The sequence below is a fragment of the Nocardia sp. NBC_00565 genome (assembly GCF_036345915.1).
Classification (GTDB): Bacteria; Actinomycetota; Actinomycetes; order Mycobacteriales; family Mycobacteriaceae; genus Nocardia.
Genome location: NZ_CP107785.1, coordinates 732,939 through 789,941 on the forward strand (window position 1 = coordinate 732,939; position 57,003 = coordinate 789,941).

General features: G+C 67.3%; 54 protein-coding genes (1 of these 54 cut by a window edge). 16 read left to right on the forward strand and 38 right to left on the reverse strand.

From position 1 onward, the window contains the following. Nucleotides 1–65: 65 nt before the first annotated feature. The 4 genes from OG874_RS03720 to OG874_RS03735 form a co-directional block, all read right to left on the reverse strand. Nucleotides 66–815, reverse strand: a complete 750-nt coding sequence (locus OG874_RS03720) for an adenosylcobinamide-GDP ribazoletransferase (RefSeq protein ID WP_330253724.1) — start codon at nt 813–815, stop codon at nt 66–68. Nucleotides 816–1,056: 241 nt separating this feature from the next. Beyond that, the gene (cobT, locus tag OG874_RS03725; RefSeq protein WP_330253725.1) at nt 1,057–2,157 is read right to left on the reverse strand and encodes a nicotinate-nucleotide--dimethylbenzimidazole phosphoribosyltransferase; all 1,101 of its coding nucleotides are present in this window, start codon (nt 2,155–2,157) and stop codon (nt 1,057–1,059) included. Nucleotides 2,158–2,414: 257 nt separating this feature from the next. Next, entirely contained in the window at nt 2,415–2,969 is a 555-nt protein-coding gene (locus OG874_RS03730; protein WP_330253726.1) for a bifunctional adenosylcobinamide kinase/adenosylcobinamide-phosphate guanylyltransferase, read from the reverse strand. 12 nt (nt 2,970–2,981) lie between these two features. After that, the gene (locus OG874_RS03735; RefSeq protein WP_330253727.1) at nt 2,982–3,980 is read right to left on the reverse strand and encodes a helix-turn-helix domain-containing protein; all 999 of its coding nucleotides are present in this window, start codon (nt 3,978–3,980) and stop codon (nt 2,982–2,984) included. Nucleotides 3,981–4,066: 86 nt separating this feature from the next. On the opposite strand from OG874_RS03735, the gene OG874_RS03740 reads away from it, so the two are divergent. Then, nucleotides 4,067–4,225: a hypothetical protein gene (locus OG874_RS03740; protein ID WP_330253728.1), complete on the forward strand. Its 159-nt coding sequence runs from the start codon at nt 4,067–4,069 to the stop codon at nt 4,223–4,225. A 199-nt stretch (nt 4,226–4,424) separates the two neighbouring features. Here OG874_RS03740 and OG874_RS03745 read toward each other — a convergent pair whose 3' ends face one another. Continuing rightward, complete coding sequence (locus OG874_RS03745) at nt 4,425–5,096, reverse strand: DUF3043 domain-containing protein (protein WP_330253729.1); 672 nt, start codon at nt 5,094–5,096, stop codon at nt 4,425–4,427. A 207-nt stretch (nt 5,097–5,303) separates the two neighbouring features. Here OG874_RS03745 and OG874_RS03750 point away from each other — a divergent pair, with 207 nt between their 5' ends. Together OG874_RS03750 and OG874_RS03755 are read left to right on the forward strand one after the other, a co-directional pair. After that, nucleotides 5,304–5,654, forward strand: a complete 351-nt coding sequence (locus OG874_RS03750; protein ID WP_330253730.1) for a HesB/IscA family protein — start codon at nt 5,304–5,306, stop codon at nt 5,652–5,654. 207 nt (nt 5,655–5,861) lie between these two features. Further along, the gene (locus OG874_RS03755) at nt 5,862–6,830 is read left to right on the forward strand and encodes a carbohydrate kinase family protein (RefSeq protein ID WP_330253731.1); all 969 of its coding nucleotides are present in this window, start codon (nt 5,862–5,864) and stop codon (nt 6,828–6,830) included. Nucleotides 6,831–7,016: 186 nt separating this feature from the next. Here OG874_RS03755 and asnB read toward each other — a convergent pair whose 3' ends face one another. Then, the gene (asnB, locus tag OG874_RS03760) at nt 7,017–9,002 is read right to left on the reverse strand and encodes an asparagine synthase (glutamine-hydrolyzing) (protein WP_330253732.1); all 1,986 of its coding nucleotides are present in this window, start codon (nt 9,000–9,002) and stop codon (nt 7,017–7,019) included. 475 nt (nt 9,003–9,477) lie between these two features. On the opposite strand from asnB, the gene ctaC reads away from it, so the two are divergent. Together ctaC and OG874_RS03770 are read left to right on the forward strand one after the other, a co-directional pair. Then, complete coding sequence (ctaC, locus tag OG874_RS03765; RefSeq protein ID WP_442943275.1) at nt 9,478–10,569, forward strand: aa3-type cytochrome oxidase subunit II; 1,092 nt, start codon at nt 9,478–9,480, stop codon at nt 10,567–10,569. Between the two features lie 13 nt (nt 10,570–10,582). Further along, on the forward strand, nt 10,583–10,999 hold the full coding sequence (locus OG874_RS03770) for a cytochrome c oxidase subunit 4 (protein WP_330253733.1): 417 nt from the start codon (nt 10,583–10,585) through the stop codon (nt 10,997–10,999). A 172-nt stretch (nt 11,000–11,171) separates the two neighbouring features. Here OG874_RS03770 and OG874_RS03775 read toward each other — a convergent pair whose 3' ends face one another. The 17 genes from OG874_RS03775 to OG874_RS03855 all read right to left on the reverse strand — a co-directional run bounded on the left by OG874_RS03775 (nt 11,172) and on the right by OG874_RS03855 (nt 27,876). Continuing rightward, on the reverse strand, nt 11,172–11,996 hold the full coding sequence (locus OG874_RS03775; protein ID WP_330253734.1) for an SDR family NAD(P)-dependent oxidoreductase: 825 nt from the start codon (nt 11,994–11,996) through the stop codon (nt 11,172–11,174). Between the two features lie 145 nt (nt 11,997–12,141). After that, a complete protein-coding gene (locus OG874_RS03780; protein WP_330253735.1) occupies nt 12,142–13,419 on the reverse strand; it encodes an FAD-binding oxidoreductase in 1,278 nt (425 codons plus the stop codon). 52 nt (nt 13,420–13,471) lie between these two features. Further along, nucleotides 13,472–15,031, reverse strand: a complete 1,560-nt coding sequence (locus tag OG874_RS03785; RefSeq protein WP_330253736.1) for an alkaline phosphatase D family protein — start codon at nt 15,029–15,031, stop codon at nt 13,472–13,474. Nucleotides 15,032–15,442: 411 nt separating this feature from the next. After that, the gene (locus tag OG874_RS03790) at nt 15,443–15,688 is read right to left on the reverse strand and encodes a hypothetical protein (RefSeq protein WP_330253737.1); all 246 of its coding nucleotides are present in this window, start codon (nt 15,686–15,688) and stop codon (nt 15,443–15,445) included. Next, nucleotides 15,685–17,310, reverse strand: a complete 1,626-nt coding sequence (gene qcrB, locus OG874_RS03795; protein WP_330253738.1) for a cytochrome bc1 complex cytochrome b subunit — start codon at nt 17,308–17,310, stop codon at nt 15,685–15,687. Before qcrB (OG874_RS03795) ends, OG874_RS03790 begins: the two co-directional genes overlap by 4 nt. A gap of 269 nt (nt 17,311–17,579) precedes the next feature. Next, nucleotides 17,580–18,452 (reverse strand): hypothetical protein, encoded by an 873-nt coding sequence (locus OG874_RS03800; RefSeq protein ID WP_330253739.1) that lies wholly within the window; start codon nt 18,450–18,452, stop codon nt 17,580–17,582. 187 nt (nt 18,453–18,639) lie between these two features. Then, nucleotides 18,640–18,906: a hypothetical protein gene (locus OG874_RS03805; RefSeq protein ID WP_330253740.1), complete on the reverse strand. Its 267-nt coding sequence runs from the start codon at nt 18,904–18,906 to the stop codon at nt 18,640–18,642. 311 nt (nt 18,907–19,217) lie between these two features. Beyond that, entirely contained in the window at nt 19,218–19,943 is a 726-nt protein-coding gene (locus tag OG874_RS03810; protein WP_330253741.1) for a lysophospholipid acyltransferase family protein, read from the reverse strand. A gap of 132 nt (nt 19,944–20,075) precedes the next feature. Beyond that, a complete protein-coding gene (locus OG874_RS03815; RefSeq protein ID WP_330253742.1) occupies nt 20,076–21,089 on the reverse strand; it encodes an ROK family protein in 1,014 nt (337 codons plus the stop codon). Continuing rightward, nucleotides 21,086–21,553, reverse strand: a complete 468-nt coding sequence (locus tag OG874_RS03820) for a hypothetical protein (RefSeq protein ID WP_330253743.1) — start codon at nt 21,551–21,553, stop codon at nt 21,086–21,088. Before OG874_RS03820 ends, OG874_RS03815 begins: the two co-directional genes overlap by 4 nt. After that, entirely contained in the window at nt 21,550–22,833 is a 1,284-nt protein-coding gene (locus OG874_RS03825) for an ArsA family ATPase (RefSeq protein WP_330253744.1), read from the reverse strand. The genes OG874_RS03820 and OG874_RS03825 overlap by 4 nt, the downstream gene beginning before the upstream one ends. Nucleotides 22,834–22,835: 2 nt before the next feature. Continuing rightward, the gene (locus OG874_RS03830) at nt 22,836–23,273 is read right to left on the reverse strand and encodes an SRPBCC family protein (protein WP_330253745.1); all 438 of its coding nucleotides are present in this window, start codon (nt 23,271–23,273) and stop codon (nt 22,836–22,838) included. Nucleotides 23,274–23,318: 45 nt separating this feature from the next. After that, nucleotides 23,319–23,705 (reverse strand): polyketide cyclase / dehydrase and lipid transport, encoded by a 387-nt coding sequence (locus OG874_RS03835; protein ID WP_330253746.1) that lies wholly within the window; start codon nt 23,703–23,705, stop codon nt 23,319–23,321. 105 nt (nt 23,706–23,810) lie between these two features. Further along, a complete protein-coding gene (locus tag OG874_RS03840) occupies nt 23,811–24,938 on the reverse strand; it encodes a glycosyltransferase family 4 protein (protein ID WP_330253747.1) in 1,128 nt (375 codons plus the stop codon). A gap of 52 nt (nt 24,939–24,990) precedes the next feature. After that, on the reverse strand, nt 24,991–25,998 hold the full coding sequence (locus tag OG874_RS03845; RefSeq protein WP_330253748.1) for a hypothetical protein: 1,008 nt from the start codon (nt 25,996–25,998) through the stop codon (nt 24,991–24,993). Between the two features lie 6 nt (nt 25,999–26,004). Further along, the gene (locus OG874_RS03850) at nt 26,005–27,030 is read right to left on the reverse strand and encodes an NlpC/P60 family protein (RefSeq protein ID WP_330253749.1); all 1,026 of its coding nucleotides are present in this window, start codon (nt 27,028–27,030) and stop codon (nt 26,005–26,007) included. A gap of 270 nt (nt 27,031–27,300) precedes the next feature. Continuing rightward, complete coding sequence (locus OG874_RS03855; protein ID WP_330253750.1) at nt 27,301–27,876, reverse strand: C40 family peptidase; 576 nt, start codon at nt 27,874–27,876, stop codon at nt 27,301–27,303. A 607-nt stretch (nt 27,877–28,483) separates the two neighbouring features. On the opposite strand from OG874_RS03855, the gene OG874_RS03860 reads away from it, so the two are divergent. After that, nucleotides 28,484–30,232 carry a DEDD exonuclease domain-containing protein gene (locus tag OG874_RS03860; RefSeq protein ID WP_330253751.1) on the forward strand — a complete coding sequence of 583 codons (1,749 nt, stop codon included), beginning with the start codon at nt 28,484–28,486 and terminating at the stop codon, nt 30,230–30,232. 262 nt (nt 30,233–30,494) lie between these two features. Next, the gene (locus OG874_RS03865; RefSeq protein WP_330253752.1) at nt 30,495–30,770 is read left to right on the forward strand and encodes an Lrp/AsnC family transcriptional regulator; all 276 of its coding nucleotides are present in this window, start codon (nt 30,495–30,497) and stop codon (nt 30,768–30,770) included. A gap of 162 nt (nt 30,771–30,932) precedes the next feature. Here OG874_RS03865 and trpD read toward each other — a convergent pair whose 3' ends face one another. Together trpD and OG874_RS03875 are read right to left on the reverse strand one after the other, a co-directional pair. Next, entirely contained in the window at nt 30,933–31,994 is a 1,062-nt protein-coding gene (trpD, locus tag OG874_RS03870) for an anthranilate phosphoribosyltransferase (RefSeq protein WP_330253753.1), read from the reverse strand. Nucleotides 31,995–32,066: 72 nt separating this feature from the next. Beyond that, a complete protein-coding gene (locus tag OG874_RS03875) occupies nt 32,067–32,492 on the reverse strand; it encodes a ribonuclease E inhibitor RraB (protein ID WP_330253754.1) in 426 nt (141 codons plus the stop codon). A 209-nt stretch (nt 32,493–32,701) separates the two neighbouring features. On the opposite strand from OG874_RS03875, the gene ctaE reads away from it, so the two are divergent. The 4 genes from ctaE (at nt 32,702) to qcrB (OG874_RS03895) (ending at nt 37,209) form a co-directional block, all read left to right on the forward strand. Next, complete coding sequence (gene ctaE, locus OG874_RS03880) at nt 32,702–33,313, forward strand: aa3-type cytochrome oxidase subunit III (protein WP_330253755.1); 612 nt, start codon at nt 32,702–32,704, stop codon at nt 33,311–33,313. A gap of 62 nt (nt 33,314–33,375) precedes the next feature. Continuing rightward, nucleotides 33,376–34,266 carry a cytochrome bc1 complex diheme cytochrome c subunit gene (qcrC, locus tag OG874_RS03885; protein WP_442943276.1) on the forward strand — a complete coding sequence of 297 codons (891 nt, stop codon included), beginning with the start codon at nt 33,376–33,378 and terminating at the stop codon, nt 34,264–34,266. Between the two features lie 23 nt (nt 34,267–34,289). After that, nucleotides 34,290–35,465, forward strand: a complete 1,176-nt coding sequence (qcrA, locus tag OG874_RS03890) for a cytochrome bc1 complex Rieske iron-sulfur subunit (RefSeq protein ID WP_330257162.1) — start codon at nt 34,290–34,292, stop codon at nt 35,463–35,465. Nucleotides 35,466–35,592: 127 nt separating this feature from the next. Then, the gene (gene qcrB, locus OG874_RS03895) at nt 35,593–37,209 is read left to right on the forward strand and encodes a cytochrome bc1 complex cytochrome b subunit (protein ID WP_330253756.1); all 1,617 of its coding nucleotides are present in this window, start codon (nt 35,593–35,595) and stop codon (nt 37,207–37,209) included. A gap of 74 nt (nt 37,210–37,283) precedes the next feature. Here the strand turns inward: qcrB (OG874_RS03895) and OG874_RS03900 are convergent, their stop codons facing one another. After that, a complete protein-coding gene (locus OG874_RS03900) occupies nt 37,284–37,793 on the reverse strand; it encodes a polyadenylate-specific 3'-exoribonuclease AS (RefSeq protein ID WP_330253757.1) in 510 nt (169 codons plus the stop codon). A gap of 106 nt (nt 37,794–37,899) precedes the next feature. On the opposite strand from OG874_RS03900, the gene OG874_RS03905 reads away from it, so the two are divergent. Continuing rightward, nucleotides 37,900–39,285 (forward strand): class II 3-deoxy-7-phosphoheptulonate synthase, encoded by a 1,386-nt coding sequence (locus OG874_RS03905; RefSeq protein WP_330253758.1) that lies wholly within the window; start codon nt 37,900–37,902, stop codon nt 39,283–39,285. A gap of 103 nt (nt 39,286–39,388) precedes the next feature. On the opposite strand, the gene pknB is transcribed toward OG874_RS03905, so the two are convergent. Next, complete coding sequence (pknB, locus tag OG874_RS03910; RefSeq protein WP_330253759.1) at nt 39,389–41,356, reverse strand: Stk1 family PASTA domain-containing Ser/Thr kinase; 1,968 nt, start codon at nt 41,354–41,356, stop codon at nt 39,389–39,391. Nucleotides 41,357–41,505: 149 nt separating this feature from the next. On the opposite strand from pknB, the gene OG874_RS03915 reads away from it, so the two are divergent. Further along, nucleotides 41,506–41,874, forward strand: a complete 369-nt coding sequence (locus OG874_RS03915) for an Rv2175c family DNA-binding protein (protein ID WP_330253760.1) — start codon at nt 41,506–41,508, stop codon at nt 41,872–41,874. Between the two features lie 8 nt (nt 41,875–41,882). On the opposite strand, the gene OG874_RS03920 is transcribed toward OG874_RS03915, so the two are convergent. The 4 genes from OG874_RS03920 to OG874_RS03935 all read right to left on the reverse strand — a co-directional run bounded on the left by OG874_RS03920 (nt 41,883) and on the right by OG874_RS03935 (nt 47,418). Then, on the reverse strand, nt 41,883–42,842 hold the full coding sequence (locus OG874_RS03920) for a phytoene/squalene synthase family protein (protein ID WP_330253761.1): 960 nt from the start codon (nt 42,840–42,842) through the stop codon (nt 41,883–41,885). After that, nucleotides 42,839–44,512 (reverse strand): alpha-(1->6)-mannopyranosyltransferase A, encoded by a 1,674-nt coding sequence (locus OG874_RS03925; RefSeq protein ID WP_330253762.1) that lies wholly within the window; start codon nt 44,510–44,512, stop codon nt 42,839–42,841. The genes OG874_RS03920 and OG874_RS03925 overlap by 4 nt, the downstream gene beginning before the upstream one ends. A gap of 109 nt (nt 44,513–44,621) precedes the next feature. Then, nucleotides 44,622–46,202 (reverse strand): phytoene desaturase family protein, encoded by a 1,581-nt coding sequence (gene crtI / locus OG874_RS03930; protein WP_330253763.1) that lies wholly within the window; start codon nt 46,200–46,202, stop codon nt 44,622–44,624. Between the two features lie 160 nt (nt 46,203–46,362). Then, nucleotides 46,363–47,418: a polyprenyl synthetase family protein gene (locus OG874_RS03935; RefSeq protein WP_330253764.1), complete on the reverse strand. Its 1,056-nt coding sequence runs from the start codon at nt 47,416–47,418 to the stop codon at nt 46,363–46,365. 37 nt (nt 47,419–47,455) lie between these two features. On the opposite strand from OG874_RS03935, the gene OG874_RS03940 reads away from it, so the two are divergent. The 3 genes from OG874_RS03940 to OG874_RS03950 all read left to right on the forward strand — a co-directional run bounded on the left by OG874_RS03940 (nt 47,456) and on the right by OG874_RS03950 (nt 49,122). Then, nucleotides 47,456–47,620, forward strand: coding sequence for a hypothetical protein (locus OG874_RS03940; RefSeq protein WP_330253765.1), 165 nt, complete (start codon nt 47,456–47,458; stop codon nt 47,618–47,620). A gap of 275 nt (nt 47,621–47,895) precedes the next feature. Next, entirely contained in the window at nt 47,896–48,897 is a 1,002-nt protein-coding gene (locus tag OG874_RS03945) for a methylenetetrahydrofolate reductase (protein ID WP_330253766.1), read from the forward strand. Between the two features lie 39 nt (nt 48,898–48,936). Next, a complete protein-coding gene (locus OG874_RS03950; protein ID WP_330253767.1) occupies nt 48,937–49,122 on the forward strand; it encodes a hypothetical protein in 186 nt (61 codons plus the stop codon). Nucleotides 49,123–49,189: 67 nt separating this feature from the next. On the opposite strand, the gene OG874_RS03955 is transcribed toward OG874_RS03950, so the two are convergent. The 7 genes in view from OG874_RS03955 to OG874_RS03985 are tightly spaced (at most 2 nt apart) and all read right to left on the reverse strand, a layout consistent with a single transcriptional unit that may run on beyond the window. Further along, nucleotides 49,190–50,341: an LLM class flavin-dependent oxidoreductase gene (locus OG874_RS03955; RefSeq protein ID WP_330253768.1), complete on the reverse strand. Its 1,152-nt coding sequence runs from the start codon at nt 50,339–50,341 to the stop codon at nt 49,190–49,192. Beyond that, on the reverse strand, nt 50,338–51,144 hold the full coding sequence (locus OG874_RS03960) for a DUF1684 domain-containing protein (RefSeq protein WP_330253769.1): 807 nt from the start codon (nt 51,142–51,144) through the stop codon (nt 50,338–50,340). Before OG874_RS03960 ends, OG874_RS03955 begins: the two co-directional genes overlap by 4 nt. Beyond that, nucleotides 51,141–52,805: an ABC transporter ATP-binding protein gene (locus OG874_RS03965; protein ID WP_330253770.1), complete on the reverse strand. Its 1,665-nt coding sequence runs from the start codon at nt 52,803–52,805 to the stop codon at nt 51,141–51,143. The genes OG874_RS03960 and OG874_RS03965 overlap by 4 nt, the downstream gene beginning before the upstream one ends. Then, a complete protein-coding gene (locus OG874_RS03970) occupies nt 52,802–53,674 on the reverse strand; it encodes an ABC transporter permease (RefSeq protein WP_330253771.1) in 873 nt (290 codons plus the stop codon). The genes OG874_RS03965 and OG874_RS03970 overlap by 4 nt, the downstream gene beginning before the upstream one ends. Beyond that, nucleotides 53,667–54,677, reverse strand: a complete 1,011-nt coding sequence (locus OG874_RS03975) for an ABC transporter permease (RefSeq protein ID WP_330253772.1) — start codon at nt 54,675–54,677, stop codon at nt 53,667–53,669. The genes OG874_RS03970 and OG874_RS03975 overlap by 8 nt, the downstream gene beginning before the upstream one ends. Nucleotides 54,678–54,679: 2 nt before the next feature. Further along, nucleotides 54,680–56,299, reverse strand: coding sequence for an ABC transporter substrate-binding protein (locus OG874_RS03980; protein WP_330253773.1), 1,620 nt, complete (start codon nt 56,297–56,299; stop codon nt 54,680–54,682). Beyond that, nucleotides 56,296–57,003, reverse strand: partial view of an LLM class flavin-dependent oxidoreductase gene (locus tag OG874_RS03985; protein WP_330253774.1) — the 3' portion only. Its footprint extends 450 nt past the window's final position; 708 of the gene's 1,158 nt are visible here — the last part of the coding sequence; its start codon lies off the right edge, out of view; its stop codon occupies nt 56,296–56,298. Before OG874_RS03985 ends, OG874_RS03980 begins: the two co-directional genes overlap by 4 nt.

Consider the following 57,003-nt stretch of genomic DNA (forward strand, 5'->3'; position numbering starts at 1 on the left):
CTGGCGGCCGCTGGACCGCAGCGCTGGCACCACCCGTCCGCGTCCGGTCGACCAGGGCCCAGTTTTCAGGTGCCGAGGGATAGTCCGGCGGCGGTGACCGCGACGGATATTTCCAGTGTTGCGCCGAGGATGTCACCGGAGAGTCCGCCGAAGCGGCGGGTGGTGTGGCGGACCAGTACTGTCGAAATGCCAAGGGCGACAAGCACAACGAGTGGGCCGAGCCAGCGGTGCTCCGGGACGGCGAAGATGGCGGCGGCAAGGGCGAGCACCGCCCAGAGCGCCGAAGTGATCGGGCGCTGCGTGCCGGCGACCAGCGCACCGAAGCCGGTCTCGGGTGCGGCATCGATGCCACGGCGACAGGCGATAACCACTGCCACCCGTCCCACGGCCACCGCCAGCACCACCGCGAACCACCGGTCCGCCTGCGCCAGCCCCGCGAACGAAAACGCTTGAACCCCAACGGCGAACACGATCGCGGCCACCCCGAACGGCCCCGCACCACCACTTTTCATGATCTGCCTGGCCCGCTCGGGCGAACCATAGGACCCCAACCCGTCCATGGTGTCGGCCAGCCCATCCAAATGCATACCCCGCGTAATAAGCGCCAGCCCCGCAACCACCACCAGCCCCGCCAGCGCCGCACTAGCCCCAAGCCACACCAGCACCCACAACAACCCGGCCGCCCCGACTCCGAGCCCGGCCCCGACCACCGGCGCCAACGCAATTGCCCGCCCCGCCGCCCCGCGATCAACGCTGTCCGGCCCACGCACCGGCAACACCGTCAACCAGGACACCACGAGCCGCAGTCCATTCACGTCATCGACCCGACCCGGACGAGGCCGCACCAGCGCCCCTCGAGCCCCGCCGGTGCATCGGGAACCGCACCGCACGCTGGCATGTGGCCGCTGTTGTCATTCGGTGCGGTCCGAGCGGGCCGTCGGGCCCGGCGGTGCATCGCGAGTTTGGCGGCAATCGGATTCGCCGACATTGCGGCCGCCTGATCGGCCGCCCGGACGCAGGCGAGGGTGCGGTGCGTGAGCGGGTGCGGCCGCCTGCTCATTTCTGCAGGTTCGGCTGCTGGGCTGCGCCGGTCTCCGGTGTGTCTTCGGTGTCCGAATCGGCCGTGCTCACACCTGCTTCGGCGAACGTTGCCATTTCGGCGAGGGTGGCTACGGCGGCGCGGAGGATGGGGAGGGCGGTGAGGGCGCCGGAGCCTTCGCCAAGCCGCATGTCGAGGTCGAGGAGGGGATCCAGGCGCAGGTGTTGTAGGGCGAGAGTGTGGGCGGGTTCGGTCGATCGGTGGCCCGCGAGCCACCACGTGCTTGCGCCCGCGGCGAGGTCCTCGGCGACCAGGGCCGCCGCGGTGACGACGACACCGTCGAGGATGACGGGGGTACGGCGGGTCGCGGCTTGGGCGAGGAAGCCCGCCATGGCGGCGAAATCGGCGCCCGCGGCCACCCGCAGCAGTTCGACCGGGTCCTTGGCGGCGGGGCGGGCGCGACGCATGGCGTCGCGGATCGCGGCTACCTTGCGGACCCAGCCCGCGTCGTCGATGCCGGTGCCGCGGCCGACGGCGGCGATCGGTTCGGTATCGGTGAGGGTCGCGATGAGCACCGTCGCCGGGGTCGTATTGCCGATGCCCATATCGCCCGCGATGAGTAGGTCCGCGCCCGCGTCGATCTCCTCGTCGGCGATCGCCTTGCCCGCGGCCAGTGCGGCCTGGATCTCGTCGTCGCTGAGCGCGTCCTCGCGGTCGATCGCCCCGCTGGAGCGGCGCACCTTGTGCTCGGCGACCCGCGGATCGGTATCGGCGTCGACGGAGATGTCGACAACGCGCACGGTCGCGTCCGCCACCGCGGCCAGCGTATTCACCGCCGCGCCGCCGCCGAGGAAATTGGCGACCATCTGCGCGGTCACCTCACTCGGATACGCCGAAACACCATGGCGCGCAACACCGTGATCCCCGGCGAACACCACCACCCGCGCCCGCTCGAACTGCTTCGGCGGGCACACGCCCTGGCACGCCGACACCCAGTTCCCGAGCGTCTCGAGCCGCCCGAGCGCTCCACCGGGTTTGGTCAGCTGCGCCTGCCGCTGCTCCGCCGCCGCCCGAATCTGCGCATCAGGTGGCGCAACTGGTCCGAATCCGTCTATCACAATCGAGCCTTTCCGGGTCGGGGCAGTTCATTCCTACACCGCGCAGTCCTTACCCCGCCCAATCTTGCCGCCACCCCCGCCACCCACCCCAACTGCCCCTCAGAAGGACTGCCGACCGGTTGTCGGGCAAGGGGTGTGCACTCCTCTTGTGTGAGCTGCACACCCTGTGCACGGGAGTGCACCCTTAGCCAGACGGAGGGGCGCGAATCTTGGGTGCGCCGCTTCTTCGGTGCCGCGTTCAGGTGGGTGCATTGGGCCTACTTCAGGCGCAGAGGCAGGCCTGCGACGATGAGGAAAGCTTCGTCGCAGGCCTGGGCGAGGTGCTGGTTGAGGGTGCCGATTTCGTCGCGGAACAGGCGGCCGGAGCGGGTGGCGGGAATGATCCCCATGCCGACCTCGGGGGTGACGATCACCAAGCGGCCGGAGTAGGTGGCGACAGCGTCGACCAAGGCGTCGACGTCGGGAGCGATGGTGCCGCGCGGGGCATCCCAGGCGTCGCGGGCGTCGATGCGGGCGGTCAGCCAGGTGCCGGCGTCGTCGATCAGCGTTGTTCCGGCGAAGGGGTCGGCGGTGAGAACCGCTGCCGGATCGGCACTTTCGAGCACCGTCCAGTCGGCCGGTCGACGGTCGCGGTGGCGGGCGATGCGTTCGGCGAAGTCGAGATCGGCGGGATCGGGCATCGCGGTCGCGACATAGCGCACCGGCCCACCCTCGGCTGCCAACACCTCCGCGAATGCGGACTTGCCGGATCGCGCTCCGCCGAGCACGAGAACGCGGTGTGCGCGGCTACTGGTAGATGAGCTGTCCGACACCGCAGCACCGTATCAATCCGATGTTCGGGCCAGCTGTTCGGTCGCGTCTATACCGGCGCCGAACCGACGGCGATATTCGGTCGGGGCGATGCCGACAACCTTCTGGAAGTGGTGTCGCAGCAGCGCGCCGGACCCGAAACCGGCTTGCGTGGCGATCTGCTCCAGTCCCTCGTCGGTGTCCTCCAGCAGGTGCTTGGCGTAGAGCACGCGCTGGTTGGTCAGCCATTTCACCGGGGTGGTTCCGGTTTCGGCGGCGAAGCGGCGGGCGAAGGTGCGGGTGGACATCATCGAACGGGCGGCGAGATCGTCGATGGTGTGCGGGAGGTCCAGATTCTCGCTCATCCACTGCAGGGTGGAGCTGAGGCTGTCGGAGGTGCATTCGGGGACCGGGCGCTCGATGAATTGGCGCTGCCCGCCGTCGCGCTGCGGCGGCACCACCATCCGCCGCGCGATCGCGTTCGCGACGGAACTGCCGATTTCCCGGCGCACCAGATGCAGGCAGGCGTCGATACCCGCGGCCGTACCCGCGGAGGTGATCAGGTTGCCTTCGTCCACGAACAGCACATCGGGGTCGACCGTCGCCGCCGGAAACCGAGCCGCCAATTGATCCACATAACGCCAGTGCGTCGTGCACTTGCGACCGTCGAGCAGCCCGGCCGCCCCGGCCAGGAACGCCCCCGAACACACCGTGAGCACGGTCGCCCCCGCATCCGCCGCCTCCCGGATCGCGCCGACCACCCGCGGGTCGAGCCCCGTGTCGAAGGCGGAGGCCGGAAAGGCCGGAATCGCCACGAGATCGGCCTTCGCCAACTCCTCCAGCCCGTACTCCGGCGTCACCGTGATACCGGGCGTGGTGGACGGCAGCGGCTTGCCCGGTTCGGCCGCGCAGACCTTGAAATCGAATCCGGGCAGTCCATCCGCGGTCCGATCGAGCCCGAAGACCTCACAGACCACGCCGAATTCGAACATGGCCAGGCGCTCCGACAGCACCACGGCAACCTTGGACAGCATGCCGACAGCGTACCTGGCTGAATCTTTACGAACAATGTCAGAACAGCCACTTTCGGCGGTAAATCATCGAGCGCAAAATTACTGCCATGATTACTTTTCTCGTAAGCATGGCGGTCGTGGTGGGCTTCGCGGTCCTCATCGCGCAAGGATGCGGCCATGCCGGATCAGGCCATATCACCGATCGCGACGCCCAGCGGATGCAGACCGAACTGTCCGCGATCTACGCCCACGGGCATCATCGTTGAGATCTCCCCTGGATTCAGGGCGGAGTGTCAAGTGGTGGCATCGCTTCTTACGCCACCACCACGGAGCGAGTCTTACGAGCGACGTTCGCGGCCGGCTTGCGTCCGAGTGGTCGAAGCGCATGCGACGAAGTCGCGAGTCTCGACCGCTCGGACGCAAGCCTTGGGGGCCGCGAACACGCAGCGCCGCAGGCGCTGCAAATCAAACACTGTCGCCGGGCCCGACGCGCGGCTTCGGCGCCCGCATCTTGCGGATCTGCGAAGCGCGCACGAAGGCGTACCAACCCAGCTTGTACCCGGTATCGGTGCTGTCGGGGAAGCGCTCGCGCACCCGTCCGTTGACGATCCGGCCGAGCAGGAACCCCTCGGCGATCATGAACGCCATCATCACCAGCATGGCCAATGTCACAACGGTCTGCAGCGCTGGCGCCACGAACATCGACAGAATCAACACCAGCGCCATCGGCATGAACAGCCCGACCAGATTGCGGCGGGCATCGACGATATCGCGCACGAAGGCCCGCACCGGACCCTGATCGCGCGGCAGTAGGTATTTGTCCTCGCCCGCGAGCATCCTGGCGCGCCGATCCTGGGCCGCGATACGACGCTCGGCGGAGGCGGCTTTGCGCTCCTGCCGGTTGCCACGGGTGGCCTTGCGCCGGGCCCGGGCCTCCTTCGCGGTGAGCGGAGCGGGAGCTACCGGGCCGCGCCGTTTGCCTTCTGCGTCACGACGTTTCGGGGTGGGACGGCCCTTGCCTTCGGTGGCGGTGGCCGCTTTCGAGATCGAGACTGCGGTCGAGCCGCCGTCCGAGTCCGCCGTCTGGTCGGCGCCCTCGTCGGTGGTGCTGGACTCGCCGCGACGGAACAATTTCACAGCAACCAGGCTATTCGATACCGTATCCAGCGGGAAATGCGGTCCATCCGCAGTGTCACCGTGCCCGCGTGCGCAGCGTCACGGAGGTTGTGTCATAGCAGCGACGCCTTAGTGGCAAGATGGGGAATAGCAGCCCGCTGAGTAGTGTTGACAGCCACGAGCCGTGCGCTGTTCACGGGTTGAACACAGCTGTCCTGAGGAGAGTTCATGACTGTGCAAGACGAGACGACCACCCACGGTGTGACGCTGACCGACGCCGCCGCCGGCAAGGCGAAGGCGCTGCTCGACCAGGAGGGTCGCGACGACCTCGCCCTGCGTATCGCCGTGCAGCCGGGTGGCTGCGCGGGCCTGCGCTACCAGCTCTTCTTCGACGATCGCTCGCTCGATGGTGACCTCACCGTCGACTTCGGCGGTGTGAAGCTGGCCGTCGACCGGATGAGTGCGCCGTACGTGCAGGGCGCCTCGATCGACTTCGTCGACACCATCGAGAAGCAGGGCTTCACCATCGATAACCCGAACGCGACGGGTTCGTGCGCCTGCGGCGACTCCTTCAACTGATCTCGGAAAGCTGTCGCCGGGTCCATCCGAGACCCGGCGATTTGCCGACCGCTCGTCCACGATGCGAATCGTGCGGCACTCGCTGATCGGCTGAATATTCGCCCGCGGCGGGCAGGCGTATCCGGACAGACGGGAAGGTACGGTAAAGGCGGGGACTCTGTTCCCCGAGTCGTCACCGTCTAGCCGCCTACCGAAGGGCTCAGCTTCGTGTCTATCGCCGTGTCCGCGTCCATTGCGACCGACCACCTCATGCGTTTCCCCGGACGGTTCTCCGACGCGCTGCTCGCCGATCAGCTCGATCATGTGTCGGTGAGTTTCCTCGTCGACGATCTGCAGATCCGACGCGGCGGTGTGGCGGGCAATATCGCTTATGCCATGGGACTTTTGAACCGAACGCCGCTGCTCGTCGGCGCGGTCGGCGCCGACTTCGCCGAATACCGCGCCTGGCTGGAGAAGCACGGCGTCGACTGCTCGACCGTCAGGACCTCGGATACGGCGCATACCGCGCGCTTCGTCTGCACCACCGACGACGATATGGCCCAGATCGCCTCGTTCTACCCGGGGGCGATGAGCGAGGCCCGCGACATCTCGATCGGCGCGATCGCCGAACAGCACACCCTCGATCTGGTACTCATCGGCGCCAACGATCCCGAGGCGATGCTGCGGCACACCGCCGAATGCCGCGAGCTCGGCATCCCATTCGCCGCCGACCCGTCCCAGCAGCTGGCCCGCCTCGACGGTGATCAGGCCGTGCAGCTGATCGACGGCGCCGCATACCTTTTCACCAATAAGTACGAGTGGGCGCTGCTGCTGCAGAAGACCGGCCTCAGCGAAGAAGAGGTCGCCCGCAAGGTCGGCATCCGCGTCACGACTCTCGGCGCGAACGGTGTGCAGATCGTCGATCGCGACGGCACCGAGTTGACCGTCGGTGTGGTCCCCGAGGTGCACAAGGTCGAGCCGACCGGCGTCGGCGACGCCTTCCGCGCGGGCTTCCTCACCGGACACACCACCGGACTCTCGCTCGAGCGCTCCGCCCAATTGGGTTCGCTCATCGCGGTTCTCGTCCTCGAGACCATGGGCACCCAGGAATGGACCCTCAACAAGGACGACGCCCTCGAGCGCCTCACCAAGGCCTACGGCGCTGAGGCGGCGGCGGACATCAAGCCGCTGCTCTGACCTTCCGCCGTCGCGCGTTCGCGCAGACATCGAACGGCCGCACCGATCTGGTGCGGCCGTTCTGCGTTGCGCTGCACACTGATTCGCCTGCCGCGTACGGATTCGCGCACTTGATCGGCGCGCACGAATTCTCCGGGCGAGTTCGTGCGCTGTGTGCGCGGCAGCAGGAAACGTGCGCTGAAGCGGCTACAGGGAGACGGGGTAGACCGGCTCCTGGATGTCGGGGGTGATGCGCTTCTCGACGAAGATGCCGTGCCAGACCATGAACACCAGCAACGTCCACAGCCGGCGGCTGTGGTCGCCGCGGCCCGCGCGGTGGTCTTCGAGCATGCCCTTGATGGCGCCCTTGTCCAGCAGGTGGTCGGTCTGGGATTCGGCGATCTGCAGGTGTGCCCAGTCGTAGAGTTCGGTGCCGCGCAGCCAATGCCGCAGCGGGACCGGGAAACCCAGCTTCGCCCGGTTCAGCACATGCGGCGGGACGATGCCCTCCAGCGCCTGGCGCAGTGCGTACTTCGTGGTCTCCTTGGTGATCTTCTGCTCGTAGGGCAGCCCCTCGGCGACCTTCAGCACCTCGGAGTCCAGGAACGGCACGCGCAACTCGAGCGAGTTCGCCATGGTCATCTTGTCGGCCTTGACCAGGATGTCGCCGCGCAGCCAGGTGTAGAGATCCAGATGCTGCATGCGCGCCACCGGATCCCAGCCGCGCGACTGTGCGTAGATCGGCGCGGTGACGTCCTGATGGGTCCATTCCGGCCGGAATTCCCGCAGCACCGCACGCAACTGTGCGTCGCTGAAGCTGCGCGCGTTGCCGTAGTAGCGCTGCTCGAGGGTGAGTGAGCCGCGGTGCAGCAGGCTCTTACCCCGGGTGCCGTCCGGAATCCGCTCCGACAGCTTGCCCGCCAGCTTGCGGACGCCGCGCGGCAGATACTCGAAGGGCTTGAGCGACAACGGTTCCCGATAGATCGTGTAACCGCCGAACAGCTCGTCCGCGCCCTCGCCGGAGAGGACGACCTTGACGTGCTTGCGCGCCTCCTTCGCCACGAAGTACAGCGGCACCAGCGCCGGATCGGCCACTGGATCGTCGAGGTACCAGACGATTTCGGGGATCGCGGCGGCGAATTCGGCGGGGGAGACCACCTTCACGATGTGCCGCGCGCCGATCGCCTCGGCGCTCTCGGCCGCCACATCGACCTCGGAGTAGCCCTCCCGCTCGAAACCGGTGGTGAAGGTGATCAGCTTCGGGTTGTGCCGCATGGCCAGCGCCGCGACCGCGGTGGAGTCGATGCCGCCGGACAGGAACGAGCCGACGGTGACGTCCGCGCGCATGTGCTTGGCGACGGAGTCCTCCAGCGCCTCGGCGATCTCGCGGTAGCGGGCGGCCTCGGCACCGGGCGCGAAGGGCCGCACGGTGAACTGCGGGTTGAAGTAGCGGGTGATCTCGGGCGCTTCGCCGGCCCGCACGGTGGCGTAGTGGCCCGATTCGAGGCGGCGAATGTCCTTGTGCAGCGTCTCCGGCTCCGGCACGTACTGCAGCACGGTGTAGTGCTCCAGCGCCCGTGGATCCAGCGCATCGGAGAGTCCGAGCGCGGGCAGCAGTTCCAGCAGACTCTTCTTCTCACTGCCGAACGCGGTCCCGCCGGGACCGGTCGCCAGGAACAGCGGTTTGATCCCGAATGGATCGCGCGCCAGGAACAGCTCCTGGGTCTCGGTATCCCAGATCGCGAACGCGAACATGCCGCGCAGTTTGCGCACCGCCTCCGGGCCCCAATAGTGGAACGCCGCGACGATCGCCTCGCTGTCGCCCTCGGTCTCGAAGATCTTGCCGCCGGGAAACTCCTCGGCATGCGCCTTCGCGAGCTCCGCGCGGATCTCGATGTAGTTGTAGATCTCGCCGTTGAACGTCAGCGCGTAGCGCTCCCGGTTCTCCGCCGGACCCCAGCGCAGCGGCTGGTGCGAGTGCTCGATATCGATGATCGACAGGCGGTTGAAGCCGTAGATCACATGATCGTCGTGCCAGGTGCCGCGTTCGTCCGGGCCACGGTGGCGCACGCAGTGCAGGGCGTCGTACACCCGCTCCACGGTGTTTACCCACCCCGCCAGCTGCGCTGGCTGCCGTCCCCGACCGTCGTCGGTTGCCGCATCAGATGTCAGAAATCCGAGCAGTCCACACACGGCGTCGGCAACCTCGTTTCCTACTTGGGTACGGGCGCTGGCCCGATTCACTGGGTGGCTGCGCCCGATAGGCTGGGGCGCAAGGGCGAAATCTCGTGTCCGAGTATGCCGCACCGGGGGGATTCGTGTGTCGCGCGCATCAGGTGCGCGTGGCTGGCAGCGGCCGCGATAGCCGCCCCTCGGCATTCGAAATGTTGTGTCCGCGTTCGTCGAACGGTCGCGGTGAACGCCCTGTGCTGGGACGATGTCCTGGTGACCGCGGCAACCCCGGGATCGGCGGAGTGTCGAATGCGACCCGACGTCAAACGGGGCGCCGGTTTGGTCTACGCTGCGTAGTACTCAGGACATTCTTAGGTGGATCGCGCCCGAATGGGGCAGGCCGGAATGCCCTGAAATGTGCTTGAGACGTACCGCCGGGCGATCGCAACCCTGGCGGTGCACTGTCGGAATGTGTGGCGACCAGGAAGGCGTGAGCGTGGCGCACAAGGCGAGCGAAGAGATCGGGGCACGACCCCTGAAGGGTCGGCGGGGCCGCATCCTTCGGCGGGCCGGGCTGGCGGTGTCCCTGGGGATCACCGCGATGCTCGTCTCGGGCTGCTCGATCGACAATGTTTGGCTGCGATTCGGTTGGCCGTCGGGCATCACGCCGCAGGCCACCCGGATGCGCGAGCTGTGGACCTGGTCGGTCCTCGCCGCATTGGCGATGGGTGTGCTGGTGTGGGGTCTGACCTTCTGGACCGTCATCTTCCACCGCAAGAAGAAGGACTCCCCGGAGTTCCCGCGTCAGACCGGCTACAACGTGCCGCTGGAGCTGACCTACACCGCCGTGCCGTTCGTCATCATCGCGGTGCTGTTCTACTTCACCGTGGTCGTGCAGAACTACGTGCACGAGAAGGTCGCCAACCCGGACGTGACCGTCGACGTGACCGCCTTCCAGTGGAACTGGAAGTTCGGCTACCGCAATGTCGACTTCAAGGACGGCTTCCGCTTCGACGGGATCGACGCCGCGCGTGAGGCTGATAACCAGGAGCAGCTCGAGGAGTACAAGGAGCGGACCAAGGACGGTCACCCGCAGCCGGGCCCCGTGCACGGCAAGCCGGAGAACGACATCCTGTCCTACCTGCACTACGACAAGGTCGAGACCGTCGGCTCCAGCACCGAGGTTCCAGTGCTCGTACTGCCGACCGGCAAGATCATCGAATTCCAGCTGGCCGCCGCCGACGTGGTGCACGCCTTCTGGGTGCCGGAGTTCCTGTTCAAGCGCGACGTGATGCCGAACCCGAAGGAAAATCATTCGGACAACGTCTTCCAGATCACCAAGATCGAGAAGGAAGGCGCGTTCGTCGGCCGGTGCGCCGAGATGTGCGGCACCTTCCACTCGATGATGAACTTCGAGGTCCGTGCGGTGTCGCCGGAGAAGTTCACCAAGTACATCGAGTCGCGCAAGGCGGGTAAGACCAACGCCGAGGCGCTCGAGTCCATCGGTGAATCCCCGGTCGCCACCTCCACCCAGCCGTTCAACACCAAGCGCGACACCAAGAGCGCGGCCGCGGCCGAGAGCAAGTGAGGATTGATCTGATATGAAGATCGAAGCGCGGATTTTCGAACTGCTCACGGTGTTCTTCGTCATCGTGGCCATCGTGTACGGCTACTTCACCGGTCAGTCGCGCACCGGTGTGGAATGGGCGGGCACCACCGCGACGGTGCTGACCGCCGGTCTGTCACTGATCATCGGCACCTACTTCCGCTTCGTCGCACGTCGCCTCGACCTGCGCCCGGAGGATTACGAGGACGCCGAGATCGTGGACGGCACGGGCGATCTCGGCTTCTTCTCGCCCGGCAGCTTCTGGCCCATCACCCTGGCCGCGGCGGGCTCCATCACCGCCCTCGGCCTGGCGTTCTTCCAGTTCTGGCTGATCGGCATCGGTGTGGTCTGCATCCTCGGTGCGGCCGCCGGACTGGTGTTCGAGTACTACCTCGGCCCCGAGAAGCACTGAGCTGAACTCCTTTTCGAAGGGCCCCACCGGAATCCGGTGGGGCCCTTCGCCGTTCCACGGGTGGCACCGTTCACCGACGGTAGTCGAGTCAGCCGGGCGGCTGTGGTTCGGCTGATCCGTTCGGTGCCCTGGTTCAGCATGCGTCGCGCTGTCTCCTGAGGGCTGCGGCGGGTTAGAACGAGGTGATGCGGGAGAGGAGGCGATTGGTGGAGCGGGGCGCTACCCCGGCCAGTCCGCGCAGCGTGCGGGCGAAGCGGGGCTGGAGGCGGGCCGGGCGGGTGCGGATGGCCGTTTCGACGAGTCGAGCGGTGTCGGTGGGCTCCAGGGCGGATTCGGCGATGTAGTGCGCGATGGTGCCGGATTCAGGTTGGACGGCGGGGTATTGGACGGCGGTCACCTGAATGCCGCGCGGTGACAGTTCGGCGTCCGCGCACTGCCCGAAGGTGGTCCAGGCCGCCTGGGAACTGGCGTAGGAGGCGAAATTCGGTGTGGCGCCGGTGTTCAGGCTCCACGGGCCGACATTGATCACGTGGCCCGAACCGGATTCCAGCATCGCGGGCAGCAGGCCGAGGGTCAGGCGCAGCGGTCCGAAGTAGTTGGTGGCCATCATGCGCTGGTAGTCGCGGAAGCGGTCCAGTGATTGTGCTACGGGGCGACGCAGCGGGCGGCCCGCATTGTTGATCAGCACGTCGACGGTGCCGAATTCGGTCAGCACCCAGTGCACGAGCTGATCGACATCGCCGAGCGCGGAGATATCGCAGCGGAACCAGCCGGCATGACCGCCCGCGTCGACGATTTCATTGCACGCGGCCACGAGTTGATCACCGCGCCGGGCGACCAACAGCAGCTGGGCGCCCTGTGCGGCGAGCAGCACGGCGGTGGCAAGGCCGATATCCGAACACGCGTCCGTGACGAGTACCCGCAGGCCATCGATGGATTCGGGCCGCTGACGCTTGCGATCGGGCAGATGGACCGGGGCAGGGCGGAATTCGAGCATCAGAGCAACCTTCATGTAGATGGGCTGAACCAACGCATCGACACCCCGCCGACAGTGTCGAAGTCGACCGCCGTCGCCAGCGAGTAGCCAGGCCGCCCAGGGGCGGTAAAGCTATTTGCTGGCGACTATATGCGGCTCGACCAGTCTAATCCGTGGAGTCGTACCGCAGGGCGTGTTCGGATGTGCAGATCTCGTCGATTCCGGTGACGATGTCGCGCAACAGTTCCGAGGGCAGCGCCGAGGGCCGCAAACGGCAGGTGAAGGTGATCAGCCCGTGGTCCTCGACGGCCAGTCCACGCGACTGCGCCTCCTCCCGCAGGTATCTAGAGCGCACACCGTAGGTCATCGCGGAGATGACGGTGAAGCAGCCGGTGCGTTCCCGGTGTCCGGCAAACAGGTCGTGCAGTCGGTAGAAGACCGAGGTGTAGGTCGACAGCGGCGCGAAGATCGCGACCCGGTAGGCGGGCCCGCGTTCCGAGGAGCTGATCACGGTGTCGGCCAGGTACTCCGCATCCCGCAGCGTCAGCACCTTCGGGGCGAACATGAGCGCGCCCGCCGCGGCATTGCGCACCGGTGCGCCCGCGCGCCCGCCCGCGGCGGAGGCGATGACACCCAACGACTTCCTGGTCTTGGTGCCGACCTCGCGGCGCGCGCGCAGCGATCGGGTCGGTGTGGTCGGGTACAGGCTCGCCCACTGACCGAAGCGCACGGTCCCCAACTGCACATGTCCGGTGCCGACCGGCCGCGACACCTTCAGCGGTGCGGTATCGACCCAACGACCCACCTGCAGCGCGACATTGCCCGGTCGCACGATCTCGGCGTAGGCGTGCTCGACGAAGGAGTCGAAGTCGAGGAACCGGTCGGCATCGGTGGTGAGCCAGGTGTGATCCTTATCGATATCGACCGCATCGAGGGTGAGCGCGGTAATGATGCCCGCACGCCCGCTCGCGCCGAGGATGCGGTGGAAGCGCTCGGTGTGGTGCGCGCGTCCGCAGGTGCCGATGCGCCCGTCCGGATCGACGTATTCGAGATCCACGATCTGATCGATGAACATGCCGTACTTGTGCGAGGCCGTGCTCACCCCGCCGACCGAGGCGAACCCGCCCGCGGTGATATCGCGGTGGTCGCCGACGATCGGCAGCCCGAGTCCGTGCGCGCCGAGGCGGCGATCGATATCGGAGAGTTTGGCGCCCGCTTGCACGCGCACGGTGCGCCTGCCCAGGTTGATATCGAGCACCGCGTTCATCTTTCGCAGCGAGACCACCGTGCGCTGATCCGGCAGGGAAAGACCGTCCTCGATCGGTTCGCCGCCGCGCACCGTGAGGTTCTTCGCTCGACCGCGTGAATCCCGCACAGTACGAACGACATCCGCGGTGTCACGAGGTAGATATTCTTCGGCGGCGACAGTGTGCGGCGTGCTCATGGACCGAAAGCTAACCACAGCGGAGCCTCCGATGCTCGCTCGATCTCGTTGGTTACCGAGCCGGCGGCGCGAGCCGCTGGCTGAACAGGACAGATCCGGTCGCATCGCACAGATTGACCGTCAGTTCCCTTGACTTGCCGTCGATCAGCACCTCGCCGAAATGCTGGAAGCTGTCCAGCGGCGAAGCGTTCTGCACGGTGGGCGCGTGCACGAAAACCGCCTCCGGACCGAAGGTGCCGTCCAGCGGATTCGGGCCGAACGCACCGGCATTCAGCGGTCCGGACACGAACTCCCAGAACTCGTCGAAGTCGGTGAACGCGGCGCGCTCCGGTGCGTAGTGGTGCGCCGCGGTGTAGTGCACGTCGGCCGTCAGCCAGACCACACCGCCGACCTTGTTCGCCTTGAGCGTCGAGAGTACTTGGGCGATTTCGGTTTCCCGGCCGGAGGGGGCGCCGTTGTCACCGTTGGCGGGACCCTCGTAGGCCGTATTTTTCTGTTCACCGTCCTTGACGACCAGGCCGAGCGGCAGATCGTTGGCGACGATCTTCCAGGTGGCCTTGGAATCGCGCAGGCCCTCGATCAACCACTTCGTCTGTTCCGGACCGAAGATGCGACCGCTTGGTCCGTTGTCAAGGTCGTTGGTGTCCTTATAGGTCCGCATATCCAGGACGAAAATGTCCAGCAGCGGGCCGTAGGAGATCTTGCGGTAGAGGCGTCCGTCCACGGCCTCCTCGGTCTCCAACGGCATCCACTCATGGAAGGCCTGCCACGAGCGGATCGACAGGGTGTCCATGCTGCGCTCGCGGTAGCCCTTGGACTCCGCGACCAGGCCGCCGTGATACCAGTTGTTGACCGTCTCGTGGTCGTCCCACTGGACCACCTGGGCGACCGAGGTGTTGAAGTGGCGGTAGTTCTGGTCGGTCAGGTTGTAGGCGTAGTTGCCGCGGAACTGCTCCAGGGTCTGCGCGACAGCGCTTTTCGCCTCGGAGACGGTATTGCGCCAGATCCGGCCGTCGGGCAGGGTCACCGATTCCTGCAGCGGACCGTCGGCGTAGATCGAGTCGCCGGAGTGGATGAACAGGTGCGGGTCGCGCGCGGCCATGGCGGAGAAGATCTTCATGCCGCCGAGTTCGGGATTGCTGCCGTAGCCCTGGCCGACGACGTCACCGGACCACTGCAGTTTGATATCGGACGCACCGGTGGGCACGGTGCGAAAGACACCGGTGATCGGTTCGGAGGTCGCGCCGTCCTCGCCTTCGAGAGTCACCCGATAGTGCACCTGCTGGCCCGCGGGCAGGCCGTTGACGCGCACCCGTCCGGTGCCGTCGGCGTCCGGGGTGAGCAGCGGGCCGGTGAACCGTTTGGCGTCGGTGAAGGATTCGGTGGCCGCGGTCTCCACGATCAGCTTCGCGGGCCGATCCGAGCGCGCCCAGATCAGCGCGCCGTCGGTGCGCGGATCGCCGACCGCGACACCGTGGGTGAGATTCGGGCGCGGGCGGACCAGTGCCGGCCCTTCGTTCGAACAGGCGGCCAGCGCCGGGGCAGCCACGAGACCGAGGGCGGAGGTGCGCAGCAGGGTGCGCCGGGAGATGCCGAAGTCCGAACCAGTCATTGGCCCACCTTGGCGCAGGGAGTCCAACGCAGTGTGAACAAGCATTGTCGGCGCGGCCAACAGGCGATGCGACGGGGTTGCCGAGGGCCGTCTCAGTTCTTCGGCCGCAGTTCGATGATCGGGAGGAGGCGATCGGTCTTCTTGAATACCGGATTCATTGCCGGAGGACGAGACCCTCGCGATCCCGCCGGAATCTTCTGAAAGCTCATGGTTCGCTCCTACCCCGTTCGGAACTGTGTGCACCAGCATTGCACTCCGACCGAAGATCGGTCGCGGTATTGCGCTGAGCGGATGGCGGGCTCCGGAACGCTAGCCCGTACGGTCGATCTGCACCAAGTAGCGAACGAAGGCCCCGAACCGCAGTCGGCTCGGGGCCTCTTGGTCCGGGCCGTGGTGAGTGCCCGAGGTTCTTCAGACGGTGTTGTCGCAGAGAATTTCGTAAGCGCGCGCGGCATCCTCGGGGAAGACGAGCACACGCGACCGCCCCGGCGTGCGGCTGGTGCTGTGCGCCGGACCCGTCGTGGCTCGAATTCCATAGAATCGCAGCAGGTCACGGACCGCGCGTGCGGTGGTCTCGCTGGCCACCGTGGCGGCCGCGACGAGCAAGCCGTAGTCCTCGGTGTCCTGCTCGTGCGCGCGTTCGAGCCGCCACATCATGGTGCGTGCCTTTCGCCGTCGACGGAGATTCGGTCCTGATACTTCTGTAGCACGGCGAGCTGTTTGCGTTCTTCCGCATGCTCGATATCGAAGTGCCGCTCGGATTCTCCCACCGGATCGGGCCGCAGGAAGCTACCGGTGCCCGGCTTGCCCGCCGACCCGAGCTTGTTCATCTTCTTCGGAATCGCCGCGCCCTGGTACGCCAGCGGAACCGGGCGGCCGTGCTCGTCGAGCGCGCCGAGCGACTGGTGCACCTCTACGTATTCCCCGTGCGGCAGTCGCTTGATGATGCCCGTTTCGATGCCGTGCTCGAGCACCGCGCGGTCACTGCGCTGCAGACCGACGCAGAACCGGTAGGTGATGAAGTACGCGATCGGTGGCGCGATGAGCAGCCCGATGCGACCCATCCAGGTGGTGGCGTTCAGCGAGATGTCGAACTTCAACGCGATGATGTCATTGACGCAACTCAGCGTCAGGACCAGGTAGAAGGTGATCGCCATCGCGCCGATTCCGCTGCGCACCGGCACATCTCGCGGCCGCTGCAGCAGATTGTGCTGCGCGTAATCCTTGGTGAGCCGCTTCTCGATCCACGGATAGGCGGGCAGGATCACGAGCACCAGACCCATCACCAGCGCCACCCAGAACGCCGCCGGGATGGTGTAGTTGCCGAGGTAGATCTCCCACGGCGGCATGAGCCGGGCGAGGCCGTCGGTCCACATCATGTAGAAGTCCGGCTGCGAACCCGCCGACACCTGCGCCGGGTTGTAGGGCCCGAGTTCCCAGATCGGATTGATCTGGAACACACTGCCCAGCACCGCCACCGTGGCAAGGGTGAACATGAAGAACGCGCCTTGGTCGGCGGCGAACACCGGCACGATGCGGGCGCCGATCACATTCTTCTCGGTGCGGCCGGGACCGGGGAACTGCGTGTGCTTCTGGTACCAGACCAGCGCGATATGCGCGGCGATCAACGCGAGCATGATGCCGGGGAACAGCAGCACGTGCGTGATGAACAGCCGCGGAATGAGCACCTCGCCCGGGAACTCGCCGCCGAAGAGCGCGAAGTGGATCCAGGTTCCGACAATCGGCACGCTCATCGAGATACCGCCCAGCGGCGAGCGCAGGCCGGTGCCGGAGAGCAGATCATCGGGCAGGCTGTAGCCGAAATACCCCTCGAACATGGCCAGAATCAACAGGGTTGAACCGATCACCCAATTCGCCTCGCGCGGTTTGCGGAACGCGCCGGTGAAGAAGATGCGCAAGCAGTGCACGATGATCGCGGCCAGGAACATCAGTGCGGCCCAATGGTGCACCTGCCGGACGAAAAGGCCGCCGCGCACCTCGAACGAAATATCGAGTGAGCTCGCATAAGCCGCCGACATGTGCACACCGCGCAGCGGTTGATACGCGCCGTCGTAAACCACTTCGGTCATCGACGGATCGAAATACAGCGTCAGGTACACACCCGAGATCAGCAGAATGATGAAGCTGTACAATGCGATTTCGCCGAGCAGAAATGCCCAGTGCGTCGGAAACACCTTATTGATCGAGCGTTTCACGAACGCCGCTGCGCGGTACCGTTCGTCCGCTGCGTCGGCATGTTGTGCCACTTTGCTGCTCATCTGGTGGTCCCGTGGGAGCCGAGCAGGTCGAACGTGGGCGGCGTGCCCTCGCAACGAATGAACATCACAGGCATTGCCATCTCCTTCTCGATCGGGAAGCCGTCTACGCATAAGACGCATGGGCGGCCCGAAACGTGACACTCCCGCTGCGAGAGATATTGCTGGACTGCGGAATGCGGGGGTATCGGGCGAATGCCCTGACTCGAATGCCTGATGGGAGGCCATCCCGGCGGAAGGAATGTGGCGCGGATCTCGTCTCGAGACCAGGTTCAGGAGGGGAGTTGGTTCAGTGTGGCGAGGAAGTTGTCGGACGGGTAGATGCACAGCGCGTCACCGGTGTGCTCGGTCGCGGCGGCCAATTCGATCGTGCCGTCGTGCCACCAGTAGACGTCCTGGCTGACCGGCCACGGGCGTTGGGTGTAGTCGAGCACCGCGACTTGGGCGAGCACCGTGGTCGCCCGGACGACATCGAGGCCGGCCACCGGGTGCGCGTAGATGTGGCGTTGGGACGGCACCGCGAACACCGAGCCCGCCGGTCCGACCACCGGATATTCGCCGAGCCAGCGTGCGTGTGCCGTGATGTAGTCGGATATCCCGCACAGCATGGTGATCTCGACGCCGTCGGCCGTCGGCGTATCGATCTGGTGGGTGATCACTTCGAGCGGGCCGTCGGCACGGGTGTTCTGCTCGGCGAGCGCGAACAGATCGGCTTCCTCGATCGGCCACGCACCGAGCATCGGATAGGTGACCGGTGCCATGGTGTGCACCTGGTCGATCAGCACTCGCTGAATCAGGCCGGGGGCCACCTCGCGGCACACCACATCCGGCGCGCCGCCCTCCCCGGAGTACAGCCGGGTCCTGATCAGCCCGCGCATCATCGCGAAGTCTGCGGTATCGAGCGGATCGTGATCGACCTCCAGATCGACCAGCCCGGTGCTGAGATAGTCCGCTACCAACGCGGGCCACTGATCCGGCGGCTCATCGGCGGCCATTCGGCGCAAATTCGTCAGCCCGACCATCACATGCCCCGCCGGCCCGGACAACATCACGTCATCCGCGTCCACCACCCGGCAGGAGTACCCCAGCTGATGCGCCGCCGCCACCGCGAGCGATAACAACAGATCCGTCCCTGCCTCGGACATTCCCGGCCCCTAGCTCATCTCGCGCAGCCCGCCTCCACGCCGAACCCCGCACCTACCGCCCTCGGAACACCTACCCCCGCTGATTGTGCCCCCACCACCCGCCCCCCGCCCAAGTGTTGCCCAGATCGACCAATCCCCGCCACTCTGCTGTTCCACTGGGCGAGTGACCGTTTCGATCGCCCATCGGTCAGGACAGCAGGAAGGTCACGACGGGCAGCACGACCGCTGTGAACGCGGCGAACACGACGGCGCCGATTCGGCCCTTCGGTACCACCGGGAATCGCGTCGTGACGCAGACATAGGTGCTGACGGCGATAAGGACGGTCCCCCATACCACCAGCGCACGGCTGCCGATATCGCCTAGCTGATCGGCAAATGCGACCGACATGACCGCTATGGTCAAACCGGCCGAGCCGCCGACTGCGAGCAGCCCCGCGCCTGCGTAACTATTCATCACGACGGACCGTCCTCGGACCGCGAGCATATCCTGCGGATCAGCCGGACTCGCGCCCTCGTCGCGGCAGATGAGGTCGAATACCTTTGCCGGATTGACCCGTTCGTTCAGTGTCTGTCGAAAGATCCGAGGCCCGCGGCTGTCTTCGGCTAGAGAGTCTTGTCTGAGGAGCCGGACAACCTCCGGTTTGCTGGGAATCGCCCGCCCGATGCCGGCAAGGGTATTCGTCCGACAGGAGTAATCCCGGAATCGGATGGATCGAAGAGGAGTCCGACGGTGCTCGCGCCGAACTCCGCCGCGTCGGGGCGAGCCTAGCTGGCCGCGGTCTCCGGGATGCGGGTGGCGTTGGGGGTGGGGCCGGAGGGGATGCCCTTTTTGAGGCTGGCGGCGTAGACGTCTACGTATTCTTGGCCGCCGAGCTGCATGAGGTCGTACATGACCTCGTCGGTGACGGCGCGTTCGACGAAGCGGTTGCCGCCCATGCCCTCATAGCGCGAGAAGTCGATGGGGGCGCCGAATTTCACGGTGACCCGGTGGCGGCGCCAGCGGAAGGGGCCGGGCGGGCAGACCTCGAAGGTGCCGATGACGGCGACGGGGATGACGGGGACGCCAGTCTCCAGAGCGAGACGGGCCAGGCCGGTCTTGCCCTTGTACAGGCGTCCGTCGGGGGAGCGGGTGCCCTCGGGGTAGAGGCCGACGAGGTGGCCCTTGTCGAGCAGCTTGCGGGCGGCGATGAGGGCGTCCTCGGCCGCGCTCGCGCCGCTGCGGTCGATCGGGTACTGCCCGGTGGCGCTGAAGAAGAACTTCTGCAGCCGACCCTTGAACCCGGGGGAGGTGAAGTATTCGGCCTTGGCCAGATAGCTGATCCGGCGGGGGCTCATCAGCGGCGCGAACAACCAGTCCGAGAAGGACAGGTGGTTACCGGCCAGGATGGCCGGGCCGTCGGTGGGTATGTGCTCTACGCCTTCGACCGTCGGGCGGTTGTAGAGGTGCATGAACGGTCCCGGAAACAGGTACTTCAGCATCCAGTAGAGCATGGTGTCCTAACCCCCGCGGCCGGGATCGTTACGGGTACAACCGTCGTCGCCGACTTTACCGCTGGTTACAGATCACATCCAAGCGGAGGGGCGTATGTCACCACATTGTTCTCAGTCAATGGCCCGAAGGTCTCAATGGCTGGTACGCGCGACCCATGAACGCCCGCGCCCGGTTCCGGCGAGCGTGGCCCTGGCCAGCTCCGCGGCGCCGATCATGCCCGCCGCCTCACCGAGTTGGGTGGTGCGGATCCGAGCCAGCGGACGATGGCCCGCACCGGTGATCGCGCGGGCGTACTCCTCCCGCGCCTCGTCCAGGAACAGCGGCGCCGAACTGCTCACCCCGCCTGCGATCACGATCAGACCCGGATCGAAGATATCGCTGACGAAGGCCAGCCCGAGTCCGAGCCAGCGCGCGAAATCGGCCATCACCCGCACCGCGAGCGGGTCGCCGTCCTGCGCGGCACCGGCCACCCGGCGTCCGGTCAGCGAGCCGGGATCGCGGAACACATCGCGCGCCAGCACCGTCGAATGCACCGGATCGGTGGCCAGCATTTCGATCGCGGTATCGGCGAGCGCCGTTCCGCTGCAGTACCTTTCCCAGCAGCCGCGCTTACCGCACGGGCAGGCCCGGCCCTGCGGCACCACCTGCAGGTGGCCCAGTTCCGGCGCGACGCCGTGGGTGCCTCGATACAGTTCGCCGTCGATGAGCAGCGCCGCCCCGATGCCGGTGCCGATTGCCACCAGCACCGAATTGTGTCCGCCCGCCGCGGCGCCGAAGCGGTACTCGGCCCACATCGCGGCATTGGCGTCGTGCTCCAGGATCACCGGCAGTCCGAGGCGTTCGGTGAGCCGCTGCGCGACCGGGGTGTCCTGCCAGGGTAGGTGCGGGGCGAAGCGAACGGTCGAGCGATCACCGTTGATGAATCCGGCCACCGCCAGGCCGACCGCGCCGATCGGATGCCGGCGGCACAGCTCGCGGACCGCCCGATCCAGCGCATCCTCGAGTGCGCGCGCCGAATGCGGTGTCGGCGCTTGGACGGTGTCGAGCACTTCGCCGTCGCCGTCGACCACCGAAGCGCGAATGTTGGTGCCGCCGACGTCGATGCCGACGGTCAGCGGTCGCGCACCTGCTACCCGCGCGGTCATGCCTTGATCGTCACGGGGATGCCGACGTAGCGAGCACGCTCGCGCCCGACCGAGGTCGACTGCTGTGCGCGGGTATTCGCGCCGGCGGGTTCGGATGCGTCACTGTCCGGCTCGGATGATGCCGAATGATCGTGCGGCACAGCGTCTTCGGGCATGACCGGATCGACCGGCACCCCGGCGAGCGCCTCCCGCAGCACGGTCACGATCGTGGTGCCGTGCTCGGCCACCACCGCGAGCACATCGTGACGTTCACCGCGCACCAGCGCGGCCGCCGCGCACACCGGGCACCAGCTGCAACTCGACCAATCCGGCTCACTGCCGCCGGCCCGGCGCAGCATCGGCTCGACCCGTTCCAGCACGGCCTCGGCCAACAGCTTCAATTCCGCCGCGAATTCGCTGAGCCCGTCATCGTGTTCGGCATCGCCGGGCCAGCCGCCCGCCTGGCCGCCGTTCGGCTCGCTCATATCGGCCACGCCTGCGGGTCCGGGCGGAATCGCACCACCAGGTAGCCGTGATCGAGTTCGGCGCCATCGACCGTGCACCGCCGCAATACCGGCGCCAGGCGCACCCGGCGCCGGACCCCGTCCGCTCCCACGATCAAATCGTCCTCCACTCGTCCCAGTCGCAGCGTCGCCGGGTCGACGACGGGCAGGTGCATCCGCAACGCGTACACCGAATGCAGACCGGTGCCCGATTCCAATCGAACCACTGGCTGGCCGGAACTTGTGCGAACCTGGGCCGGATTGTCGCTCAGCTCAGGGCCGGTGTCTAACCGCTCGACCGAGTCGATCGCATAGGACAGCGCGGACAGGGACGTGAGCCCGACCGGTTCGGCGCCGGTGTGCTGGGCGATCAGCACCCGTGTTCCGTTCATACCCCTTTGCAGCCGGTTCACCACGTCCAACTGTTCGGCGCGTCGACTCAGATACCACTGCACCGCCGGATGCGAGGCCACCTCCAGCGCGGTCGGCGGAGGCGCGGCGGGCAGCACCTTGTTGACCACCACCGCGTCCAGTCGCAGACCGAGCAGTGCGGCGGCCGAGCGCACCCGCTCCGATTCGGCGATCGCCACCTGTTCGGCGCCGGTGATCAGCCGGGCGCCGGTGCGGGCGTGATCGGCGAGCAGGTCACGCACCTCGGTGACCGCGGTGACGATCCGCTCGACCGTAGTGGCCAGCACCGCGCGTCGCAGGTCGGTGCCGACCGTGCTCATCGCGCGCGCGTGCGGCGGCCATACCCGTTCCACGTAACCGAGCAGGGTCTCCGGTGCGGTGATGATCCGCAGCATGTCCGCCGAGGGGGGACAGTCGACGACGATCACATCCCAGTCGTCCTCATCGGCGAACTGGGTGATCTCCACCAGCATCAGCAATTCCTGCACGCCGGGCAGTCCGGTCAGCTCGGCAGGATCCAGCGCGGCCAGATCGATGCCGTGCTCGTGGCCGGTCCCGGTGGCGAGCATCCGCACCACCTCGCGGAACCGATCCTCCAGCAGCGCAAGGGAATCGACCTCGATCACATCGAGCCCGGGTTGCACGCTCGCGACCCCGGCCACCGTGCCCGGATCGTGCGGGAACCGGAAGCCGAGTGCGTCGCCGAGGGAATGCGCCTGATCCAGCGAGGCCACCAGCACCCGCTGACCGGCCCGCGCATAGGCAATGGCCGTAGCGCAGGCCAACGTGGTCTTGCCGACCCCGCCCTTACCGATGAACAGTTCGACCCGGGTGCGACCGGGCTGCCGCATGCTCAGCCTTCGACCCGTTTCTTCAGTTCCTTCAGCGCGGTATCGGTGATCACCTTCTCCGCCTTGCGCTTGAACATGCCGATCATCGGGATGTTCAGGTCGACGGTCAGTTCGTAGGTCACCTCGGTGGTGCCGTCGGGCTGGTCGATGAGTTCGTAGGTGCCGTCCTGGGCCTTCTGCAGCTCACCGCTGATCAGGGTCCAGCTGACCGACTTGTCGTCGGGCCGCCAAGTGTAGGACAGCACATAGGTGTCCTTGACGACGCCGGCGTCCAGCACGAAGCGTGCGGTCCGCACTCGGCCGTCGGCGGCTTTCTCCAGCACCTCAACAGTTTTCGCCGCGGAGACCCACTCCGGGTAGGACTCCAGATCGGCGATGACGGACATCACCCGCTGCGACGGTGCGTCGATGATGATCGACCTCTGGGTCCTGTCGGCCATGGCGGACAACGATTCCTTTCAGCTACTTTGCTGTACTCGTGTGCGTCAGCGGGCGGTGGCGGCGTGCGCCGGTGCGACACCGGCCGCGCGGCCGGACTCCAGCCTGGTCTTGATCTCGAAGGACATATTCTTGCCCGCCACCCGGCGGGCCCGATTGGCGGCGGCCGGATCCCGAGTCGGCGACTTGGGTTCGGCGTGCAGGAAGTAATGCAGGATCACCCCGTCGAGCGAGGGCTCCAGCCACACTTCCATGGTGCCGGTCAGCGCGCCGGTGACCGACCATCGAATCCCCTTGTCGGCCCGGTCTTCCCGGATGTCCAGGGTCAGGTCGGGCCACCAGCGCCGCCAATTGTTCGGGCCGGACAGGATCTCGGCGACCGCGGCCCCCGGGGCGGCGACGAAGGTCTGATCCGCGATCTGAATGCTGCTCACGGCCGCGCCTCGCTCAGTCGCGCTGTGTCGATGTTTCGCTCGCTTCGCTCCCGCACAGCCCGAGCGTAATAGATCACAGGATGAGACAGTGCGTCGCCATCGTCTTTATCGCAGCAGTTGACGCAGCCGAGCGCCTAGGCCGTCCCAGCGCCACTGCTCCTCGACCCAGGCCCGCCCCGCCGCGCCCATCTCGGCGGCGGCATCGCGATCGGACAGGATATCGACGATGGCATTGGCGATTTCGGCGGTCTTGCGCCCGTCGACCACGCGGCCAGTCTTGCCCTCCAACACTGTTTCCGGCGCGCCACCGGAACGCCCCGCCACCACTGGCACCCCGGACGCCGATGCCTCCAGATACACGATGCCCAAACCCTCGACATCGAGCCCGGCCCCGCGGGTCCGGCTCGGCATCGCGAACACATCTGCGAGCGTGTGATGGGCGGCCAGCTCGCTGGAGGGGATCCGGCCGGTGAAGATCACGTCATCAGCGACGCCCAACGCCACCGCGAGACCGCGCAGTTTCTCCTGGTAGGGCCCGCCGCCCGCGATCACCAGCACCGCACCGGGAATGCGATCACGGATCTCGCGCATGGCGACGATCAACGCGTCCTGCCCCTTGCGCGGCACCAGTCGGGACAGGCACAGGATGGTCGGCCGGTCATCGAGGCCGTAGCGCTCGCGCAGCTCCGCGCGCGCCGCCGGATCCGGCCGGAACACCTCGGTATCCACCCCCGGCGGCAGATATTCGAGCGCGGCATTCGGCCCGAAGGCCGAGGCGAACCGTCCGCGCGTGTATCGACTGACATAGGTGACGACATCGGTGTGCTCGCCGATCGCGCGCAACGCCTGCCGCGCCCCGGGCAACATGGACCAGCCGACCTCGTGCCCATGGGTACTGGCCAGAATCCGGGTCGCGCCCGCGCGCCGCAGCATCGGCGAGAGCAACGCCAGCGGCGCCGCCGCACCGAACCACACCGTGTCACAGTTCTCGCCGCGCAACAGGCGCGCCGCCCGGCGCAGCACCAGCGGCGTCGGCAACATCAGCGTCGTCGGGTGGCGGACCACCTGGAACTTCTGTTTGGCATCGAATTTCAGATGACTGTCGCCGCGCCACCGCGGAGCGTAGACGACCAGATCATCGGGCGGCAGCTCACCGGTGAGCGCCTGCAGATACGACTGGATACCGCCCGGCCGCGGCGGGAAATCATTGGTAACCAGCAGAGTTCGAGCCATGCGAACAACCTACTTGGTGGGCACTCCCGTGGTGACGACGGTTCGGGGTCGTTCAGGCGGTCCGGGCCGACAGCCAGCCACGCCAGTCGGCGACCAGGTCGCCGCGGCTGGTGCCGAGCACTTCGCGCATGATGCGGTCCTCGCTCCCGAGGTCCTGTTTGCCTGCCGCGATGCGGCGATAGAGCTCGACCAGGCGGGGTTCGTCGAACTTATCGGCCACGAAGGCGCAGACCGACCAGGCCTGTTCGTAGGCGGCGACGGCGGCGGTTCCGGAGAATTCGGCGTCGGCGGGGAGGTCGCGCGGGATATCCCCGGCGCGGACCCGCGTGGCGACCGTCGGCGCGATATCGGTGAAGTGGTGTCCCTGGCCGCGGTGGGCGATGAATTCGGCGAAGCCCTCGACCATCCACTGCGGCGCACCGTCGACGGTCTGCGCGCGGGTGGCCACATGGGTGAGCTCGTGGCGCAGCAGGGTGCGCAGGCCGTCGGCGTCGAGGCGGCGTCCGGCGTCGGAGCTGAACACCACGCGCTGGCCGGTCGGCTGGGTGCCGGGGACGAACGGGTCGGCGACCGAGGCGGCGGCGACATCGGCGGGCATGGTGGCGCCCGCGCGGACCAGGGCGGCGAATTCGGACGGATTCGACGAGACGACCACCACGGCCGACTGCGCCCAGCCCGGGCCCCAGACGCCGGTGACGGCCGTGGTGGCGGCGCCGAGTTCGGCTGCGAGGGTATCGATTTCGGCCCGCTGCGCGGGGTGTCCGACGACCAGCGACTCCTGGCTGTTCCCGGTTGGCACCCGCTCGGTGACGATCTGTCCGAAGGGTTCCAGGCTCCGGCGCACCGCCGTCAGTCGCGGATCGTCATCAGCGGCCGCGGCGCGGGCCAGGCTGCCGATCGAGGTCGGCTGGGCCGCACGCAGTTTCGGCAGTACCGAATTCGGCACCATCAGCAGCGCAGCACAGGTGCCGGTCAGCACGGCCACCATCGCGACGGTGGCGACGAACTGGAAGCGTCGTCGCACGAACAACCACGCGCGGGCCTGCCGCAAGCTACTCATAGCCGACTAGTATCGCCGAGCCGAATTGTAAGGCGTCGATCCCAGCGGCGCGACGGCCACTGGAACACCAAATGTGGAGGCGTGCAGCATGAGTCCATTGCCCGCGTAGATGCCGACATGGGAGATGTCGGAGTAGAAGAACACGACATCGCCGGGCTGCAGGTCGCTCTTGTCCACCGGGGTCCCATAGGTGGCCTGCTGGGAACTGGTCCGCGGCACGTTCTTGCCGACCTGTTTGAAGGCCCACTGCACGAGTCCGGAGCAGTCGAACTGGTGTGGTCCGGTCGCGCCCCAGACATACGGGTCGCCGATACGGGTGAGTCCGGCGGCCAGTGCGCTGGTGCCGCTGCCGGGGACCAGGCCGCGCAGCAGGGTGTCGGTATCGAAACCGGGTGGGAAGGCCGAGCCGGCGAGTGCCGACTTGTCTTTGCTGGACAGCGCGCCCCACGCCTCGACCACCTGCGCGATGGAACCGGACAGGTCGGCGCGCTTGCGTTCGAGATCGGCGCGGACCTGGTCGGCCTTATCGGAGGCGGCGCGGGCGGCGTCGGCGGCGGTGCGCGCGGCCTGCTCGGTTTGGGTCGCGGCGGCGGTGGCCTGCTTGTAGAGAGCGAGCTGATCGGAGGTCTTGGCCGAGATCACGTCCAGCGTCGACATCTGGTCGAGCAGATGTTGCGGTGAGTCGCTGAGCAGGACGGCGGAGAGCCGGTTGGTGCGCGCGCCCTGATAGGCGGCGATCACGGTCTTGTCGACGAACGGCTGGAACTTGCGGACTTCGTCGCGGGCCGCGTTCGCGGTCTGGGTGGTCGCGGCGAGCGTGGCGTCGGCGTCGTGCAGAGCGGCGAGCTTGGTGTCGAGATCGGCCTGTGCGCCCAGGGCCTGCTGGTTGAGCTGCTCGGATTCGCGGGACAAGTCGATCATCCGCTGCACGGCCTCGGTGGCCGTGGTCGGCAGCGCGGCCGGATCGGCTCCGGCTGAACTGCCACTGCAGAGTGCGGCGGCCAGTACTCCGGCCGCTAATGCCCCGCCCACCAGACGTTTCGTGCGATGTCTCCGGTGATGTGCTGTCACAGCGCGCCGTGCCCCGTTTCTCTGGTGAAGCGATCCGGTCGCCTCCGTGAGCTGCGGGAACGTTTGCCGCGAACTCCGCAACCCGGGAAGGTCTCAATTAGGTTACGGAACGGCTTAGGTCCGTGTCCAGTAGGCCACGAAACGATCACTCGTTGTAGTGGGTGGCAAACGTTACGCCGTCCCGTCGCCCAGCCGTGTGGCGGCCGGGCGCGGTGATTCGGAGAGGGTCGTTCAGAAGCGGCGAGCGCCCGCGAACGGCATCGACGACATCGAGGCGATCTGTACCGGGGTGCCCGAGGTGGACGCGTGGACGACGTTGCCGTCACCGGCGTACAGGCCGGAGTGGCCGCCGCCGTAGAACGACACCACGTCGCCCGGCTGCAGGTCGTCGAGCGAGACCGGGGTGCCGGAGGCGAGCTGCGCGCCGCTGGTGCGGGGGAGGTCCATGCCCGCCTGCTGGTAGGACCACTTGACGAGGCCGGAGCAGTCGAAGGCGTTCGGGCCTGCGGCACCGTAGACGTACGGGGAGCCGATCTTGCTCATCGCGGCATCGAGCGCGATATCGCCGACGGTCTTCCTGGGGGCCATGAACGGCAGCGGCGCGGGGGCCCCGGGCAGTTCGATGCCGGGGATGCCCTGCGGGATCGGGATCTCGTTCGGAACGTCGAACGTTCCCACACCGGGGATGGTCACGGGCTGGGCCGAGGCGGGCGCGGCGGGCAACAGGAAGACGCCGAGCGTGGCAGCTCCGACGGCTCCGGCCGCGACGGCACGCTTGGCATGTCGCTTGACGGTGTTGGTCGCCATGATGCGGTACTTCCAATCTGCCCCACGACGCCGCACCCGGTGGTGTGGCGGACTGCGTGTCGAAGCACCGTCGGGGTGGTGCGTCGGACTCCGTGAGGTCTCGAAAAGGTTACGAATACATCACGGTGGTTTGTAAAGCCCGAGGCATCCGAAATGGCGACGCTCAACAAATTCGCCGCGGATTATGTGCGATTTATGTCACAGCAATCACGAAACAATAACGACGGGCCGATATCCAGGAATTTTCGCGTCGTTATCCGGGCGGGCTCGAACTGCGGGCGGCCTGTCTCGGACGCCGAATTTTTGTGAACTTTCCCAGGTAGAGCATGTATCTATGACCGATCTACCTCGGGCGTGTCGTATCGATCTGTCTCGGCTGCTGGATCTCCGACAGCGCGCCGAGGATGTTGGGTCCGCGCGGCCGGGTGTGTCCGGCAGATTAATGCAGTTTTGGAATAAATGTGACCTGCATCACTTTTCGGTGTTCTAGATCATTTTGTGGGAATCGGAGCGAAATCCTCACGATGTAATTCATGCATTTCTCAGGTGAAATCCCCGGTGCCCTTCCGGGCCGTTCCTGTCGTACCCAGGCCCTACGCTGCACGCCGTGCCCGATCCGACGCCGCGCCAGGCCGCCGCACTGCAGCTGGCCTTCGACGAGCTCGAGACGCCGCTCTACGACACCACCTTCGTGGTCGTCGACCTGGAGACCACGGGCACCAGCCCGGACGGCGACGCGATCACCGAGATCGGCGCGGTGAAGGTGCGCGGCGGCGAGGTGCTCGGCGAGTTCGCGACCCTGGTGAACCCGGGACGGGCCATTCCACCCGCGATCGTGCAGATCACCGGGATCACCACCGCGATGGTCTACGAGGCGCCGCGGATCGAGGCGGTGCTGCCGGGTTTTCTGGAGTTCGCCGAGGGCGCTGTGCTCGTCGCGCACAACGCCCGGTTCGATATGGCGTTCCTGCGCGCCGCGGCGGCCCGGATGGACACACCGTGGCCGAGTGGGCCGGTGGTGTGCACGGTGAAGCTGGCGCGGCGGGTGCTGGCCCGCGATGAGGCGCCCTCGGTGCGGCTCGGCGCGCTCGCGCCGCTGCTCGGTGCGAGCACGCAGCCGAACCACCGCGCCCTCGACGACGCGCGGGCAACCGTGGATGTGCTGCACGCCCTCATCGGCCGGGTCGGCAATCTCGGCGTACACAGTCTGACCGAGCTGCTCGACTATCTGCCGAATGTCACGCCGCGCCAGCGCGCCAAGCGTGTCCTCGCTACCGATCTGCCGCCGAGTCCTGGCGTCTATCTCTTCCGCGGTCCCTCCGATGAAGTCCTCTATATAGGGACAGCGGTGAATCTGCGTCGCCGCGTGCGCAATTACTTCACCGGATCCGAGACCAGGGGGCGGATGAAAGAGATGGTTTCCCTTGCCATTCGGGTCGACCATGTGGTGTGCGCGCACGGGCTGGAGGCGGGGGTGCGCGAGCTGCGGCTCATCGTCGCGCACACCCCGCCCTATAACCGGCGCTCGAAATTCCCCAAGCGCGGCTGGTGGATCACGCTGACCGAGGAGCCGTTCCCGCGATTCGCGATCGCGCGCACGCCGACCGCGGATGCGTTGGGGCCCTTTCCTTCTCGGATGGACGCGAATGATGTCGCGGTGACCATCGCGGAGCACAGCGGGCTGCGCACCTGCACCGCGCGACTGCCGCGCGACGGTCGCCACGAGTGCCCGCCCGCGACCGTCGGCGGGTGTCCGGCGGCCGTCGATGGCAGGCCTCTATATAGAGAGGAATACGAACCCGCGGCGGCGGGGGTTCGGGCGTTGTTCGTGGGCAGCTCGGACGCGCCCCTGCGGGCCATGCTCGACCGCATCGAAACCCACTCGCGCGCCGAACATTTCGAGGCCGCCGCCCGGCTGCGCGACAGGACCGTCGCGGTGGTGCGGGCCCTGCACCGCACGCAACGCCTCGCCGCCGTGGCGCGGATCGCCGAACTCATCGCCGCGCATCCGGACGGCGCGGGCGGCTGGGAGTACGCGGTGATCCGCTATGGACGCCTGGCCGGGGCGGGAACTTCGGCGCGGGGTGTATCGCCGATGCCGGTGATCGAACGCATCGTCGCGGCCGCGGAAACCGTGCTGCCGGAGCCGGTGCCGCCATTGCGCGGCGCGTCACCGGAGGAGGTCGGGTTGGTGACGCGTTGGCTCGCTCGGCCGGGGGTACGAATCGTGCGCACCAACGAGGGCTACGGCGAGCCGATTCGTGGCGCGGGACGCTTGGCGGGCTGGGTCGACCTCGCGGATACGGCCGCGAGGTCTCGACCTCCCGGGCAGGAGTATGCGGACAGTACTGGGTGACGGGGTCATGGCCGGCCGGGCGCGCAGATCCGGCGGATCGATGAGGATACGGCGAATCCGGCGGGGCGGATCTCGCGGATGTGGCGACAGGACTGCGCGGATTGGTGGGGCCGACCACGCTGGCGCTCCGAGACCGAAGCAATTCGACGGCGGAGGTGTGGCGAGCCGTGGGTGGCGGTGGGACGGCTTCGACCGGGTGGCTGCGTTTGGCTCGGCCCAACCAGGGGCGTTGCCTCGGGTCGGGCCAATTAGGCTGACAGCCATGATTACCGCGATCGTGATGATCCAGGCCGAGAATGCCCGCATTCCGGAGACCGCGCAGGCGGTCGCCGACACCGAGGGCGTCACCGAGGTCTACTCCTGTGCGGGCGATGTCGACTTGATCGCGATCGTGCGGGTGCGCGACCACGAGCAGATCGCCGAGGTGGTGACCGGCCGGATCGACAAGACCCCCGGCGTCGCGCGCACCACCACCCACATCGCGTTCAAGTCCTACTCCAGCGCCGACGTCGAAGCGGGCTTCTCCCTGGGCGAGTGAGCACAGCGGCTGAGGTCGGGATCTACACGCCTTGCAGATCACGAGCAGGGGCGCGGACCCGAGGAAATGGGCCGTGGCTCACGGGACCATGATGGAGGAGCCGGGGAAGGTGTCGCTGTAGCCCGCACGGCCACAACCGAACTGCCGACATGTGGCGCGTTTTCAGTTGTCGCCGAGGGTGTTGGTGAGTTTGACCCAGCGGTCCAGGAGTGCGGCGGACTTTCCGGTGTCGATGGCCTCGGCGGCGCGGTCGATGCCGGCGGCGAGTGCGTCGTGGATGTCGGCGTCGGGATCGCCGACACCACGGGACAGGTCGTAGGCGACGATCGCGGCGGCGGAGTTGAGCAGCACCGCGTCGCGCGCCGCGCCGGCGACACCAGCGAACACGGCACGGGCGACACCCGCGTTGACCTCGGCGTCACCCCCGCGCAGCGCGTCCAGATCCACGCGCGCGATGCCGATTCGGGTCGGATCGATCGTCGTTTCGCGCATCCGTCCGCCCGACACCACCCATGCGTCGGTGGTGTCGGAGGTGGTGATCTCGTCCAGGCCGTCGTTGCCGCGCACCACGATGGCACTGACACCGCGTTCGGCGAAGACGCCGGCGATCACCGGAACCAGTTCCGCGAAGGCGCAGCCGACCAGTCCGGCGCTCGGTTGTGCCGGATTCGTGAGCGGGCCGAGAACGTTGAAAACGGTGGGTATGCCTATTTCCTTACGAGCGGGTCCGGCGAAGCGCAGGGCCGGATGGAACAGTGGCGCGAAACAGAAACCAATGCCTACCTCGCGCACACAACGAGCGACCGCCTCGGGCCCCAGGGCCAGTTTCACGCCGAGTGCCTCCAGGACGTCGGCGCCACCGCTCTTGGACGAGGCCGCGCGGTTCCCGTGCTTGACCACCGGAACTCCGGCGGACGCCACCACGATCGAGGACATCGTCGAGATGTTCACCGACCCGGATCGATCACCGCCGGTACCGACGATGTCCACAGCATCACCGTCGATGCGCACGAGGCGCGCGTGGCCGAGCATGCCGGAGGCCATACCGGCCAGTTCCGCGGGGGTGGGGCCCTTGATCTTGATGGCGACACCGAAGGCGGCGATCTGTGCCTGGGTGGCGTTATCGGTGAAGATCTCGTTGATGACCCATGCCGTGTCGTCCGCTGCCAGGTCGCCGCCATCGGCGAGGGTCCCGAGCACCTGGGGCCAGCTCCGCACAGTCATGTCCACTTCTCCCGTCACACTGGTTTTTCGCGCACCAGTTTGTCGCGATCGAGCCTAGTCGGCGAGCCGTTATTACCCAGACGTGGTCGTGGAACCCGGTTGCAGCGCGTCCCATCCGTCCGCGATGCCGTCGTGTCGCTGTGCCAGCCCGGCCATTCTGGACTGTTCCTGCGAACAGTGCAGCGCGTCGAGCAACTGGACCCGTTGCAGGATCAGCGATCCCAGCTCATCGGTACCGACACCATCGATCCGAGGCGCGGGTGCGTACCCGTCCTGGGCCGCGATCTCGCACACTCGGTCCACTTGTTCGGCGGGTATCCGCAGATGGTGCCGCAGAACCGCGGGTTGGTCGGCATCGAGAGCCGTGGCGCGTTCGAGTGCCGTTGAACACGCCTCGGCATCATCGAAACTCGACGCGACCACGACGAGATCGGCGCGCGCCGGATCCAGCGGAGCGGGGCCGCCCCTGCCGAATATCCGTTGCCACCAGTGCGCCATATCCGCCTCCCGATCTCAGCCTCTACTTACCAACGCCTGTCATGCTCGCGGACGGCAACCCACCTCGCCTTCGGGGCCGCCGACACGCCGAGCCACAGGCTCGGCAAATTGAACACGAGACATCGTCTGTCCGTGCGTTTTCCGACACGGACGGACAAGTTTCGTACCCGGGTACTTGTGTCGTACTACGACGAGTCATACTTACCCCCGTGACGACCGCAGTAGGCACCCCAGGCTCGGCCATTACTCAGCGTGTGCATTCGCTGAACCGGCCCAACATGGTCAGCGTCGGTACCATCATCTGGCTGTCGAGCGAGTTGATGTTCTTCGCAGGCCTCTTCGCGATGTATTTCGTCGCGCGCGCCCAGGCCCACGGCAACTGGCCGCCGGAACCGACCGAGCTGAATCTGAAGCTTGCCGTGCCGGTCACCACCGTGCTGGTCGCCTCCTCGTTCACCTGCCAGATGGGTGTGTTCGCGGCGGAGAAGGGCGACGTGTTCGGCCTGCGCCGCTGGTACGTGATCACCCTGATCATGGGCGCGTTGTTCGTCTCGGGCCAGGGGTACGAGTACACGAACCTGGTCAGGGAAGGCACCTCGATCTCGAGCAGCGCCTACGGCTCGGTGTTCTACATCACCACCGGTTTCCACGGTCTGCACGTCATCGGCGGTCTGATCGCCTTCGTGTTCCTGCTGGTGCGCACCAAGGTCAGTAAGTTCACCCCCGCGCAGGCCACCGCCGCGATCGTCGTCTCGTACTACTGGCATTTCGTCGACATCGTCTGGATCGGGCTGTTCGCCACGATCTACTTCGTCCGCTAATCGGGCCAGTAACCCCCAAATCTTTTGCACAAGTCGGTTCCGTCTACTTCAAAGGGACACAGATGAGTTCATCTCCCCCGTCAGCGCCAGAGCCCGCCAGCCCCAGCGCGGCGGTCAGCCGCGGAGACGTCGCGGTCGGCCAGGCCAGCAAGACGCGTAAGCAGCGCCGCATGCGGCGTCGTATCGCTGGTGGGCTTGCGCTTCTGGTGGGCCTCGTCGGAGCCGGATTCCTTGCCACCGCGATTACGCCGGAGCCGCAGGTCGCGACCGCGAACGAGGACCAGTCCGCATTGATCCGCGACGGCAAGCAGCTCTACGAGACCTCCTGCATCACCTGCCACGGCGCCAACCTGCAGGGCGTGACCGACCGCGGTCCGAGCCTGATCGGCGTCGGCGAGGCCGCCGTCTACTTCCAGGTGTCCACCGGTCGTATGCCGCTGGCCGCGAACCAGGCGCAGGCCACCCGCAAGCCGCCGAAGTTCGACGCCCACCAGACCGATGCCCTCGGCGCGTACATCGCGGCCAACGGCGGCGGCCCGTCGGTAGTGCGCGATGCGAACGGTGAGATCGCGCAGGAATCGCTGCGCGGCCCCGATATCGCCCGCGGTTCCGAGCTGTTCCGGATGAACTGCGCGTCCTGCCACAACTTCACCGGCCGGGGCGGCGCGCTGTCCTCCGGTAAGTACGCACCGCCGCTGGAACCGGCCAGTGAGGCCCAGATCTACGCGGCGATGCTCACCGGCCCGGAGAACATGCCGAAGTTCTCCGACCGGCAGCTGACTCCGGAAGAGAAGCGCGACATTGTCGCCTACGTCAAGAACTCGACCGAGGAGAAGAGCCCAGGCGGCTGGGATCTCGGCGGGTTCGGTCCCGCGACCGAGGGTCTGGCCATCTGGGTGGTCGGCATCACGCTCGTCGTGGGCGCCGCGATGTGGATCGGATCCCGTTCATGAACGAAATCAAGGAGCCAAACGACATGGGTCGGCCGGATGAGGGCCACGACGGCGCGGAGCCGTCGAACGAGCAGGTGAATTCGACACCGGCTGAGCCCACCGAGGAGGAGCTCGACGCGATGACTCGCGACGAGCTGGTCAAGCTCGGCACCGAGCGGGACGGCGTCGACGTCGCCTACCGGCGCGAGCGGTTCCCGATCCCGGGCACCCGCGCCGAGAAGCGCGCCGAGCGCCAGGTCTCGTTCTGGTTCGCGGTCTCCGGTATCGCCGCCGCGGTGCTGGTCGGCGTATTCCTGTTCTGGCCTTGGGAGTTCAAGGGCACGAACGAGGAGGGCCACGCAGCCTACTCGCTGTTCACCCCGCTGATCGGTCTCAGCCTCGGCATTTCGGTGCTGGTCATCGGCGTCGCCGTGGTGCTGATTCGCAAGAAGTTCATCCCCGCCGAGCTGTCCATCCAGACTCGCCACGACGGTAAGTCGCCCGAGGTCGAGCGCCGCACCCTGGTCGCCGAGCTGCAGGACGCACTGGACACCTCCACGCTGGCGCGCCGCAAGATGATCACCCGTACGGCTGGTGCCGGTGTCGGTGTGCTCGGTATCGGCGCGCTGCTGGTCTTCGTCGGCGGCATGATCAAGAACCCGTGGGCCAAGGGCGACAAGTCGCCGCTGTGGGTTTCGGGTTGGACCCCGGACTTCCCGGGCGAGACGGTCTACATCCGCCGCGACACCGGTCGCCCCGAGGACGTCGTTCTGGTGCGTCCCGAGGATCTGGACGCGGGCGCCATGGAGACGGTGTTCCCGTGGAAGGAGAAGTGGCGCGGTGACGAGCACGCGACACTCCAGTCGCTGCGCGGTATCCGCAACGCCGTCATGATGATTCGCCTGCGCACCCAAGACGCGCAGTCGGCCGTCAAGCGCAAGGGCCAGGAGAGCTTCAACTACGGCGACTACTTCGCCTACTCGAAGATCTGCACCCACCTCGGTTGCCCGACATCGTTGTTCGAGTCACAGACCAACAAGATCCTGTGCCCCTGCCACCAGTCGCAGTTCCTGGCGACCGAATGGGCTAAGCCGGTCTTCGGTCCCGCCGCTCGCGCACTGCCGCAGCTGCCGATCACCGTCAACTCCGAGGGCTACCTGGTCGCCGCAGGCGACTTCATCGAGCCGCTCGGACCGGCCTACTGGGAGCGTCGTTCATGAGCGAACGATTTGAGTACAGCATCGCGGAGCGATTCGATGAGGGGCGGTGGCCGGGCGACGGGAGGGCGCGAATCATGTATCAGTGTGTACGACACATGCCGGAACCGAGCGCCAGCGAGGTGCAGGCATGAGTCGTGTGGCAGATCAGGCCAACGCTGCGGACGAGCGGTACCGCGCCGCTGCGTTCATGAAGCGGTCGATCAACAAGGTCTTTCCGACCCACTGGTCGTTCCTGCTCGGTGAGATCGCGCTGTACGCGTTCATCATCCTGCTGTTGTCGGGTGTGTACCTGACCCTGTACTTCGATCCGTCGATGACCGAGGTCGTCTACAACGGCGCCTACCAACCGCTGCGCGGCGTGACCATGTCGCGAGCGTACGAGACGTCGCTGAACATCTCCTTCGAGGTGCGCGGCGGTCTGTTCGTGCGCCAGGTGCATCACTGGGCTGCGTTGTTGTTCGCGGCGTCGATCATCGTGCACCTGTTCCGCATCTTCTTCACCGGCGCGTTCCGCAAGCCGCGTGAGGCGAACTGGGTGATCGGCTGCCTGCTGCTGATCCTGGCGATGTTCGAGGGCTTCTTCGGTTACTCGCTGCCCGACGATCTGCTGTCGGGTACCGGTCTGCGGGCCGCGTTCGGCGGTATCACGATGAGTATCCCGATCATCGGCACCTGGATGCACTGGATGATCTTCGGTGGCGACTTCCCCGGCGACATCATCATTCCGCGTCTGTACATCGCGCACGTGCTGCTTTTCCCCGGCATCTTCCTGGCGCTGATCGCCGCGCACGTGGCGCTGGTCTGGTACCAGAAGCACACGCAGTTCCCCGGCCCCGGCCGCACCGAGAACAACGTTGTCGGCGCACGGATCGTGCCGGTGTTCGCCTCGGATCAGGGCGCGTTCTTCGCCTTCACCCTCGGCATCGTGGCGATCCTGGCCGGTGTGCTGCAGATCAACCCGATCTGGAATCTGGGTCCCTACAACCCATCTCAGGTGTCGGCGGGTTCGCAGCCCGACTTCTACATGATGTGGACCGACGGTATGGCGCGTCTGATGCCGCCGTGGGAGATCTACATCGGTAACTACACGGTTCCGGCTGTGTTCTGGGTCGCGCTGATCATGGGTCTGGTGTTCACGGTGCTGGTGCTGTACCCGTGGATCGAGAAGCGCCTCACGGGCGACGATGTGAACCACAACCTGCTGCAGCGTCCGCGCGACGTGCCGGTGCGCACGGCGATCGGCGCGATGTCGATCGCGTTCTACGTGGTGCTGACGCTCTCGTGCGTCAACGACATCCTGGCGTTGAAGTTCGACATCTCGCTCAATGCCACCACCTGGATGGGCCGCATCGGTCTGCTGGTCGTGCCGCCGGTCGCGTACTTCCTTGCCTACCGGTTCTGCGTCGGTCTGCAGCGCAGTGACCGCGCGGTGCTCGAGCACGGCATCGAGACCGGTGTGATCAAGCGGCTGCCGCACGGTGAGTACATCGAGGTGCACCAGCCGCTCGGCCCGGTCGACGACCACGGCCACCCGATTCCGCTGGAGTACCAGGGCGCGCATGTGCCCAAGAAGATGAACAAGCTGGGTTCGGCCGGTAAGCCGGGCACCGGCAGCTTCCTGCGCGCCGACCCGCGCGAGGAGAGCGACCAGGCCTTCGAGATCGAGCACGAGGAAGAGCACAGGCAGCTCGCCATACTGCAGAAGGCACAGGAGAACGGCCAGAACGGCAATCACAGCCACTGATCGCCCAGTCCGATACGAAGGCCCCGAGTCGAATCCGACTCGGGGCCTTCGGGTATTTCGGTCAACAGGTGCCGTCAGCGGCGGCGTGCGGCCTCGATGGCCTCGAACTTCGCCAGGTTGTGACGGGCGTCGGCGAGGGCGTCGTGGGCGTCCGGCGGGACGGGGGGCAGTTCGGGGCGACCGTGCGCCTCCCAGTGCTGGCGCAGTTCGTTGGTGTAGCGGGGCAGGGCGTTGGGGAGCTCGACCATCGAGCCCCAGAGCTGGCACAGCGCCACATGGTCGTAGGCGGCGACCCAGGCCCACAATTCGGGGGTGACGCTGGGGCGGGGGACCAGGAATTCGTAGAGGTCTTTGCGGATCTGCTCGCGGCTGCGCCAGAGTGGGGAGGACGGTGACGGCAGCTGGGGCAGCACGTACCTGCGCACCCACGGGCCGGCCCGCTCGGGATCGAATTCGGTAGAGACAGCGTAATATTCGCGGCCGTCCTCGCAGACGACACCGATCGAGACGAGGTCGATCGTAACGCCGTCCTCGATGAATTCGCAGTCATAAAAATATCGAAGCGAGATCGGTCTCTCCTCCAAAGATCGGTGCGGTGCGGCGCTGGTGCCGGCTACTCACCCTAGGTGGGCACAATCCACCCCTACTACCGGGTACCTGCGCGCCTCGGGGTGTCCGTATTCTGAACGGGTGAACTGGACCGTCGACGTACCGATCGATCGCCTGCCGGAGCTGCCGCCGCTGCCCGCAGAGCTGCGGAAGCGGCTGGACGACGCGTTGGCGCGTCCGGCGCTGCAACAGCCGTCGTGGGATCCGGAGCAGGCGGCGATGATGCGCACTGTGCTGGAGAGCGTGCCGCCGATCTGCGTGGCCGCCGAGGTGGAGGAGCTGCGTACGCGGCTCGCCGAGGTCGCACGCGGCGAGGCCTTCCTCATGCAGGGCGGTGACTGCGCGGAGACCTTCGCCGATAACACCGAACCGCATATCCGCGGCAATATCCGGACCCTGCTGCAGATGGCGGTGGTGCTCACCTATGGCGCCAGCCTGCCGGTGGTCAAGGTGGCGCGCATCGCGGGTCAGTACGCGAAGCCGCGTTCCTCCGATACCGACGCGCTCGGTCTCAAGTCCTACCGCGGCGACATGATCAACTCGCTGGTCGCCGAGGGCAAGGTGCGCGAACACGACCCGTCGCGGCTGGTCCGCGCCTACGCCAACGCCAGCGCGGCGATGAACCTGGTGCGCGCGCTGACCGGTGCGGGCATGGCGGATCTGCACCGCGTGCACGATTGGAACCGCGATTTCGTCGCCCAATCGCCCGCGGGTGCGCGCTACGAGGCGCTGGCCGAGGAGATCGACCGCGGCCTGGCCTTCATGACCGCCTGCCGGGTGAACGACCCGAGCCTGCAGCAAGCCCGCATCTACGCCAGCCATGAGGCGTTGGTGCTCGATTACGAACGCGCCATGCTGCGCCTGGGCCAGAACCCGGCGGGCGAGCCGGTGCTCTACGACCTGTCCGCGCACTTCCTGTGGATCGGCGAGCGCACCCGTCAGCTCGACGGCGCGCATATCGCGTTCGCGGAACTGCTCGCCAACCCGATCGGCCTGAAGATCGGCCCGACCACCACGCCGGAACTGGCCGTCGAGTACGTCGAGCGCCTCGATCCGAACAACGAGCCTGGCCGGTTGACCATCGTCTCGCGCATGGGCAACTCCAAGGTCCGCGATGTGCTGCCGCCCATCATCGAGAAGGTGCAGGCGACCGGACACCAGGTGATCTGGCAGTGCGACCCCATGCACGGCAATACGCACGAGGCCTCCACCGGCTACAAGACCCGGCACTTCGACCGGATCATCGACGAGGTGCAGGGCTTCTTCGAGGTGCATCACGGGCTGGGCACCCACCCCGGCGGTCTGCACATCGAGTTGACCGGTGAGGACGTCACCGAATGCCTCGGCGGCGCCCAGGACATCCAGGATCTGGACCTGTCCGGTCGCTACGAAACCGCGTGCGATCCGCGCCTGAACACCCAGCAGTCGCTGGAACTCGCCTTCCTCGTCGCCGAAATGCTGCGCTGAAACAAGGGTTTTCGGCCAGGGCCGCGCGATCGCCGGGGTCGCTCGATCGGCAGCGCCGCACCGCTCATCGGCGTGCGGCGCTCCTATTGTTCCGGGGAGGCGATCAGGGCAGGGCGGTCAGCGCGACGGTCGAACCCGCCTCGACACTGGCGCCAACGCCCGGGGCCTGGCCGATCACCACCGAGCTGTCGGACGGGGTCAGCTGGCGCACCGTCACCAGGAGGCCGAGGGCCTGCAGTTTCGAGCGGGCGTCGCCGACGCTCGCGCCGACCAGCAGCGGCACCTTCACGGCATTGGAGACGATCAACACCACACCGTCACCGGACTGGATCGTGGTGCCAGCGGTCGGATCGGTGCTGATGACCTTATCCGCCTCGACGCTGCGATCGAACTGAGTTCTGGTCTCGCGCACCGTGATTCCGGCGGTGGTGAGCGTCTTGGTCGCTTCCTCGGTGGTCTTGCCGCGCACATCGGGCATCTTGATCGGCTGCGATCCCTTGCTGCGGTACACCTTTACCTGCGCGGCCAGCGGAAGTACCGTGCCGGGAGCCGGATCCACCTTCGCGAAGGTGCCCTTGGGCGCGGAGCTGCCGATTTCGCCCGCGTCCACGGGTTGCAGTCCGGCATCGCGGATGAGCTGGTTGACCTTCGAGATCTGATCGCCCACTGTGAGATCGGGTACCCGCGGTTTGCCGCTGGAGATCAGCACGGCCACCGTCGAGCCCTTGGTGACCTTGGATCCCGCCGAGGGATCGGTGCCGACCACGCCGCCGACCGGGATGGTGTCGGAGGTCTTCTGTCTGACCTCTGTCGAGAAGCCCGCATCCTCCAGCGCCGAGATCGCGCTGGCCTGGTCCTTCCCGGCCACCGACGGCACCGCCGAATAGCGGCCGACACCCAACCACCAGCCACCGACCCCGACGAGCAACGTCAGGATCGCGACGACGGCCACCCACAGCAGCACCGTGCGCCGCGATTTGGTGCGGTCCTCCACGAACGGTGACGGCTGCGGCGAATGCGACGGCGCGTAGCCGTCACGCGGCCCGTAGGTATCCGGCGGCCCGTAGTTGTCGGGCGGACCGTAGTCGGGCACCCGCGGCCGCGCCGCGGTGACGACCCTGGTGTGCTGCACTGGCTGCGGTGCCTGAACCTCGGCCCGGGCCGGCTGCTGGTTCGGCGCGGCGACCGTGAAACTGGCACTGAGGTGTTCGGCCGATTCCTGCGGCGCGGGCACCCGGTACGGCGGCAGATTCAGCTTGACCGCGATCGCATGCAGTTCGGCCACCATCTCGTTCGCATCGGCGAAGCGGTGCGCGGGCTCGCGGTTGGTGGCCCGCGCGATCAGCTCGTCGAACTCCGGCGGCACCCCGGCGATCAGCTCGCTCGGGCGCGGCACGTCGTTCTCGATGCGCTGATACGCCACCGAGATCGAGGTGTCGCCGGTGAACGGAACCTGGCCGGTGAGCAGTTCGAAGATCAGCACGCCGAAGGAGTAGACGTCGCTGCGGGAATCGGCGGTGCCCGCGGTCACCTGCTCGGGAGACAGGTAGGCGGCCGTGCCGAGAATCACGCTCGCCGAGGTCGTGGTCGCGGCCGCGACGGCGCGCACCAGACCGAAGTCGGCGATCTTCACCTCACCGGAATCGGAGATCAGCACGTTCTCCGGCTTGATATCGCGATGGATCAGGCCCGCCGAATGCGCGACGCCGATCGCCGCGAGCACCGGTTCGGCGACCGCGCGCACCGCGTGCGGCGGCATCGGACCCCGTTCGCGCAACAGTTCGCGCAGCGTGCCGCCCTCGACCAGCTCCATGATCAGGAACGGGTGCTCGCCGTCCACACCCTGGTCATAGACCGCGACCAGTGATGGATGCTTGAGCTTGGCGACCGCGCGCGCCTCGAATTCGAACCGCGACAGGAACTGCGGATCGGCGGCGAACTTCGGATCCATCACCTTGATGGCGACCGGGCGGTCCAGCCGGGTATCCACACCTCGGAAGACCATCGACATCCCACCGCGCGCGATCGGCGCGTCGATGCGGTAGCGCCCCTCCAGGATTTGCCCGATCAAGTGATGTCCTCCGGCTTTCACAAAGTTCTCACCCCTCGCTGCGAGTGCGACAAGCGACGGACCGCCTCGTGCGGCCACCACGATGGTATCGGCGATCGCCGCCCGGGTGGCTCACGCCGTGCGGCAGGGGACCGGTTACCGTTATTCGCGTGAGTGCATTTCCTTGCAGTGACGATGTTCTTCCTGAGTCGGTCGCGGTGATTCCGCTGCCCGAGGTGGCCGACAAACTCGGGCTCGTGGTGACCCGAGTGCATCAGATGCTGCGCGACCATCAGCTGCTTGCCGTGCGCCGCGACGGCGTCGCAGGTGTGCCCGAGCGTTTCTTCGACCGTACCGGTGCGGTCGTGAAGCCGCTGCCCGGCCTGATCACCGTCATGAAAGACGCCAAGTACACCGATGAGGAGATCCTGGTGTGGATCTTCACCGACGACGACAGCCTGCCCGGTAAGCCCGTCGACGCATTGCACGGACCATTGGCGCGCGAAGTTCTGCGCCGCGCCGCCGCGGACCCGTTCTGAGAACTCGTTTATGACCTGCGCAGCGCGGCGGTGGTGAACTCCGCCGCCGCGACGCGCAGCCGACGATGTTGCGGGACCACCGCGCGGCGCGCGAATACCGCGTAATCGAAGTCCTCGATGCGTTCGAGGATGCCCGAGTAGAGGGTGCCTGCGGTGCGGATGGCGGGGCGGACTCGGGGGTCGAGCAGATCGATGCCCGGGTCGGCGACGCGGTAGAGGTCGCGGTTGATCGCGATCAGATGTGCCAGTGCGCGGCGGACCCGGTGATCGGTCTGTCCGGTGCGGCGGCAGTGCGCCAGCAGGTCCGCGTCCACGCCGAAGGCCGCGAGTTCGTCGGCGGGCAGGTAGATCCGGCCGCGGTCCAAGTCCTCGGCGATATCGCGCAGGAAATTGGTGAGCTGGAATGCCTCGCCGAGTGCCGCGGCGGCGGGCTCTGCTTCGACTACCGGTACGACCGTGCCGAGCACGGGGAGTAGCTGCAGGCCGATCGCGGCCGCCGAACCGCGCATGTACGCGCGCAGTTCGGTCATGGTGGTGTAGCGGGCATGAAAGTGCGCGGTGCCAGGCACATCCATCCGCATGGAGTCCAGGAAGGTCCAGAAGTGCTGGGGCGCAATGTCATAGCGATGGATGGTGTCGGCCAGCGCGATCAGTACCCGGGTACGTTCGGCGGGGCCGCTCGCTGCAGGCACGCCCTGCTCGAGCACGACGCGCAGCTGCTTCTCGACCATATCGAGTTCGCCCGCCGGCCCGTGTTCGGCGTCCAGCGTCGGGTGATCGACGATATCGTCGACGATCCGCGCGAACGCGTACAGCGCGTGCACGGCGGGTCTTCGTGGTGCGTAGAGCAATCGGGTGGCCAGGAAGTAGGTGCGTCCATGGGCGGCGGCGATCTCGCGGCAGACGCGGTACGCCGCGGCCAGTTCCGCGTCAGGCGCGATACCGGCGGCCGACTCGACCTCGGTCATGACCGGGTGACGGCGACCGGATTGCTCTCCGGTGGGCTGGCACGCAATCGCAGCGGGTCGACGGTTCGCAGCGACAGCGCCGCCACCACGGCGGCGAAGGTCGCCGCGGCGACGTGCCAGAAGCTGTAGAGCCCGATCGAGCCGTCCGGCTGGAACACCAGCATCAACCAGGTACACAGTCCGACCAGCGCCATCAGCGTGGTGGTGGACAGCGCGAATCCGGCGGCCAGCGCCAGCGGCCAGGAGTAGTACCAGGGCAGTGCGGCGGGGGACAGGATGACGATGGCGACGAAGGCGATCAGGATGCCGAAGACGGCCTCGCGCTCGCTGTGCCGGAACCGCCACCAGGTCCACGCCAGCACCGCGATCAGCGCCACCGCGCATAGCGCACGGGTGACCGCGAGCACCGGATCCATGGCGAACGGGGTCACCCAGCGGACCATATGCGCGAGGATCGTCGGCAGCGAGAGCCAGTTGATGATCTTCTTCGAGCCCGACAGCGCGGTCAGCCAGCCGATGCCGACCCCGGCGATGGCCGAGGCGGCCACGAAGACCACCGCGAATACGCTCAGCCCGAGTCCGGCGATCTTGGCGAACATCAAGGCCGGATGCGGCACTTCCTCGCTCGGTCGCGCGGGTTCGGTCGTGTTCTCGACCAATTGCGTCGCGCCCGGTGATTGCGCGGCGCGCTGCATGGCCCGGCGTTCGCGTTCGTGCAGCATCCAGATCCACACCAGGAACGGCAGCGCGACACCCGCGGTCGCCTTGATGGCGACACCGATCGCGACGACCACGATGCCCGCTACGTGATGGCGTTCCAGCACCAGCGCGATGCCGGCGCACATCAGCCCCACCATGAGCATTTCGTTGTGCACGCCGCCGATGAGGTGGATCAGCACCAGCGGGTTGAGCACGGCCAGCCACAGTGCGACGGTCGGCTTGCCGCCGAGATGTTTGGTCAGATACGGGACCGCCCACATCATCAGCGCCAGACCGGGCAGCATGACCAGCCGCAGCGCGATGGTGCCCGCGACCACGTTGTCTCCGGTGATGGCGGTAATGGCGCGGCCGAGCAGCAGGAAGATCGGACCGTAGGGCGCGGTGGTGGCGGTCCAGACCGGGCTCACATTGTCCAGCAGCACACCGGGATTGGCGACCGGCGGGGAAACATACGGGTCGAAGCCGTCGCGCAGTAGCGCGCCCTGCGCCAGATACGAGTACGCGTCGCGGCTGAACATCGGCACCGCGAACAGCAACGGGAAGATCCAGATGCCGACGATCGCGCGCAGCTCGTTCAGCGTGACCCCGGCGTCGGGCCGGTCGCCGAATCCGATGGTGGTGCGGCCCAACCGCACCCACGCGGTGATCATCAGCAGCACGCCGACCCAGATGACCATGGTGGAGAGCGCATAGCCGTGGCCGAACCGTAGCCAGGACAGGTGCATCGCCTCGAGCAGTGGATCGCGCTTGCGGACGCTGCCCGCGCCGAATCCGCCGAAGGTGATCATCAGCGCGCCGAACAAACCGAGCAGCGCCGAATGGCCCTCGGGGCTGCGGGCGAAATCGGCGGAGGTCCGGATCCAGGTCCGGAGTCCGCTCTCGGCGACCGCCGTGGCGGCGCGGTGCGGCGCAACGCTCGACGGGCGCGCCTCGGTTGCGGTCGCGTTCATCGAGTTGTCGGTGGGCGCGGTGGCCGTCGTCTCAGGGGGATGCATGTGGTGTGTGTCCCCCCGGAGTGGTCGGCGGTCGCAACCGCTGGTGAATAGGTCGGCCGTTAGTTTAGTGGCTCGCCGGGAACACTATCCCGCTGGTGCGCGGGGATTCATCTCGAGCGGGCCGCGGGGCACCGATGATCCGGTTTGCCGCTAGTTTTCCCGATAGCAATGTGGTTGGCACGCCGACACCCGGAGTGGTGCCACAACCGGCGATAACCACATTGTCGCTACCGCCGGAAAAATTGCGTGGACGAAATGGTCCGGTTTGCCGGAACAGGTGTGCCGCGGAGAAGGGGGTGCCCGCCAACATGCCTTGGTCGCGCCAAGTTCCGGGTGTGTCGAGGTGATCGACGGTGAAGTGTTCGGCGATTCCGTGGTAGCCGCGCGCCTCCAGCACGTTCAGGAGTTCGCGTAGGTAGGAGGGGCCGAGTCGGTTCCAGTCCAGAGGTGCGGCGTCGAGGTTCGGGCAGGGGGCGAGCAGGGAGAACGGTTCGTACCTGCCGTCGGCGCGGTCGATGTAGAGGGTGGGGTCGGTGAGTGCGGGGCGGGTCAGCAGCAGTGACGGGTCGCTCATCAGACGGCCTTTGCCTGGGCGAGCGGCGATCTCGTCGAAGGTGCGCGCCCAGGCGTCGCCGAAGTCGATGGTGTGGTGGGCCTGGATCGGCCAGTGCTGTGCGATCGCTGCGGGAATGGTGCCGTGCGCGACGACTGCCGATGGGGCGGCGCGCAGGCGCAGGCGGCGTACACCGAATCGCTCCAGTGAGCCGAGGTCGGCGCTGAGGACGACGGCGTCGCAGTCGAAGGCGCGGCCGTCGGCGGTGCGCACCTGCCTGGCCCGGCCGCTCGCGTATTCGATTCCGGTGGCCTCGGTATTCAGCTCCAACGTGCCGCCCGCGGCGGTGAACGCGTCGGCGAGGGCGGCGGTGATGGCGCGCATACCGCCCTCGGGGAAGTAGACGCCGAGGGAGGTGTCCATATGCGGGATGGCGCCGTAGACGGCGAGTGCCTTCGCGGGTGGCATGCCCGCGTAGAGCGCCTGGAAGGTGAACAACCTGGCCAGGCGTGGGTCGCGCAGGAATCGGGCGACGCGGGGGCCGAGCCTGCCGAAGCCACCCAGGCGCACGAGCGCGGTGAGTGCGCGGCGTTTGGCTGGGTAGCGGACCATATCGAGCGGGGAGTCGAAGTTCGTGTCCATGAACTCGGTGAACTCGGCCTGGTAGATCTGCGCGAGCCAGGCGCGCAGCCGTCGGTAGCGCAGGGCTTCGGCATCGCCGCAGACGTCGGCGACCTCGATGGCCATGGCCTCGGGATCGGCGAAGACGCGGATGGTGGTGTCGTCGGCGAAGCGGGCGTGGTAGCTGGGGGAAAGTTGATGGATGCGTAGTGGGGGTGTACAGGTCTCCGGTGTCTTGCCGACGGTGGCGAGTGCGTCGGTGATCAGCTCCGGCAGGGTCAGTACGGTTGCGCCGGAGTCGATTTCGTAGTCGGGGCCGCGGTACAAGCCGACTCGACCGCCGGGGTGGTCGGCGCGTTCGAGCAGGGTGACTTTTCGCCCTGCTCCGGTCAGATAGAGCGCCGCCGCGAGACCGGATAGGCCCGCGCCCACGACCACGACGTGATCAGTCGCTCCCGCAACGGTTTTCATGTGAATCTCCTCAGCCCACGCGGGGCATGCCGATCAGCGCGCTCGACAATCGCGCGATCGGTCTGTGGCTCAATGGTTCTCATAACAGCATCCGCGGTGGTTGTCCCCGCGGTGCGCTCGTCGAATGGGTACGGGTCGCTGGTTGTCATCGTGCGGGTTGCTAGTGCGTGCGACTCGTCGCGGCCAGTGCCATGGCGCGCAGCTGCTCCTTGGCGTTCGGGGTGGCGGTGCTGGTTTCGAGTGCGGCCAGGCCCTGTTCGGTGAGTTCGGTGATGCGCCGCTCTACTTCGTCGACCGCGCCGAGGCCGGTGATCACCGCGCGCAGGTGCTCGACCTGGTCGGTGGTGAGGTCGGTGCCGAGGCTGGTGCGTAGCAGGGCCGCGGCGGCCGGGTCGGTGGCGTCGGCTCGGCGCAATGCTTCGGCGACCAGGACGGTGCGTTTGCCCTCGCGCAGGTCATCGCCGGAGGGCTTGCCGGTGACGGCCGGATCGCCGAAGACGCCGAGCAGATCGTCGCGGAGCTGGAAGGCGATGCCGATATCGGTGCCGAAGGTGCGGTAGGCCTCGATCAGTCGCGCGTCGGCGTCGGCGAGCGCGGCGCCGAGATGCAGCGGGCGCTCGACGGTGTAGGCCGCCGTCTTGTAGCGGTTGATGCGCAGTGCCGCGGTGACCGATTCGTCGCCCGCCGATTCGCCATGGATATCGAGCAGTTGTCCGCCGAGTACCTCGGTGCGCATCAAAGCCCACACCGGCGCGAAACGGGCAATGGCCGCCGCGTCGAGTCCGGAGGCGTGCACCATGTCATCGGCCCAGGCCAGCGCCAGATCACCGACCAGGATGGCGACGCTGGTGCCGAAGTGTGCGGAATCACCGGCCCAGCCGCGTTCCCGGTGGCGCTGCTCGAAATCGACGTGCACGGTCGGGAAGCGGCGGCGGGTGCGCGAGGAATCGATGATGTCGTCGTGGACCAGCGCGCAGGCCTGCACCAATTCGAGTGCGGCACAGGCGTTCAGGACCGCGGCGGCGTCCGGTCCGGCGGGGTCGCCGCCCGCACCGAGCCAGCCGGTCCAGGCGAAAGCGGGCCTGGTCCGCTTGCCGCCGCGCAGCACGAATAGCTCCAGTGCGTCGGCGGCCTGATCGAAGACCGGACCGAGCGGTTCGACGATCGGACGTCTGGTCAGGAAGAACGCTTTCAGAGCGTCTTCGACCGCCGTCACGAACGCGGAGGTACCCGGCTTCGGCGCGCGTCGCGCGGTGGCATTCGCGGCTGGCGGCGTGGTGTCGGCGGGCGGGGTGGCATTCGCGGCCGGAGTGGTGTCGGCCGATGGGGTCGTCCGACTGGGCGCACCGGGGGCTGCCGGGGTGATGTTCGCGGTGGTGTCGGCAGGTGTGGTGGCGCCGGTGGGTGGGGTGGGCTGAGGCGTCTGGATACCAGGTCCGAGGGACAGGGGAGCCTCCAAGGTCGTGCGGCTGGGGCGCGCGGTGGTTCGGGGCGCGCTATAAGTGCTTCGGTGCCGGGCGGGGGTGGTCGCGCGTGTCGCCCGGCGATGGCGAACATCGCCTGGTCGCAGAATACGCGTTCGGTTGTGACGATCCGACAGCCCGTGACCGAGCGCGGCGAGTGGACCTTGGGTAAGAGCACCATCGGGTCGCAGCGGGGTGGAGCCGTGATGGGTCACCTCTACACTGGACCGGTGACTTTCGACAACGTGCGGGGACGTTCGACCCCTGAGAGGCCGTCCCCGACGCCACCGAACGTCTCTGGCACACCCTCGGTGGTACAGAGTCTGCGGACCCACTCGAGCGGTTCGGTGCCCTTCTCGGTGGAGTTCAATCCACCCCGTGACGCCGCAGGCGAGGCCCGACTGTGGCGTGCCGTACGCACCTTCGAACGCATGCATCCGGCCTTCGTCTCGATGACCTACGGAGCCGGTGGCACCACCCGCGACCGCACCGTGCGCATCACCGGCGCGCTGGCGCAGGAGACGACCCTGCTGCCGGTGGCACATCTGACCGCGGTCGAGCACAGCGTTGCCGAACTGCGCTCGCTGGTCGGCGCGTACGCCGATTCGGGCATCCGCAACATCCTGGTGCTGCGCGGCGACCCGCCCGGCGATCCGCTCGGTGAATGGCGCAAACATCCCCACGGCGTGGCCTACGCCGAGGAGTTGGTCCGCATCGTGCGCGACCTCGGCGACTTCCATGTCGGTGTCGCCTCGTTCCCCGAGGGGCACCACCGCTCCCCGGACCTGGACCACGACACCGCCTACCTGGCCGCGAAACTGCGTGCGGGCGCGGAGTATTCGATCACCCAGATGTTCTTCGACGTCGAGCACTACCTGCGCCTGCGCGACCGCATCGCGGCTTTCGACCCGATCGAGGGCACCAAGCCGATCATCCCCGAACTGATGCCCATCACCTCCCTGCGCACCGTCGCCCGCGCCGAGGAACTGTGCGGCCGCCCGCTGCCATCCGCGGTGCTGGACCGCCTGCGCCGGGCAGCGGGCGACGGCCCGGACGAGAACAATGCCGCCGTCCGCGAGGTCGGCATCGAGATCGCCACCGAAATGGGCCAGCGTCTCATCGCCGAGGGCGCCCCCTGCCTGCACTTCATCACCCTGAACTTCGCCAAGGCCACCGGCGAGGTGCTCACCAACCTCGGCTACGGCGTCACCGCCGCCCCCATCAGCGTCTAGCGCCGCGTCGTATTCGACTGATCAGCTGACGATGGCGGTATGAACGATCGGCTGCGGCAGGTCGCTTGGGACCGGGTGGCCTACGAGCAGCTCAAACGTCAACTTGCGCAACGCGGCTGGACTGACATGAACGCCAATGCCGATGCCGAGGGGCCGCTGATCGTCGAGATCACCTCGCGAGCAGAAGTGTGGGCAGAGTCTGTCGGCTGGGCTCCGGGGCTTTGAACCGGCAGTCCGCTGTGCGGGATGTCCTGTCGCTGCCCCGGTGGTAGGGACCGGGGCAGCGACGAATTCATGCCGCGCGAGTTGCGCGCAGGCCCCAGGCGTCGGCGAGGAGGCGGTGGGATTCCAGGCGGTCCTCGTGGCGGTGGGTGATGCTGGTGACCAGCAGTTCGTTGGCGCCGGTTACGCGTTGGAGGGCTGCGAGCCGTGCCACCACGGTGTTGGGGGAGCCGACGAATTGGGTGGCCAGGCGATCCTCGACCAGGCGGTGCTGGTCCGGGGTGAGCGGGGTGGCGGTATCGGGGTCGAGGTATTCCGCGGCGCCCGCTCCGGTGCGGATGCTGTGCACCCAGTGGCCGTAGGTGGACGCGTGGTGCTTGGCGGTGGCGTCGTCGGGGGCGACGACTACGTCCGCGGAGATCACCACATAGGGCTCGGGGTGCTCGGCCGAGGGGCGGAAGGCGGCCCGGTAGGCCTGGATCGCGTCCAGCGCGGTGCCGGGCGCGACGTGGTACGCGGCGGCGAAGGGTAGGCCGAGTTTGCCTGCCAGTTCCGCGCTTTCGCTGGCCGAGCTGCCGAAGAGGAACAGTTCGACCTGGGCGCTCTCGCCCGGAACCGCGTGCAGCGCAATACCATCGGCGCTCTTGTAGGTGCCGTTGAGCAGTGCGCGCACCTCGTCGACCTGATCCGGAAAGTCCGCCGCCTGCGCGCCCTGCTGTTGCAGCGCGCCGATCGAGGCGATGAACCTCGATTTGTCGGCGATCCGGCCGGGGTCGAAGGGCGGCGGAACCACTACGCCGTCACGGATTTCGGTGCGTCCGGTGACCGTGTCGACGACGGGATGCCCGCCCTTCGGATGCGCCGGTTGCGCGCCGAACTGGGTGCGGCGGTGCCCGGATCGGCCCAGGCCCAGATCGAGTCGGCCCGGGTAGAGGGCGTCGATGGTGCCGAACGCCTCGACGATGGACGCCGAGGTGTGGTGGCCGACCTGAACCGCGCCGGACCCGACCCGGATGCGCGAGGTCGCCGCGGCGACCAAGCCGATCAGCGTGATCGATGACGAACTCGCCACCGACACGAAATGGTGCTCGGCCAGCCAATAGCGGTGGTAGCCCCACTGTTCGGCGTGCTGGGCGAGATCGATGGTGTTGCGCAGCGCCTGCTGTGCGCTGGAGCCGGCGCTGATCGGCGACAGATCGAGGATGGACAGCGGGATCGTCATGCGGACCGTCCTGGGCGCGGATGCTGTTCGCCCGCTTCGATGGCCACGCGCAGCCGATTCTCGGCCGGTGCCAGCGGGCAGGTAGCGAAGTCGGTGAAGGCGCAGGGCAGGTTGGCGGCTCGGTTGAAGTCGAGGCGCACAGTGCCGTCGGCGTCGGGTGCTGCCACCGCGAGCGAGCGGGCCGCCGGATAGGTGGTGACGCCGCTGGTGGCGTCGGTGAACAGCACCCGCAGGTTGGCCGGATCGCCGAAGGCGATGACGCGCTCGGTGACCGCGCCGATGGTGAATTCGATGGTGCCCGCGGCGGTGTGGTGGTGTTCGAGACCGTCGACGACCGCGCCGGTGGTGACGGTGCGCGGTGTGTCGAACGCCTCGAAGCGGCCCTCGATCACCCAGTGCGGATCCGGTGCGTAGGCCGGAATGCCCGCGAAACTCAGCAAGCTCGGCGCGGACGGATCGTGCACTCGCACCGCGTAGAGTCCACTGCGCCGGATCACCTCGAGCACCCGATTCTCGTGCCGCACGTTGAGTCCCGGCGCGCCCTCGGTGGGAGCGATGATCTGCACGCCCGCGATGCCGGTGCCCGCGAATTCCAGGCGGTCGGCGGGCTGGGCGGTGATGAACACCTTATCGTCGGTGACCCACCAGGTGCCAGGCACGTCCGGGAGTCGCTCGGGTTGGTCGGTGAGCCAATGCAATCCGGTCAGACTCAGGAAGCCGAGCGGATCGCGCAGCTGATCCGCCCTGGCGTGCTGCCACTGCGTCCACTCGGTTTCGAAAAGACTGGTGATGCTTGTCGTCATGACGCTCTGGCTCCTTCGAGAGTGGAATTTTCGGCGGCGGGATATCGGTGTCGGGGGGCTGGGATGGCCGAGAGCAGCTCGCGGGTGTACTCGTGCTGCGGGTTGTCGAAAATGTCGGCGGTGGTACCGGATTCGACGATGCGGCCCTGGCGCATCACTGCGACACGGTCGCTGATGCGGCGCACCACGGCCAGGTCGTGTGAGATGAACAGGTAGCTCAGGCCGAGTTCGGTTTGCAGACGGTCCAGCAGTTCCAGGATCTGCGCCTGCACCGAGGCGTCGAGCGCGGAGACCGGCTCGTCGAGTACCAGCAGGTCCGGATGCAGGGCCAGAGCGCGGGCGATGGCGACGCGTTGGCGTTGTCCGCCGGACAATTCCGCGGGTCGGCGCTGAGCGAAATTCTCCGGCAGCGCGACCTGGCCGAGCAGTTCGCGGACCCGTGCCTGCCTGGCCCTGCGGTCGCCGACCGCATACGCGCGCAGCGGTTCCTCGATGATCGACCCGACCCGCCAGCGCGGATCCAATGAGCTGTACGGATTCTGGTAGACCACCTGGAAGCGCTGTCGCAACGCCCGCAGTCGTCCAGCCTTCACCGTGGTCAGGTCGTGTCCGTCGAAGGTGATCGCACCGCTGTCGGGTTCGGTGAGCCGCAACGCGATGCGTGCGGTGGTCGATTTGCCGGAGCCGGATTCGCCCACCAGCGAGAGGGTTTCGCCGCGACCGAGCTCGAAGCCGACGCCCGCCACCGCGGCCACCGAACCACCGGCCTGCGCGCGGAAGCTCTTGTGTACGTCCCGAATCGTGAGCAGCGGCGGGCCGTCACTTGTGCGCGGTGTACGGAAGCCTTCGAACGGGGCCAGACTGGGCGAGGCCGCGAGCAGCCGTTTGGTGTACGGATGCCGGGGCTCGGCGAGGACCGTTGCCGTCGGCCCGGTTTCGACGATCTCCCCGCCGCTCAACACCACCAGCCGATCGGCCCGTTCAGCGGCGATCGCGAGATCGTGGGTGATCAGCAGGACCGCGGTGCCTCGGGCCGCAGTCTGCGCCGCGAGTTTGTCGAGCACCCGCCGCGCCACTGTGGCGTCGAGCGCGCTGGTCGGCTCGTCGGCGATCACCAACTCCGGTCCGGCGATCAATGCCGCCGCGATCAGCACCCGCTGTCGCTGCCCGCCGGACAACTCGTGCGGATATTGCGTGGCCCGCAACTCCGGGCGATCCAGTCCGGCGTCGGCCAGCAGCTCGATCGCCCGCGCTGCCGCATCGCGCCGATCGGCCAGTCCGTGCACGAACAGCGTTTCGGCGACCTGATCACCGACGCGCCGTACCGGATTCAGCGACAGCCCGGGATCCTGCGGCACGAATCCGATCCGCCTCCCGCGAATCCGCCGCAGCGCCCGCTCGGACCCGGTTTCCACCGGCTGCCCGTCGAACGTGATCGTCCCGCCGGTGATCTCGGCATTCGCACCGAGTAAGCCGATCACCGACTGCGCCAATGTCGATTTACCGGAACCGGATTCACCGACCAGCGCGACCACCTCGCCGCGCGTGACGGTCAGCGATGCGCCGGAGAGGGCGTCGATCGCCCCGCTGTCGGAGTGGTAGCGGACCTGGAGCCCGTCGATGCGCAGCAGTGGTTCTGACGTTCGGGCTTCGTCGCTCATGCGTTCTGACTCCTTCCTATCGCACGGCCGAGACGTTGGGCCGAGACCACGACCGCGACGATCACCAGACCGGGCAGGGTGGTCATCCACCATGCGGTGGCGAGGTAGTTGCGGCCCTCGGAAATCAGTGCGCCCCACTCGGGGGTAGGGGGTTTCGCGCCGTAGCCGAGGAAACTCAGGGCCGAGACCGCGAGCACCGCCATACCGAATTCGACGGCGGCCAGTGCGAGCACCGGCTGATAGGAGTTCGGCAGCACGTGGCGGCCCAGCACGGTGTACCAGCGCACCCCGGATGCGTGCGCCGCCTCCACATACGGCGCCTGCCGCACCCGCAGCACCTCCGAGCGCAGCACGCGGGCGAAGTTGGCGATCAGCGAAACACCCACCGCGATGGCCACATTGCGGGTGCCGAAGCCGAGCGCGGTCACCAGCGCCAGTGACAGCAGCAGCGACGGAATGGACAGCAGTACGTCGACGAGTCGCATGATGACCGTGTCGACGAATCCGCCGATCGATCCGGACAGCAGTCCGAGCGCCGAACCCACCACCAGCGCGATCGCCACCGCGGACAGGGTCGCGGTGAGCGACAGACCCGCGCCGTGCACCATGCGGGTGTACAGATCGCGACCGAGATTGTCGGTGCCGAACCAATGTTGGGCGCTGGGCCCCTGGAACTTCTGGGCCGGCACCCCGGTCAGCGGATCACCGCTGGCGAAAACCGAGGGGAACAGTGCCCAGCCGAGCGCGAGCAGGGCGACCGCGCCGGACAGCAGCACTACCGCATTGCCGCGCACGGACTTCCACGACAGAACGGGTCGGCGCAGTCGCGGCAGCGCCAACCGACGGCCCTCGTCCACCACATCAACCATGGGCCGGCACCTCCTCGGCGTCGGTGCGGACGGCGGTGTCCGGCTCGGAATCGGTTGTCGCACCGCTGGACCGGCTCGCGATGCGCGGGTCGAGCAGCGGATAGAGCAGATCCACCGCGAGATTCACGGTGACGAAGACGGTCGAGGTGAGCAGCACGATGCCCTGCACGACCGGAATGTCCTGGGCCAGCACCGAGGTCTGGGTGAGGCGGCCGATGCCCTGGCGAGCGAAGACGGTCTCCACCACCACGGATCCGGCGAGCATATTGCCGACCAGCACCCCGGCGATGGTGAACGTCGGCACGCTGGCCGGGCGCAGCACATGCTTGCGCAGCACCCAGGACCGCGAACCGCCCTTGGCCAGCGCCACATCCACGAACGGCTGGCGCCAGGTCGATGCCAGTCCGGTCGCCAGCACCTGGGCGAGCACCGCGCCGATCGGAATGGCGAGGGTGAGCGCGGGCAGGACCGTACCGGCGAACCCGTGACCGCCGAACGCCGGGGCGAGGCGCCAGCGGAACGAGAACAGTTGCAGCAGCAGTAATCCGGTCCAGAACGTCGGCACCGAAACCCCGAGGGAGGGCAGTGAGCTGAGTGCATCGCGTAACCACGGGCGTCGGACATAGGTCGCCGCGAAGGCCAGGCTCACGCCGCCGATCACCGCGAAAAGCAGTGCCAGACCGGTCAATTCGAGGGTATTGGGCAGGTTGTCGCCCAGTACTCCGGTGACCGGCTGCCCGGTGCCGATGGAATGCCCGAGGTCACCGCTGAGCGCATGCGTCAGCGCCGTCCAATACTGCTCCCACAGTGGTTTATCCAGCCCGTAGCGTGCCTGCAGTTCGGCGATCGCGGCCTTGTCGACCGGCGTGCCTGCACCCGCGCCGTCGACCGCGATGGACACCGGATCGGCGGGCAGCAGGTAGAGCACCACGAACGAGATGGTGAAGGCCGCCCACAGCACCCACACTGCCTGTAGCAGCCGGACAACCACATAGCGCGTCATGACTAGTGCCCGCTCAGCCAGGCGTCGAAGAACTGCAGTCGGGCCGAGGCCTCGAACTTCAGATCCTGCACGCTGTGCCCGACACCGATGGCCTGGGACAGCTCGACCGTCGGAATCCACAGACCCGCGTCCAACACCTCCTGCTGCGCGGAACGGATCAGCGCGGCGCGCGCGCCGGTCTCCACCGTGCTCAGCTCGCGGTCGAGCAGGTCGTCGAGCGCAGGGATACGTTCGCGCGCATTGAGATTGCGACCGTCGACGCTGAACGTGGACCGCAGGATGTCGCCGTCGGCGCGGGTGGTGTTGTAGTAGGTGGTGTCGAAGTCCTTGGAGTTCTGGCGCGCGGTGTTCTCGGCGGTTCCCGCCAGGTCCAGCTTCAGGTCGACGCCGACCTGCCGCAGCTGCTGCTGCACGAGTTCGAGAATCGCCTGATTACCGGCGAACGCCTGGCCGAACAGGACCGCGAAGGACAACCGCTCGCCATTTTTCACGCGGATGCCATCACCGCCGGGCGTCCAGCCTGCTTGGTCGAGGAGGGTGCGTGCCTTCGCCGGATCGTAGGTCAGCTGCGCCGAGAGGTCCTGATAGCCGGGCGTGGTGCTGGCCAGCGTGCTGGTCGCGGGCTTGAAGTCGGGGCCGAGCACGGTATCGACCAACTGCTTGCGGTCGATGGCGGGCACCAGCGCCCGGCGCACCGCGGGATCGCGCAGCGGGCCACGGGTCACATTCGGCTGGATGCCGAATGGCACACCGGGATTCGCGGTGGTGAGCACCCGGCCGCCGGCCGCCTCGATCTGCGGGGCGTCCTGCGGTAGGGCGTCGCTGGCGGCGTCGAGCTGACCGGAGGTGAGACTGCCGGTGCGAACACCGGATTCGGGTACCACCGTGAATTCGATCTTGTCCAGATAGGCCTCGCCCCGGTGCGCGAAGACCGCCGAACCCCAGTTGTAGCCGACCCGTTTGGCCAGCGTCGCCGAGGCGTCCTGGCGGTAGGCCGCGTAGGTGAACGGCCCGCTGCCGACATTGTCGCCGAGGCAGCGCTGATCGGCGGATTTGGCGGTGGTGACATCGGCCTGGATGCCGAGCTGCGCGGTCGAGGACGCCTGCAGGAACTGTGCGTTCGGCTGGCTGAACTCCACGCGCGCGGTCAACTTGTCGACCGCGGTCGTGCCGACATAATTCGTCAGGTAGCTGGAGCCCAACGGCGTCTTGGCCGCGCCGAGCTTGATCACCGAATCGAAGGTCCTCTGCACCGATGCCGCGGTGAGCGCAGTGCCGTCGCTGAAGGTAACGCCATCGGTGAGATGGAAGGTGAAGACCTTCGCATCGGGGCTGATCTCCCAGCTCTGGGCCAGCCACGGCTTCAGCTCACCGGTCTTCGGATCCTGATCGGTCAGCGAATCCACGATCTGGCGGGTCACATACAGCGTCTGGTTGGTGCCGGACTGCGCCGGATCCGAGCAGGTCGGGGCCTGTGACAGTCCGTAGCGCAGGGTGCCCCCCGGCTGCGGCGGGCCCGCGTCGCCGCCCGACGTTGCCGAATCACTGCCGCAGGCGGCCAGGCTCGCGGCCGCGGTGACGGCGGCGGCCACGGCCGCGATTCGGTGGCGGGGTCTGATCACTGTGGAGCTCCAGATGTTTCGGTGCGGACGAGTTCGCCGCGGGAATCGATGTCGTAGTCGGTCGGTCGGGCCGATCCGTTCGTGGTTGCGACGCTGGTGTTTTCGCTGCTCGCGGTGGCCAATGGCCGACTCGGGAAGCGGCCGCGCAGTTCCGGGGCGACCTCGGCCTGGAAGAGCTCGAGACTGCCGCGATGCTGCACCTCGGTGCGACCGTCACGTTCGGCGGACAGATGGGTCACCTCGTGACCGAATTGCTCGTGCTGGTGGCCGACCTTGTCGATCACCTGCTCCGGGCTACCGATGAGCGCCGAACTGCGGGTGACGAAATCGTCGAGCGTCTCGAATACCACCGGCAGCCCGAGCTTTCGGGCCAGGGCCAGCCGCGCCTGGAAGATCGGGCGGTACACCTCGCGGGCTTCCTGGGACGTCTTGGCTATGTGCAGTCCCGCCGTGCCCGCACCGACCAGGGCATCGGCCGGGTCGTGCCCGTAGTGCGCCCAGCGTTCCCGATAGTGGCGCACCAATTCGGCATACGGCTCGATCGAATATGTGACATTCGCCGAGAACAGCGGATCACCCTGGCGCGCGGCGAGTTCCACCGAATCGCGACTGGTCGCGCTGCCGTGCCAGATCCGGATGCGCGGTTGCAGCGGCCGCGGCAGCGCCTTGGCCGCGACCAGCTCCGGGCGGAACCGGCCGGACCA

What these genes read in the sequence shown, in the direction of transcription:
- OG874_RS03735 (WP_330253727.1), bottom strand. Translation starts at nt 3,980, where the DNA reads ATGCTGTCCAAGGTTGCCGTGGTGCTGTCGGAGCGCCTGGCCATGTTC.
- OG874_RS03740 (WP_330253728.1), top strand. Translation starts at nt 4,067, where the DNA reads ATGATTACTTTTCTCGTAAGCATGGCGGTCGTGGTGGGCTTCGCGGTC.
- OG874_RS03750 (WP_330253730.1), top strand. Translation starts at nt 5,304, where the DNA reads ATGACTGTGCAAGACGAGACGACCACCCACGGTGTGACGCTGACCGAC.
- OG874_RS03770 (WP_330253733.1), top strand. Translation starts at nt 10,583, where the DNA reads ATGAAGATCGAAGCGCGGATTTTCGAACTGCTCACGGTGTTCTTCGTC.
- OG874_RS03775 (WP_330253734.1), bottom strand. Translation starts at nt 11,996, where the DNA reads ATGCTCGAATTCCGCCCTGCCCCGGTCCATCTGCCCGATCGCAAGCGT.
- OG874_RS03780 (WP_330253735.1), bottom strand. Translation starts at nt 13,419, where the DNA reads ATGAGCACGCCGCACACTGTCGCCGCCGAAGAATATCTACCTCGTGAC.
- OG874_RS03785 (WP_330253736.1), bottom strand. Translation starts at nt 15,031, where the DNA reads ATGACTGGTTCGGACTTCGGCATCTCCCGGCGCACCCTGCTGCGCACC.
- OG874_RS03790 (WP_330253737.1), bottom strand. Translation starts at nt 15,688, where the DNA reads ATGATGTGGCGGCTCGAACGCGCGCACGAGCAGGACACCGAGGACTAC.
- qcrB (WP_330253738.1), bottom strand. Translation starts at nt 17,310, where the DNA reads ATGAGCAGCAAAGTGGCACAACATGCCGACGCAGCGGACGAACGGTAC.
- OG874_RS03800 (WP_330253739.1), bottom strand. Translation starts at nt 18,452, where the DNA reads ATGTCCGAGGCAGGGACGGATCTGTTGTTATCGCTCGCGGTGGCGGCG.
- OG874_RS03805 (WP_330253740.1), bottom strand. Translation starts at nt 18,906, where the DNA reads ATGAATAGTTACGCAGGCGCGGGGCTGCTCGCAGTCGGCGGCTCGGCC.
- OG874_RS03810 (WP_330253741.1), bottom strand. Translation starts at nt 19,943, where the DNA reads ATGCTCTACTGGATGCTGAAGTACCTGTTTCCGGGACCGTTCATGCAC.
- OG874_RS03815 (WP_330253742.1), bottom strand. Translation starts at nt 21,089, where the DNA reads ATGACCGCGCGGGTAGCAGGTGCGCGACCGCTGACCGTCGGCATCGAC.
- OG874_RS03820 (WP_330253743.1), bottom strand. Translation starts at nt 21,553, where the DNA reads ATGAGCGAGCCGAACGGCGGCCAGGCGGGCGGCTGGCCCGGCGATGCC.
- OG874_RS03825 (WP_330253744.1), bottom strand. Translation starts at nt 22,833, where the DNA reads ATGCGGCAGCCCGGTCGCACCCGGGTCGAACTGTTCATCGGTAAGGGC.
- OG874_RS03830 (WP_330253745.1), bottom strand. Translation starts at nt 23,273, where the DNA reads ATGGCCGACAGGACCCAGAGGTCGATCATCATCGACGCACCGTCGCAG.
- OG874_RS03840 (WP_330253747.1), bottom strand. Translation starts at nt 24,938, where the DNA reads ATGGCTCGAACTCTGCTGGTTACCAATGATTTCCCGCCGCGGCCGGGC.
- OG874_RS03845 (WP_330253748.1), bottom strand. Translation starts at nt 25,998, where the DNA reads ATGAGTAGCTTGCGGCAGGCCCGCGCGTGGTTGTTCGTGCGACGACGC.
- OG874_RS03855 (WP_330253750.1), bottom strand. Translation starts at nt 27,876, where the DNA reads ATGGCGACCAACACCGTCAAGCGACATGCCAAGCGTGCCGTCGCGGCC.
- OG874_RS03865 (WP_330253752.1), top strand. Translation starts at nt 30,495, where the DNA reads ATGATTACCGCGATCGTGATGATCCAGGCCGAGAATGCCCGCATTCCG.
- trpD (WP_330253753.1), bottom strand. Translation starts at nt 31,994, where the DNA reads ATGACTGTGCGGAGCTGGCCCCAGGTGCTCGGGACCCTCGCCGATGGC.
- OG874_RS03875 (WP_330253754.1), bottom strand. Translation starts at nt 32,492, where the DNA reads ATGGCGCACTGGTGGCAACGGATATTCGGCAGGGGCGGCCCCGCTCCG.
- qcrC (WP_442943276.1), top strand. Translation starts at nt 33,376, where the DNA reads ATGAGTTCATCTCCCCCGTCAGCGCCAGAGCCCGCCAGCCCCAGCGCG.
- qcrA (WP_330257162.1), top strand. Translation starts at nt 34,290, where the DNA reads ATGGGTCGGCCGGATGAGGGCCACGACGGCGCGGAGCCGTCGAACGAG.
- qcrB (WP_330253756.1), top strand. Translation starts at nt 35,593, where the DNA reads ATGAGTCGTGTGGCAGATCAGGCCAACGCTGCGGACGAGCGGTACCGC.
- OG874_RS03920 (WP_330253761.1), bottom strand. Translation starts at nt 42,842, where the DNA reads ATGACCGAGGTCGAGTCGGCCGCCGGTATCGCGCCTGACGCGGAACTG.
- OG874_RS03925 (WP_330253762.1), bottom strand. Translation starts at nt 44,512, where the DNA reads ATGAACGCGACCGCAACCGAGGCGCGCCCGTCGAGCGTTGCGCCGCAC.
- crtI (WP_330253763.1), bottom strand. Translation starts at nt 46,202, where the DNA reads ATGAAAACCGTTGCGGGAGCGACTGATCACGTCGTGGTCGTGGGCGCG.
- OG874_RS03950 (WP_330253767.1), top strand. Translation starts at nt 48,937, where the DNA reads ATGAACGATCGGCTGCGGCAGGTCGCTTGGGACCGGGTGGCCTACGAG.
- OG874_RS03955 (WP_330253768.1), bottom strand. Translation starts at nt 50,341, where the DNA reads ATGACGATCCCGCTGTCCATCCTCGATCTGTCGCCGATCAGCGCCGGC.
- OG874_RS03960 (WP_330253769.1), bottom strand. Translation starts at nt 51,144, where the DNA reads ATGACGACAAGCATCACCAGTCTTTTCGAAACCGAGTGGACGCAGTGG.
- OG874_RS03965 (WP_330253770.1), bottom strand. Translation starts at nt 52,805, where the DNA reads ATGAGCGACGAAGCCCGAACGTCAGAACCACTGCTGCGCATCGACGGG.
- OG874_RS03970 (WP_330253771.1), bottom strand. Translation starts at nt 53,674, where the DNA reads ATGGTTGATGTGGTGGACGAGGGCCGTCGGTTGGCGCTGCCGCGACTG.
- OG874_RS03975 (WP_330253772.1), bottom strand. Translation starts at nt 54,677, where the DNA reads ATGACGCGCTATGTGGTTGTCCGGCTGCTACAGGCAGTGTGGGTGCTG.